Raw genomic sequence first — 54,909 nt, forward strand, 5'->3', positions numbered from 1 at the left:
AATTCCCGATTCTAAATATTTTTTCGCTCAAAAAGATATTTGACTTGGATTAAGATTATTTTCAAGTGAAATTTTAACAATTGGTTCACCAGCTAAAAATCTTTTAACTATGTTTAATCTTTGATCTATAGTTCACTTTTTATTTCGTGGTTTTTTCTTAAGACCTTCAACACCTAATTTGTCATAAATTTTTTCTCAAAAATTTACTTGATTTAAAAAATTTTTTTGACTTGTATTAGCAAAATCAGGCTTTTTAATTTCAATTCCTTTTTTGTATTTTTTTACACATTCTAATTTAAATTCTAATGAATATTTCATAAAAAATCCCCTTTTCTATTTTTCTAGGAAAAGGGGATCTGCTCACATAAATGGCTCTTTTTGTTTGTTTTTTAATATTTTATTTTTTTGCTCTTCTTTTTCTTAGTAAAAGCACAACAATTACAACTGGGAATAAAATTAAAACAAAATAAACAACAAAACAAATAAAATGCCTTTTAGATCTTATACGGTCAATGTCAATTTCTCTTCTGTAGACTTGACCAAACACAGCATCTATATTTGCTAGTCTTTTTCTAATTACTAAGTAATTTATTAATCCTAGAACAAACACAGTACCAACAGCAACATACATTAAAATTCCAACCAATTGAGGATTTTTAAAATGTTTTGTTAAAAATTCTGAAACTATTTTTTGTATTCCTTGAAGAATTTGTTCTGTATTAGAAGTTGGTTCTTTTATTTGAACAGTGCTTAAGAAAAACAACACAGATGCAAAAATTAAACCAGCAGTGACAAAATATGCAGCAATTCAACTTCTAGTTACTTGTTTTAAAGTAAGTTTTTTAACAATATTTGGCAATGTTCCAGGCATTGTGAAAACACTTGAATTTGCCATTAATTGATCTTTAAATATTTTTATAGCTTTCTTAGTAGAACCACGATCAATTGCGCTTTTTACAAAACTAAATAAAAATAAAATAGCTAAAACAATTGGAAAGATTAAAAATCACTGACTGTATTGATTATTAGAAAAAAATTTGTTCACTGCTTCACTTGGATATTTTGTTTCTAAAAATCTTGTAACAATAACAAAACCAAGAAAAGCCAAGCAAATTAAAGAAATAATCATTTGTCAAAGAAGAATTCTAGTTTCTGAACCGAAAATTTTTTTTACTTCTTTTTCTATGTTTTTTATTCTGTTTTCATTGTCTAATCCATTTGGAAATTGTCCATAATTAGTTGGATATGGACTCTGTGGAGCGTATTGCGGAGGATAGGATTGTTGTGGATATTGACCTTGAGGATATTGCTGAGATGGATATGGTTGATTATTAGTTGGTTGTGGAAAATTGGGTTGATAATTTTGACTTTTGTTATTCTTTTTAAACACTTTTAATTCCTTTTTTTATAAAAAATATTGCTTATACACAAAATTATGCTTTATCTTTTGAACCGAATTCTAAAATTTTCTTTTCAATGGTTTCTTCCATTAATTTAATTCCTGGTGCATACATTTTTCTTGGATCGTAATTTTTACCTTTTTTTACTTCACCAGAGACAATAAATTCTGTAATTCCTTTTGCGTTTGCAAGCTGCAATTCTGTATTTATGTTAATTTTTGAAATTCCTAACTTAATTGCTTCTTGAATTTGATCAGTTGGAATTCCAGAGCCACCATGAAGAACTAGTGGTAATTGTGTAACAAAAGAAAGATTTTTTAATGTATCAAAGTCTAAAGATTTTCAATTAGGAGGATAAAGTCCATGTATATTTCCTATACCAGCAGCTAACATTGTAACACCAGCTTCCTTCATTTTTAAAGCTTCTTCTTCTGAAGCAATTTCACCTAAACCAATAACACCATCTTCTTCTCCACCAATAGAACCAACTTCTGCTTCAACAGAAACATCTTTTTTAGAAGCTGCAGCAATAACTTTTTTTGTATTTTTAAGATTAACTTCAAAACTTTCATGAGATCCATCATACATAACAGATGTAAATCCTGTTTTAATAGCAGCTAAACAAGTTTCAACTGTTCCATGATCAACGTGTAAAACAACTGGAATTGTGATTTTTAAAAAATCCATTAGGTTAGTTACTAAATTGAAAACTGTTTTAACTCCTCCCATGTATTTAAGTGCACCTTCTGAAATTCCTAAAATAACAGGTGAGTTCATTTTTTGACAAGTTGTAAGAATTACTTTTACTCATTCTAAATTATTAATATTAATGTGTGGAACAGCGTATCCGTTTTTATGTGCCTTTTGTAAAATTTCTTTAGCATTTACTAATTTTTTCATAGCATCTCCTTCATTTTTGTTTGCGAAAATTAATGATTAACAAAGTTATGTCTTAATTTTCAAACATTATCTCCTACCATGGTAAAGTTGCCATCCACAGTTAGAAGTTTATATAATTCGCCTTTTTTTCTAATTAAAATTTCATCAAAACTTAAATTAGGTAATTCTTCCTTCCATTTTGGTAAGAAATCTTTAAGTATTGAATTAAATAAATCATTAAAACTTAATTGTGAATTTAATTTTAAAGCTTCTATTGCAGCTGTAATTAAAGTTTTCATATTACATCCTTTCCTTTATACTCACACCTATTAATTTAAGTCCAATTTTAAGAACAATTCCTGTAGCTTTTACTAATGCTAACAAGTTTTTTTCATTTGGATTTCCAATTATTTTTGAATTTGAATAAAAAGAATTGAAAGTTTTTGCTAAATTAAGTAAGTATTGATTTAATAAGTTAATTTTATAATTTTTTGTAATTGTTGCAATAATTTCGTTAAATTCCTTCAAAATATTTATTAATTTTATTTCATTTTCTTCAAAAAAAGAAGTAGCTTGATATTCTTTGATCTCTGATTTTAAAAGTAATTGAGCAATTCTGGCATAAGAATATTGAATAATATAAACTGGATTTTGATCAGAAATTTGGTTTGCTTGGTCTAAATCAAAATCTAAATTAGTATTTTCGCTTCTATTAATCATAAAATAACGAATTGCATCTTTGGAACAAAGTTCTAATAAATCTTTTAAAGTAAAAGAAGTCCCGCGTCTTTTTGACATTTTAAGTTCTTGGTTGTTTTTTATTAATTTTACTAGTTGATAAATAAGAAAATCTACTTTGTTTGGATAACCTAAAATGGATAAAGCTGACTTCATTCTCTGAACATAACCAATGTGATCTGCACCTCAAACATTTATTAGTTTATCTGGATTATTGCTTTGAAGTTTTTGCAAATGATAAGTAATATCAGGAGTAAAGTATGTATAAGTACCATCTTGTTTAATTAAGACTCTGTCTTTATCATCACCGAATTTTGTTGTTTCTAATCAAAGTGCATCGTCTTTTTTGTAAGTATGTTTTAATGAACTTAATAAATTATCAATCTTTTTGTCTTGATAAAGCTTTTTTTCTGAAGAAAAAACGTCAAAATGAATGCCTATTTGTGCTAAATCTTTTTTAATTTCTTCAAGAAAAATTTTAGTTCCTGTTTCTTTAAAAAAACTCAAAACTCCTTCATTTTCAAGGCTTTTTTGTTGATATTTATCTTTTACTAAATCAAAAACTTGTTGCGCAGCTCAAATTATATCTTGGCCAAAATATCCATCTTCAGGCATTGCAAAATTAGGATTAAAAATTTGTTGATAACGTGCAAATAAAGATTTGGCTAAATTATCAATTTGCACTCCATTGTCATTGATGTAATATTCACGAATTACTTTGTTTCCAGCATGTTCTAAAACATTTGCTAAAGTCGCACCAATAGCAGCACTTCTAACGTGCCCTAAGTGTAAATAACCTGTTGGATTTGCTGAGACAAATTCTACGTTATAGACTTTATTTTGCTTTAAATTGGCAAAATTTTCACCTTCTAAAATGATGTTATTTACTATATTCGCATAAGATGTATTAGAAACAAAAAAGTTTATAAAACCTGGTTTTACAACTTCTATTTTAGTAAGAAATAATTTGTCTTTGTCTATTTGTTCTACTACTTTAGTTGCAAAATCTATAACATCTAATTTATACTTACTTGCAACTACCATTGCTAAATTTGTTGAATAATCAGCGTGTGATTTTGAAGGTGTAAGAACAACATTGGCTTCGTAACCGAAATTATTGATTATTTTTTGAAGCACTTGCTTGATCTGCTCATCTATTTGCATTATTTTTTACCCACCACTACAAGCGCAGGTTTAATTACTCTATCATGTAGTTTATAACCTATAGATTTTACTTCAATAATAGTTTCATTATTTGAAATATCTTCTACATGATAAACACTGTGAAAATGTGAATCAAATTCAGCACCTTTTTTTGGTTCAATTTTTTCTAAACCAAAAGATTCTAAAACCTTTTCTAATTGTCTATACAACATTGCAAAGCCTTTGACATAATTAGAAACGGCAGCATTATCTGCATCACTTCCAAAATCAATGGCTGACTTTAAATTAGAAAAAGGAGAAATAAAGCTTTCTAAAAATTTTTGTAAAGAAAATTTCTTGATATTTTCTTTTTCTTCTTCCATTTTTTTATGTACTTCTTCTTTTATTTCTTTTACTTTTAAAGAACTTTTGGATTCTAGTTGTTGGATCTTGTTTTTAAATTCGAATTCTGCAAATTTTGCTTGTGTTTCTAATCTAATAACTTTAGATTCTAAAGCCTGTAATTGACTAATAAGTTCTTCATTTTTCTTTTTGACATCTTCTAAAGTTTCTTCTTTGACTTCTTCAACAGATTGCGAATTTTCTTTTTTTTCTGAAGCTTTTGCTTCTTTTATAGTTTTTTGTATCTCTTTTTCAATTTCTTTTAATTTAGCTGCTTCTTTTTCTAAATCCTCTACAACTGTTTCTGCTTCTTCTAATTCTTTTTGCTCTTCTTCTAAAGATATAGAATTTCTTTCTTGAATTAATTCTTCTTCACTAAATTTACTTTTTTTCTTAAACATAATACTCCTTTATACTTTTTGGATTTTTGGTTCTTTTTGTTTGTCTTTGCTTTCTTTACTATTTAATAATTTGGTATCTTTATTATTTAAAAAATCTTCTAATAATTTTATTCCGGTAAGTATCGCAGAATAATTCATTTTCTTTGTTGAACCAACAATACTTAGTTCCTTTAAGTTAGAAGATTGTGGAAATTTTTTTGAAATAAAAGATGTTTCTTGTGATTCTATGTTAATCTTTAAAGTTTCTTGCTTGTCTTCTGGATGAAGCTTTTCTAAAAACTCTCAAATTGAATTTTTTTCTATTATTTCTAAGATATCAATTAATTTTTGTCTTGAAATATCTTTGTTTAAAATTAAAGAATTTTTATTATATATTTGTGAAGTATGTTGCATTTGAAAATTAAAAATATTTTCAACAAAATGCTTTAGTAATCCATCTGTATTTTTGATTTCTTGAGATAAAATTGGACTTAAAATTTGCAATGTTGTTGCAATTTGACTAATAGAGATACCTAAAAGTCGTTCTTTAAAAATTCTGATCGCAATTTGCACATCATTTTTTGAAATGGTTTCATTAAAGTGAATAACTTTATTTTCAACTTTCCCACTTGATGTTACTAAAACAACAACACCTGATGAATCACTAATAATAGTTAAATGGATTGACATTAATTTTTCATTAGTATTATTTGTTGTTGTTACTAAAGTAATATTTGCAATATCAGAAATAATTTTAACTGCTTCAGAAACAGTTTCGTCTATTGAAGTCCTACGTTTTGCAAAAATATCTTCTAATTTTTGCTGTAAATCATTATTAGTATCATTTGCTAAAAATTTAGCATAATATTCATAACCTTTAAGAGTAGGAATTCTTCCACTGGAGGCATGAGATTTTTCTAAAAAACCTTCTTTTTCAAGGAAAAGCATCGCATTTCTAATAGAAGACGGCGCATGATCTAAGTTGTAAAATTTCTTAAGATTTTTTGAACCAACTGGCTGACCTGTTTTGATGTAAAGTTCAATAATATATTTTAAATATTGTGCTGTCTTAACTTTTATTGAATGCATACTATTTTGCTAAAGCTTTGTCTACTTCTTGAATTAATTTTTCTTTTGGGCAGTATTCAAAATTTTTGAATAAAATTTCTCCATCTTTTAAAACTAATTGTGTTGGAACTTTTAGTACTTCAAATCTTGTTCCTTGTTTTCTAAATAAACCAGATTCTTCTGCGTCTACTTTAATTATTTGTACGTTTGGATTGTCTTTATAATAATTTGATAAATTTTCCATAACTGGAGCCATCATTTTGCAATCTCCACATCATGTTACATAAAATTCTAATAAAACAACACCTTTTTCAATTTTATTTTGAGCATCTTTTCAAAGTAATTTTTCTAATTGCATTTTTATAACTTTCATCTTTAGGAAAAACAAAGTTTTGCTTCTTTTTTCTTTCTAAATTGAAGTTTTTCTCCTTTGTATATTGTTATTTTTTGTTAATTTTGTTGACTTTTTTAAATTGGAAATTAGTTTATAGCCAAAGTAGATTAGTCATAAAACTAGTAATAAAAAAGATATTGAAATTATACCATATTGTGTAAATATAGCACCAAATATAGCAAAGCTTAAAAAAGATAAAAAACCTGCATTTCAAACAAAAGGATGATAATCATTATTGGATGAAGTAAATAAATTCCATCAAGTTATAATTGAATTTTTGGCTAAAAATTTAGGGTCAAAATCCTTCATTGTTAAAAAATATTGAAAATAAATGCTTATTCAATTAATTATTAAAAAAAGAAAAATCAAAAAGAAAATATCTTTAGATTTTCATTGAACAGCTGTAAAAATCAAGGTAGTTTTGTATTTAAAAGTTATAAAAATTACAATCAAATAAATCATCGGAGTATATCAACCAAAGACAACTCCAAATAAATAATCACTTAAAGTACTTACTCCATTAACATCAATAAATTCACTAACAAATAAAAATAAAAAAACTAAGATTATTACTATTTTTGTAGCAATCAAAGCAAAATTAGAATTAATAATTTTCATAAAAAGCAACAATAATTACAGGTTCTTTATCAATAGCTTTAAAAATTTTTCTTTTAATACTTTTTTGAATTTTTTCTTGTACTTCTTTTACTTGATTATCACTTAGTCTTGTTTTTGAAACAGCTGAGAAGTGAGTATAAACAACTTCGTGAATAATTTTGCTTACTTTTTCTTTATTTTCTTTAGTTAAAATTCCGTATGAATTAATAATTAACTCAGAAATTAAACGTTTGGATTTAGTATCTAATAAAGCACAAACTACAATAGTTCCATCTCTTGAAAGTGCTTCTCTTTCTTTGATAACCTCTGTTGAAATATCTCCAACTCCAAAACCATCTACTATAACTTCACCAGCGTTCTTAATAGAATGTTTTTGTGAAATTAGTTGTCCATCAAGAAAAAAAGCAACTTTTCTATTTTGTAAAATTATGATATTTTCTCGATTAATGCCAGCACGTTCTGCTGTTTTTCCAGCGACTACTAAATATCTATATAAACCTTGGATTGGAATAAAAAACTTTGGTTTTAAAGCTTTTAAAACTTCAAAAATATCTTCTTCTGATGGTCTTGTTCTATAAAATTGGGTTTCAGTAATATCAACTAATTGTTTTGCTACTTTTGCAATTTCATCTAAAACTCGAGAATGTAATACTTCCATTCCGTTAATAGGTGGAGCTAACATAATAACAGAATCTGTTTTTTTAAGCTTAAAAAAGACATCATCTTTTTCTAAAATTCTAAAAAATCTTTGGTAAATTCGCTCAGGTGTTGATGTAATTAAGATTACAGAATTATCGATTTTATTAGCTTGCCTGAAATCAAAAAATTCTGGATAATGTATTTCAAGATTTTGTTTTTGTGCTAATCGTTGATTCATTTCTAAAAGATTGTCATAATTTCTACCATATACAGCAACTTTACGTTTGTATTTGTAAGCTAAATCAAGGATTTCTTGAATTGAAAGCATCTCTTCATCGTATGCTCCGACAATTATTCTTGAAGTGGATTTTGTTGTTAAAAATGTTTTTTCTAAAAACTTTTTAGCAAAAATTTTATCTATTGTTTTACCTGGATAATTAGCTCTTGTTGAGTCAATCATAGCCATCAAAATTGGTTTACTTGATTCTAATGATCTTTTTAAATAATTTAAATTAGTATTTCCGTAAATTCCTAAATTTCCAACAATAAAATTAGATAAAAATAAAATTAGTCCATCTTCTGTTTCGAAGTTATAACCATAAATTCCAGGAATTGATCCAGCTAATTGAATGGGTTTGACAAAAACATCATCATCTATTTTGATTTTTTTTGTAAGTGAAACAATTTCATATTGATTATTACTTATTTTATATTTTGTTAGTCTTTCTAAAATTAAAGCTTTTGTAAATGAAGAACAATAAATTTTAATTTTAGGAACTTTCATAATTAATCAAGGAAGTGCCGAAAAAGATTCATTTTTCACATCTGTTAGAAAAATTCCTTTAACCCTTGAATAATTTTCTTCAATATAAGTAAAATCAGGAATAACAGTGTCTATTCCTAATGAATTACTAAGTGGAATTTTAGCTCCTGTGTTAATTAAAAAAATCGAATTATCAATTTCCAAAACATATGAATTTTTTCCATTTTCATCTTGTCCACCAAGTGCGAAAAAACTAATTTTTGCCATTTATCTCCTTTAATTTTGATGTTTTTTATAAATTTCTTCTAATTTTATTTTTGTCTTTTTTAATGTATCAAAAACAGCAGATCTAGTAACTGCTAATTCAATAGCTACTTCATTTAATGAAAGATCTTCTACAAAATATAAATGAAAAACTTGCTTTTGATTTTGAGTTAATAAAAAAGAATATTTTTTAAATAAATTTAGTCAATATTCCTTTTTTTCAAGTAAAGCAAGTTCTTTATTGTTGTTCATATTCTTTAATTAAATCTTTGGTTAGTGCATAAATAAAGTTATCTAAATTAAATTCTTGTAGATCATCCATTTTTTCGCCCAAACCTATTAATTTAACATCCATATCTAATTCGTCTTTAATTGAGAAAATGATTCCTCCTTTTGAGGTACCATCCATTTTTGTTAAAACTATTCCAGAAACAGGTGTTGCTTCTTTGAAATGTTTTGCTTGTGATATTCCATTTTGACCTGTTGTTGCATCTAAAACTAATAGAGACTCATGAGGTGCATCTGGATATTTATTTTGAATTACTTTATTAACTTTTTTGAGTTCATTCATTAAATTCACTTTATTTTGAAGTCTTCCAGCTGTATCGATGATTAAAACATCGTAGTTTTCGCTTTCAGCTTTTTCTATTGCTCGATAAACAACAGAACCTGGATCAAATTCATTTGGATTTGGTTTTAGTATATCTGCCCCAACACGATTTGCCCAGATTTCTAATTGTTCAACAGCTGCTGCTCTAAAGGTATCTCCAGCTGCAATGAGAATTTTTTTACCTTCTTTTTTCAATTGATTTGCTATTTTGGAAATTGATGTTGTTTTTCCTGAACCATTAACACCAATCATTAAAATAATGTTTAACCTTCCATCTTTAATATTTAAATGAGTATTAATTATAGACCTATTTGCATAAATGGTGTACATTTTATCTGCAATTAACTCGTTAATGAGTTTAGAATCAGAAATATTTTGTTTTTTTACTTCCTTTTTAAGCTCATCGATAATTACATCAACAAAAAAAGGAGAAATATCTGACATTATTAAAATTTCTTCTAATTGTTCAAAATATTCTTCATCTACTTTAAGTTTTGATCTTTGTAATTCAATTAATTGTTCAGAAAGTGAAATATTCGCTTTTGTTAATCCAGCAACATATTTATCTATTTTTTCTTCTTTAAGTTCTTGTTTTTGCTTTTCAACTTCCTTCTTTTGCTTTGTAATTTCGTCTAATTGTTTTTCTTCATCTGTCTTAGAACGACCAAAAATTTTTTCTTTTAATCTTTTAAAAAATGACATATTCTTTAAATTATAAATTAATTTTTGTTTTTGCTTCTTTTGTTGGAGAATTTTTCTTGATTTTTTCACAAAATTTTCTTTTTTTCCTTGGAAAATATAGAATTTTTATTAAAATATTTAAACATTATTTAAACAGCGAAATGGTATTTATTTTAAAATTTTAAATTTGCTTTAAATTTGTGAGTAAGAATGCTGTTATCCGAAAACATTAAATTTAAAATTCAAATAAAGAATCATTTTCCTTTTTATTAATGAAAAAATTATTATAAAAGGAGAAAAATTATGTCACGTTATACAGGTCCTGTATTTAAAAAATCAAGAAGATATGGGTTTTCAATTTTAGAAACTGGAAAAGAGTTTGTTAAAGGAAAACAAAGAAAATATGCTCCAGGTCAACATGGACAAAGAAAAACTAAATTATCTGACTATGGATTACACTTATACGAAAAACAAAAAGTTCGTTTTATGTATGGAATTAATGAAAGACAATTTAGAAATACTTTCAAAAAAGCTACTAAAAAACACGGAGTTGCAGGTACAGTTTTCTTACAAACATTAGAATCTAGATTAGATAACATAGTTTATAGAGCAGGATTTGCTGAAACAAGAAGACAAGCAAGACAATTAGTAAATCACGGTCATTTTTTATTAAATGGTAAAAAAGCTAATATTCCTTCAATGATTCTTTCTGTTGGAGATAAAATTGAGTTAACAACTAAAAAAGAAGGAAAAATTAGAAAAAATGTTCAAATTCTTGAAGCTCTTGAAAAAAACAGAACAGCTGAATGAATTAAATTAGAAAAAGATAAATTTAAAGCAACATTTGAAAGATTACCAGAAAGAAAAGAATTAAATCCAGAAATTAAAGAATCTCTAATTGTTGAGTTCTACAGCAAATAATATAATTATTGTAAAACCAGAAGAATACTTTCTTCTGGTTTTATTTTGCTTCTTTTTTATAGGATTTACTAAGTAAAAATGCTTTCTGTAAAATCTTTTGTACTTCATTTATAAATATTAATCATAGCTTTTATAAAAGCAAAAATTTCTGTATTATCATCATAACCTTGTTTTAAAGAATGTGAATTATGAAAATCTCTTTTAGTATTTCTTCTACAATTTTATCTACATTTTTAAAGTAAAATGAAGGTGTTTCTATTTTTGAACTTCCCTGGAATTTTGTATATTCATAATTAAAATCATTAATTTTTTTAAGTTTATCTTGCTTAGCTAAAACTTCTTTATACATAGCTTTTTTAAAATCTTTAAAAGTTTTGTATTTATAATCTACATTATTGAGCTTGAAAATTTTTTGAAACACTTCATCGTATGTGAGTCTGTTTTTACCAGGCTCTAACATCATATTTGAAACATAGGGTGGCATTCCTTTTTGATAACCAAAAGCTGCAAGTAGTTCAAAAGCAATTCTTCTAAAAGAGTAATCACCTGGCGAACCTGTTTTATTCTCTGCTGTAGCTCAAAAGGCTTTAAACATTGGAATTTGGTAGTATCAATCTTTCCTTTGAATACCATATTTTAAAGTGTTTGTGGGCGTAAAAATTATTAAATCATTATCTACAAAATCATTTATAGAATTTAAATTCAACCTTTTTATTTCTTCTTTATTTAGTTTTTGTATGTTATTTTGACCACTTGAATCTGTTGTAATTTTGGCTAAAAAATCAACAGCTCTTTCTGGCTTATTTTGTGTTAATTGAATCAGTGCTTTTGCTTGTGTAGCTTCAAGTAAATAAACTAAATCAAAAATATTTTTAAAGTAATTTTGTAAATCTTGTTCTGATTTAAATTGGTATGGGGTTGTGTTTCTTAACTTGATATTTCATTTTGTTTGTCTATTATATTTAGTTCCTATTATTTCTTTATCTTTAATATTGGAATAATCTTTGATTGTATTAATACCAAAAAATCTTGATTTGCTTCATAAGTTGATTCAAATAAACCTCTTGCAAATAGTTCAGGTTCAAGGTCTAATCGTCTTTGATGATTTTCAAATAAAATTGTTCTATCATAAGCGTGAGTAAGTTCGTGTGAATATGTTGCTCAACCAAAATCTGTTAGTATTCTAGCGTTTTGAAAATGGACAATATCTTGTGTTTCTCCATAATAAGCTTGAACTTCTCCTCTATGTCCTTGTGAATTTGAGTAATAGTCTATTAAAGGACCAAAAAAATTATAGTATGAAGCAATATCATAATCTTCTCTTGGATTTAATCATCTATTTTTCTGTTTTTGATCAACCAAATTAAATCCATCTACTATTAATGTAGTTCTAAATAATTTCATTTTTGATTCATTAGAAATTATCCTAGATCAAAAATCAGACCAACTTCTTTGAGCTGTAGCTATTTGCTGGATTTTTTCTTCTAATTCCTTTATTTTTGAATGATTTTTTAAATTTATATAGCTTTCATACATACCCACAGATAAAGAATTTATAGTTGAAATTATGTAAACAGTTTGCTCTGGTAAGGTAAGTAAAACGGGAATTCAGGCTTTGTAATTTGGGTGATTTTTTAACTTAAATCAAATTTTGTTTACTTTGCTTTCATCATTAGATTCTTGTAATTTTTTTAAATCATCATATTTTGAATTTTCTTCAACTATGTAGGCTTTGGTTGTATTTTTAAATCAAGTATTTGCGGCTAATGAAGAAATATTTAACTGATTTTCTATGACTTCAAAATATGTTTTATTTACTAATGATTTAAAATTCTCATCAAAAAAGTAATTATATTCTTTGACTTATAAGTATCTTTATCAACTACACCTTGTATTTTGTTTTTATAATATCTAGAAGGATATCAATGTGGAAGATATTGTTTAAAATCATTAGGTAAATCTATTAAATAATCTAGTATTAAAACTTTTTTATTTTTATTAAATCAATTTGAAAATAAAAGTCAATTTTTAAAATTTCACCTATTTATATTAAAGTTAAATCATCTATTTAAATATGAAAGAATAAATACTAATTTTTCTTTATTTTCTTTTATTTTTGTAGCTAATCTTCGTTTTTGATCATCAGTAATATTTACTGAATTAACATAAAAATTAAAAATATTAGAAATAATTTCTTTTGCTTTAATTTTTGTTTCGTTAAAAGATTTTTCTAAAAATAATTTTTTAAGATCAGTATTATTAGCTGATAGCAAACCATTATAACTATCTGAATATAAATTAAGCGTGGATAAATCACCTAAATCTAATTGAACTGAATTTTCATTTTGACAACGAAAGCAATATATAAAAGTTCATTATTATTGTTTTTTATTTTATATTCTACAAGATTGTTTTCTGTTTTAAAAAATTCAACATCATATATTTTTGTAAAATTATTTTCAAATCTTATTTCTAATTTTTTAATTAAATTATCTTGATTATGATTTTGAACTACTTCATTTTGATCATTTAGATTTGTTATCGAAACGATATTTTTGCCTTCGAAAAAATTCTTCATGTTTTCTTCTATTGGATTATTTTTATCGATAGAAGCAAAAGGCATTGATGTATGTGAAATAGAATTAGAAATTGGTTTTTCAATTTCGTTCTGCATTTTTTCAGTACTATTTTGTGAAATTTCTACATCTTATTTATTTAAATTAATTGTATCTTTTGAAATTGTTTCTGTATTCGTACTTATTTTTATAACTTCGTCTTTGTTTTTATCTTCTTTTGTTTTAGTTTCAACTAAAGAAATATGATTTTTATTTGGTTCTGTAAAAATTACTTTTTTGCTTGTTTTTTCTTCATTTTGGTTAGGATTTTCTTGGATAACATCTTGGGATTTAGTGCTATTTTCTTTTTTTGAAAAGATGAATTTGTTTGATTATGTGAAGAATTGAAATCTGTGTTTTTTAAATGAATATCTGTTTTTGGATGATCAGACGTTTTATTAGATTTGTGGGTTTGGCTTGTTTCTGTATTTTCATTCTGATTTTTATCTTTTAAATTATTTTGTGGTTTATCTTGTGAATTTAATTGTCCAGAAATATTATTAAGTCGAGAGTTCTGTGAAGGCTCTTCTGAGGATTTTTCTTTATTTTCTTTATTAATTTTTAAGTTTTGAGAAACTGTTATGTTTTTGTTTAGATTTTTATCTAAATCGCCGAGTGTACTATAATTTTTGTTTTAATTTTTGTTTCTGTTTTTTCAGTAGTTAGGTGAAGAGATTTGTCATCAATGGATATCTTGTTTTCTGGTTGCTGAATCTTTATGATTTTAGGAATAATATTTAATGATTTGTTTTGTAAGTTTTGATTATCGTTTTCATTGTCAGAAATATTGATTTTTTTATCATCTGAAGAATCTTTTGCTTTATTATCTTTGCTTTTTTTATTATCTTGTGGAAGCAAACAATTATCATTATAAATATTTAAATTTTGCTTTTGGTCTTGTATTTTGGGCTTAGAATAAATTATTCCTAAAGTTGTAGAAATAGTAATGATAGATGAAGCTAATAATGCTGAAGAAATGATGGTAATTTTCTTCTTAGAACTTTTCATATTTTTATATTATAAATGAAGAAATTTAAATTAAACTTCAATTTCATCAGGATTTGTAATCTGCAATAAAATGTACAACATTATTCTTTTAATTCTACTACTTGTATATCGTTTAGAATTAACTCTGTTAATAAACGAATCAAAATCAGGAGCGTTAATATGTTTTTTAAAAAGATTTTGGATTCCTTCAGAAACTAAATGGAATTGAGCTAATTCTTCAGAAGATTTTTCTCTAACTATTTTTTGAAACTGTGGATAGTGATTTTCGATTCTGTCAGGAGTAGAAATAAATTTCATAGGGCTATATTGTGAAATGTCTTCATTTTTATAGATTAATTTACGTAAATAAGATGCAGAAGCAAAATGATCTTCTGGTGTTTCTGAGTGAAAATTAATAGTTCTTTTTAGACAGTGAGCCTTAATACTATAATTATTAAAAACAATGGCTTTAACATATTCAAAACCTAAAATATCATTAGGTAAAGTAATAAGTGAACCTGTTAATTCCTTAAGAGCTAGTGCTGAAGCATTTGGAAAAGAATTTCCTTGTTTTAAAAACATTTTTATGAGTTGATTATACTTTTCAAAATTATCTTTAATTGTAGTAGCTAAAAAATACATTTGATCAATATTATTTGATTCAGAGCCGAAAATTAATTTATCTATTTTATTTTCTGCAACAATTTCTATAGCCCCTTGAGCAAAAATATGAGCGGCTTGAGTTGCATATTTAAAAGGTAATTTTATAACTTCATCTGCTCCAAATTTTAAAGCAAATTGTTTTCTAGTTTCAAAATCAGCTACTGCCAACTCACCTCTTTGAGTATATTTTCCGCTTAAGATTACAACAATTTTTTCATTTGGAAAATGTTTTTTAACATAATTTAGTTGATAAATATGACCATTATGAAAAGGATTATATTCTGCTATTATTGCTATTGACATATTAAATAATTATATTATTTTTGTAATATTTCGAATTAAAAACAACACCTTGATTTGGGTGTTGTTTTTAAATTATTGTTGAATTTCTATCTATGAATAGATATTATGCTGTTGTAGTAGTTGTTCCGTTAATTTTTTTAATTAATTCGTTTAAAGCTTTTTCATTATCTTTTGCATCATTATCATTAATTAACATTGTAGGAATACCTAAAACACTTTTGTAATTTGTTGGATTGGCTTGAATTTGTTTTTTAAAATCTGCTGTAGCTTCATTTAAAAATTCTTGTGCTTTTACTTTATCTGCATCTGCAACTGTAGAATTAGAAACACCAACGAAATCATCTGAAATTCCTTTATAAACTGTAGCGTTTGCTGGATTTGTTAACTTGAATGATCTAAATGAACCTAAAAATTTAGAATCTTCTTTTTTTAGTCAAATATCAGTTAAGACTTCGTAAATGGTTCTTCCTAAATGTTTTTCTATTGATGTGAAAAAGACTGTAGCAGGGGAAAAAATTTTTGATTGATCTGTGTCTACACCTATTAAGTATTTTGTGTCTTTATTTGATTTTTTTATTGCATCAACCACTGAGCTAGTTAATGAACCTGCCACTGGTAAAACAAGTGAAGATTTATTTACTATTCCATTAATAAATGTAGCTGTTTTATCATTAGAAATAAAACCTGTATCAATGTTAATATTATTATCTGAAATTGTTACTTTAGCGGTTGGATTGTCATTGTTATACTTTGCTATTCCTGCTAAAAATCCCGCTATAAAGTCAGTAACTCCAGCTCCGTGTCCACCACCAAATGGAGCAATAGTTCTTTTTGCTTCATCATTTGGGAATTTATATGCTAAAAATTTAGACGACGCATACCCTGCAATAAAACCTGCTTCTTCTGTTTTATATAGTAATGAAATAAAGTGTCCTGCTTTAATTAAATCTTTATCTTCTTTTGATAAATCTCAATCTACTGCAACTATTATGACTTTTTTTTCTGCTAATAAATCGCTGTATTTTTTACCATTAGAATCGGTTTGTTTTAAAAACTTTGGAAATTCTTGTCCTTGTTGAAAACCGGTTAAAATTCAAACATTTTTATTTCCATTTAAAAAATTTTTGTACTTACCAATAAGTTCAGATTGATTATTAGTCTCTTGTGAAACTCTATCAAGATTAGTTGTTTTTTCTATTTGATCATAATGCTCTAAAACAGCTTCTCAAATTGATTGATTAAATGATTTGTCTTGTACAGTTCCGCCTGCTGTTAATAAAACTGTGTTAAAGTCAAAGTTTTTTGCTTTTTCTATTTCTGCTTGTCTATCTTTAACAAAAGAATTATCAAAAATTCTTATTATTTTTCCTTCTTTGTCAGTTTCTCCACAAGAAACAAAGGTTGCTACTGATGCTACTGTTGATATTGTTCCTGTTAAAAATAATAATGATTTTTTAAAATTCATAAATTCACCTCACTTAATAATTAAATGTACAATTTAAAAACATAATATACCATAAAAACAAAAAAAATATAAAGTTTTTGATCTTCTACCTCAATGATTTGTCATAAGGAAGACCGACTGCTTTTGGAGCAATTGTATTTTTTGATGTAAATATTAATATTATTAATGTTACTAAATATGGTAATAAATAGAAAATATTTTGATAAGTTTTAATACTTTCGAAAATTCCACTTCCATTACCTATAACTGTAGTAACTGAATAAATTAAAGAAAATATAATAGAAGCTATTGCTATATAAACAACTTTTCATCTTCCCATAATTAAAATCGTTAAAGCAATAAACCCTAAACCACTAACATTTCCACTAAAAGCTACACCTAAATATTGTGATCAGATACTACCTGCAATTCCTGCTAAAAATCCTGAGATTAAAACACCTTGTCATTTGTAGAAATTAACATTAATACCTGCAGCATCTGCAGCTTGTGGATTTTCACCAATTGATTTTAGTCTAAGACCTCATTTTGTGTACTTAAATGCTATAAAAATGAAGACAAAAATCAAAATTGTAATAACTACTTTTAAAGAAATAATATTTAAAAAATTAGAATTATCTGTAGAAGCCGCTAGTTCTTGTAAATCATACTGAAACTTTTGTGCATTTGCTCCGGTAAATCTTAAAAGTAAAACAGAAATTGATCCAGCTAATAAATTAATAGCTACTCCCGAAATTATATGATTACCCTTCAATTTTATAGTGATAAGTCCATGAAGAGCTGAAAATAACATCGTAATTAATGAAGCTAGCAATAACACAACTAGCGACATTATTGGACTAGTAGTTTTAAAAGATTGTGCTAATAAACCAAAAAACGTAGCTCCTATTATCATCATCCCGTCAATTGCTATATTAACAATTCCAACTCTTTCACTAAAAAATCCAGAATATGTAGCAATTAAAATAATGGAAACAAATAAAAAGAAGAAAATTATAATTTGATTTAGTTCAACCATATTACTCAACCTCCTTTTTAGATTTTTTACATATTTTAGCTTTAATTTTGTTTATTGTAATTATTACTTTTTCTTCTTCTATAGCTAAAAACTCTTTTAAATTCTTCTTAAATGAAGTGTTTAAAACAAAAATATTAGCTTTATGTTTTTGCTTTTGATGTTTTAACTTGTTATAACCTAAACTATCTAATTTTTCATCTAATTGTTTTCTTTTTTGATGTATCTTACTAAATTCAGCAAGTGTTTCATCATCTGATATTTTATCTTTAGTTGAATTTAGTGCTTTGATATTTTTATAATTATTTAAAAACTCATTTTCTAATTCTGTTTTCAATTTTTTTCATTCTGATTTGTGTTGTGCAATAGATTGTTTAATAATTTTTTTACTTAAACAATTATGTTTAAAATGAAGAATTAATAAACGAAGATAAGTAGGAAATAAAGCAAGATTTCGTTGGTTATATTCGTTGTTTAAATAATTTATTTTTTCTTCAATTATTTGAACTTTTGCTTCTAAAAGTTTTGAATTCTTCCCTTTTTCTGAACTAGTTTTTAACTTACTATCTTTTTCTTTTTTGAAAGCAATTCATTGTTCTTTTTGTTTAGATTTTCAAAATACCTGTGCTTTTATAAATAAATAAGCTTTATAAATGAAGGTAAGTGGTTTAAATTTTGTAAATACAATTGAAATTGCTGATAAGTAAACTACAATACCAAAAATGATAGAAATTGAATTTGAATCAAGATTATAATCAATACTTTGTAAATTGGAACTTCCACTAAAAATTATTGAATAAAATAGAGAAACTAAAATAGAACCAATTGGTGAATTATAAGCTAGAAGTGCTATTAAAATAGTGTCAAAACCTTCTTTTAGCGGTGCTCTGGCACTGAATAACATATTTTTTTGTAAAATCACGTATCATAAAAATCCAGCAACACCAGCAATTAAAGCAGAGAAGGAAAGAGAAGAAATAACAAGGAATTTTTCATTTGTTCCGGCATATTTTGAAGCATTTAAATTTAATCCTGACATTTTGATTTTGTATCCAATAGTAGTTTTTTGGAATACAAATCACATTAATGTGGCAAAAATTACCACCACAAACAACATCATAATTATAAAATTGTTGCTAGTTGTAAAGGTAGGTAAAGTGATTGATTGAGAAACATCATCACCTAAATAAAAATTTCATAGTTTAGCTGAAAATATTTGATAAAACAAATAAAAAATTATTCAATTAAGTAAAATCGTTGAAATAACTTCGTTAATTTTGAAAAATGCTTTAAGAACACCAGCAATAAAACCAATAAATGCACTAAATAAAATTCCAACTAAAAATGCTAAGAAAATGAAGCCATGTGAAACTGGTTCACCTATTTTGGCTGAATTAATTAAAATAAGTAGCGACACTCCACCAGCCGTCATCATTTGACTAGGTATTCCTATATTGAAAATTCCAGCTTTAAATCCTGTTCCTACAGCTATTCCACCAAAAGTAAATATAACAACTAACAATAAAGTGTCATAAGTTTTTAATTCTGAAAACGCAGTATTAAAAATCTCTTGGATTACTTCGGATGGTTTTGCAGTTGATGAAATAAAAATAAAAGCAATTAATAGACCAAAAAAGATAGACCATAATGAATTAAAAACTTTTCTTCTTGCTGAAATACTTTCATTATTGAAAATAAAATTCATTATTTTTGATAAATTAAATTCTTTCATTTTAGTAAAAACATTAGTCATTATGCACACCTCCCATCAATATTCCTATTTGTTCTCTTGTCATACTTTTTGCACTTCTTTTTTCAGATAGTTTACCTTTATTTATAACCATAATTGAATCTGCTAGTGCAAAAACTTCATCAAGTTCGTATGAGATTAATAAAATACATTTTTTCTTCTTTTTTTCTTCTAAAAGATAGTCATAAATCTGGTTAATAGCACCAACATCTAATCCTCTAGTTGGTTGAACAACAACTAATAATTTATGCTCTGAAAGGATTTCACGACCTACTACTGCTTTTTGTTGATTTCCACCAGATAAAGATCTTGCAAGTGCATTTCCGTTTCCGTCTCCACGTACGTCAAATTTTTCTTGAATTTCTTTATAAAAACTTTTTAAAACTTTGTTTTTTATAAAACTAAGTTTTTGAAATTTTGGATTATAAAGTTCTCTAATAATTGCATTTTCTCTAATAGTAAAATCGAGCACAATTGCATATTTATGTCTATCACCTGGAATGTGTGAAATACCTGCTTTGTTTTTGTTTTTTACTGAAAAATTTGTGATATCAACAAGCTGTCCTGAGTTGTCTAGAATCTCAATTTTTCCTTCTTTTGGCTTTAAAATTCCTGAAATTACAAGCTCAATTTCTTCTTGACCATTTCCTTCAACACCTGCAATACCTAGAATTTCTCCTTCTTTAATTTCTATGTTAATGTTGGAAATTTCTTTGTTTTGTTTAGCGAAAATATCAGTCATCCGAAAGCCTGTTTTTTCTGATAAAATTCCACTTTGATTTTTTGGTATTACAACTTTTTTACCAACCATTGCTTCTGATAATTCATCAATTTGAACATTATCTAAAGTAGGAAAATGTTTTACAACTTTTCCTAATCTAATAACTGTTGCTTCATTAGCAACCGATTTTACTTCATGTAATTTATGAGATATGAAGATAATTGTTTTTCCACTATTTTTGAAAAAACGTAGAATGTCTAAAAATCCTTCAATTTCTTGTGGATTTAACACAGCAGTTGGTTCGTCGAATACTAAAATATCAGAATCCTTGAAAAGCATTTTCATAATTTCGACTTTTTGTTGGGTCGAAACTGTTGCATCCCCAGTCTTCTGATCTAAATCAAAATGTAAATTATATTTATTTTGTAGTAGTGAAACTTTTATTCTTGCCAACTCATAGTCTACAAAAATTTTATTTTTTAAAAATTCACTACCTAAAATAATGTTTTCTAAATTTGTATAAGCATCAATTAATTTAAAATGTTGATGCACCATTCCTATTCCTAAATCTTTTGCTTCATTAGGACTCTGAATAAAGCTACTTTTTCCATTTATTTTAATACTACCTTCGGTTGGAGTATAAATTCCAAATAAAATCGACATTAATGTTGATTTACCAGCACCATTTTCACCAATTAAGGCGTGAATAGTACCTTTCTTGATATTAATGTTGATGTTGTCATTTGCGACAAATTCTCCAAACTTCTTAGTAATTTGAATAAATTCAATTGCATTTTGATTGTGGTTTAACATAGTTTGAATTATATAGTTTTTTTTTATTATTTTAAAATTAAAAAATTATTTATTGTTTTTTTTAATAATATTTATTAAAAATTCTTTAGTTAATTGGTAACTTATAGAGTTTTGGTCTAATTTTGGAAAATTTTTTGATATTAATAATCTTCCTGAATTTTTATTAAAAATTGAACTTCAATTTCTATGATCTTGTTTATGCCCTTGTTGAAAATCTACTTCCTCTAGAAAGAAAGAATAGATGTTATTAATAATAATTTTTCTCTGCTGATCTTTTAAAGATTTACCAAATTTATAATTTATTTTTAAAATTAAGTAAGCTTTAATTTGTTCAGGATTTTCTTGTACATAGTCATTATGCAATAAATTCAAAGCTGCTATAGCATTGTTATGTGAATTAAGTTTTTCTACTTTAATATTTAACATAACAAAAATATTTCTAAATATAGCATATGAGTCATAACTAGATTGAGTTGTACTTATCTGTTTTTTATGAATAATAACTTCATTTTCTTTGTGATTTTTTGTATAAATAGATAGTTTGCTTGTTAAAAATTCTTCAATTATAAATCCTATAGCTGTTGAAGATTCAATGCAATTATTTTCATCTTCTAATAAGTTGTAATCTTCCAATTTTAAAACTAACTCGTTGCCATAAACCTTAAAAATCTGTTTTGCATAATTTTCAACTTTGCTTTGTAATACTTTTAAATTTCTATAGTACATTATTTTTCGTCCAAACTTTTTTTAATCGCAAATCCAATTGCTTTTGCTAGTAACGGAGGAACAGCATTTCCTATTTGCACAAGTTGTCATTTTTTAGAACCTTTAAAAATAAAGTCATCTGGGAAAGATTGCAAAGCTGCTAATTCTCTTGGTGTTAAAACTCGTGGTAATTTTGGATGGATATTTACACCACCATGATTTTCTTTAATTGTACAGCTAGGTTCATTTCAAGGAGATTTCTTCCACCCATCTGAATAGTTTTTATAAACACTTTGTCCTTCAGGAGTATTTTTGATTCTTTCTTGCATTTCTTTTGAATGTTTTGTAAAAATATGATTTATTTCTTTATTTTCTTCTAAATACATATATTTTTCAATACATTCACCAAGAGTTTTATATTCTTTTTGTTGTAATATAGGTTTTGGGAAATAATTAATTTTGTTAATTTTATTTGCTATAAAAATTACTCTTTTTCTTGTTTGAGCAACTTCATAATCTGCACTATTTAAAGTGGTGACATTTATCTGATATCCTATATTTTTATAGTCATTTATTATTTTTTGTTCTACTTGTCCATTTAACATTGTTCTTAAACCTTGAACATTTTCCATAAGAACAAATTTTGGTTGTAAATTTTTAACTATTTCTAACATTTCTAGATATAGACTATTTCTTGGATCATCAACTACTCTATTTCCTGCCATAGAAAAACCTTGACAAGGAAATCCTCCTACTATTAAATCGATATCTGTATCTTTAAATTTATTATAAAGTTCTTCTTTTACTTTAACATCTCTAATATCTCTAGTTTCGATAAGTTCTTCTTTTTTCTTTCTGTTTTGGAAATTATATACATAAGTTTCTACTGCGTCAGGCATAATTTCAACACTAGCTATTGGTTCAAAACCTGCCATAACTAAACCGCAAGATAATCCACCTGCGCCTGAAAATAGGTCTATAAATTTATAACCATTTTTATAATTAGAATTTCAACCATCTAATTTATTCATTTCTTTTAGCACATCAATGAACTGAACTTTTTCTTCAATTTTTCCTATTTTTTTATTACTACTAGCTTCTTTTTTATAGGATAATTTTCAATCTTGATAATGTGAGTCTAAAATTAAACATTTATTGTTTTGTTTTGTAGAAATCAAACTTTTTTTAGCTATTTCTTTTCTAATGAATTTTTGACTCACAGATTCTAATTTAGCAATTTCTGAAATTTTATAATATTTCATTTTAGACTCCTTTACATTGTTTATTGTACAAAAAATTTTTCTTTAACTTTAAACAAAAAATAAAATCATATATTAATATGATTTTATTTTTTGTTATCTGTATCTGTTTTTAAAACAGCTAAAAATGCTTCTTGAGGAACATCTACTGTACCGAAGGATTTCATCCGTTTTTTACCTGCTTTTTGTTTCTCTAAGAGTTTTTTACGACGAGTAACATCTCCGCCGTATAATTTCGCTGTAACATCTTTACGATATGCTTTGATGGTTTCTCTTGCAATTACTTTTGAACCAATAACTGCTTGAACTGGCACTTCAAAGGAATGTCTAGGAATTGTTTCTTTTAATTTTTCAGTTAATTCTCTTCCTTTTTTATAAGCAAAATCTTTATGAACAATAATTGAAAGTGCATCTACTTTTTGACCATTTAATAAAATATCAAGTTTAATTAGATTTGATTCTTGATAACCAATTACTTCGTATTCAAAAGAACCATAACCTTTTGACATTGATTTTAATTTGTCAAAAAAATCAAAAATGATTTCAGATAAAGGCAGAATATAAACTAATTTTCTTCTTGATTTGTCTATATATTCTAAGGATTCATAAACCCCTCTTTTATCTTGACACAAACCCATTATCGAACCTAAATATTCTTCAGGAACAAAAATTGTTGCTCTTATATAAGGTTCTTCTATTTTTTCAATTTGTGTTGGTTCAGGGAAAAAACTTGGATTTGAAATAGAAACAACTTCTTTATTAGTTTTTGTAATTCTAAATTCTACTGAAGGAGCAGTTGCAACTATTGATAAATTAAATTCTCGTTCGAGTCTTTCTTGTAAAATCTCCATATGTAAAAGACCCAAAAATCCAATTCTAAAACCAAATCCTAAAGCTTTTGAAGACTCAGGTTCGTAACTAATTGAAGAATCTGAAAGCGAAATTTTTTCTAATGAATCTTTTAGTAAATTATAATCTTGTGAATCAACAGGATAAAACCCTGTATAAACTACGGGCTTTAATTTTTTATAACCAGGAAGTGCTGCTTTTGCTGGATTTGCAACTAAAGTAATAGTATCACCAACAGAAACATCCTTTGCGTTTCTAATTGAAGCTGCAATTCAACCCACTTCACCTGCAACAAGCTCTTCTTTTTTAAGCTCTTTTGGAGTTCTTACCCCTAATTCAATCACACCAAACTTCTTACCATTTGCCATGAACTTAAATTCGTCACCCACTTTAATAGAACCTGAAACAATTCTTACTAAAATAATTACTCCTCTGTAAATATCAAAATAAGAATCAAAAACTAGAGCTTTTAATTCTTTTTCATTTTCAACCACTTTTGGAGCTGGAATTTTATTAATAATTGCTTCTAAAACAGCTTCAATATTTGTACCATTTTTAGCAGAAATTAAAATCGCATCATCTGTTGGAATACCAATAGCATTTTCTATTTCTTCTTTAACTCTGTCAACATCAGCTGCTGGCAAATCTATTTTGTTTATTATTGTAATTATTTCTAAATTATTTTCTATCGCTAGATAAACATTAGCAAGTGTTTGAGCTTCAATTCCTTGAGTTGCATCCACTAGTAATAAAGCACCTTCAGTAGCAGCTAATGAACGTGAAACTTCATAAGTAAAATCCACATGACCTGGAGTATCAATTAAATGAAAAATATAGTCTTTATAATGAAGTTGAACTGCGTTGAGTTTTATAGTTATTCCACGTTCTTTTTCAAGATCCATAGAATCTAAGTGTTGGGCTTGAAGTTCTCTTTTTTCAACTGCATTAGTCAATTCTAAAATACGATCTGCTAAAGTTGACTTACCATGATCGATATGAGCTATGATAGAAAAATTTCGAATCTTTTTGACATCCATAATTATTTGTTAATTGGTGTAAAAAATGTGGATGATTGAACAGTGGAGATTAAGGATTGTTGATTAGCGTTGGCTTTATAATGAATTTCAGCTACTGGACGGATTGAATCATTGTGAATATCTTGTTGTGATCAAATGATAGCTCAAACAATAACCACGATTGCAATCACGATTATAGAAACTAACAAAAAGAACAGTGCAACTCTTTCTGCTTTGTGTCTTTCTTTAAATCTTAAAAATCTCTTATAAAAGATAATGTTTTCTTTTGGTTCTTGACCTTCAACATCTAATTTAATTGGATGTGTTTGAATATTAGTATCTTCGATGAAGTACTCTTTTGCTTCTTTTTTAAATTTTGCCATTTTAACAACTTTTATTTCAACATATCTTTTAGATTTTTAGAAGGTTTAAATTTTGCAACCATTTTGGCAGGAATATTAACTTCAGATTTTGTTATAGGATTAATTGCTGTACTTTGTTCTTTAAAAACACCTTGGAATGTTCCAAATCCTGCAATTACAACCTTATCCCCTCTTTTAATTTGGCTTGTTACAATATCAAAAAATGAGTTCAAAACTGCTTCAGTGTCTTTATGTGTAAGTTGAGTTTCATCTACTATTAAGTCTAATAATTCTTTTTTGTTCATAATGATTTCCTTTGCTTTGTTTGGGTTAATAAATTATTTATATTTTACTTTATTTTCTTTATTTTTCTTTTTTATTTTTATAAATTATTTTAATTGGACAACCTGAAAAACCAAAATAGTTTCTAAATTGATTTTCAATATATCTTTGATAAGAAAAATGAATTAAATTTTTATCATTAACAAAAAATAAAAAAATAGGAATATTTGCTTGAATTTGTTGAGCAAATTTAATATTTAATTTTTTTCCACGAACACTTGGTGGAGGTTGTAACATTTGAATATCTAAAATGAATTGATTAAGGGCATTAGTAGAAACTTTTTTATCTAAATTATTCTTGACTTCTAAAATTGTTTCTCTTAATTTAGAAATTCTACTTCCTGTTTGTGCTGAAATAAAACAAATTGGAGCTCAGTCTAAAAACTTGTAATTTTGCTTCATTTTCTTCATAAAAATGTGCTGAGTGTTTGTTTCTTTTTCAATTAAATCTCATTTATTTACTACTAAAATTATTGGTTTTTGTTTTTCAAAAGCATAACCTGCTAAACGAGCATCAAAATGTGATAATTCTTGTGTAGCATCTATTAAAATCAAAGATAATTGAGCATCATCTAGTGAATTAAAAGCTCTTAAAAGTGCATAAAAATCTACAGATTGGGCAATTTTGGATTTTCTAATAATTCCAGCAGTATCTATAATTTCAAAATCTATTTTGTCAATTTTAATAAAACTAGAAACTGAATCACGTGTTGTTCCTGCTATTGGAGAAACAATGGAGCGATTTTCATTTGCTAATTTATTTAATAAAGTAGATTTTCCAGCGTTTGGTTTTCCTATAATTGCCAACCTAAATGCTTCATTTTCTTTCTCTTTTGTAAAATCTAAACTTCTAATTGTTTCATCTAATAAATCACCAACTCCTTCTCCATGAATAGCTGAAATTGGAAAAATATGTTCAAAACCTAGTGAATAAATTGAAGTATCAAAAAATTTGTTTCCTTCTAGTTTATTAGCTGCGATTAAAACTTTTTTGCTTGATTTTCGAAGCAAATCTATAACAAAATGATCATCTGAATCTATTTCAACTCTACCATCTACTAAAAAAATAATTAAATTTGCTTCTTCTATTGCTATTTGAGTTTGAATTCTAATTTGTTCTTGAAATGATTTGTTTTCTATTTCAATTCCGCCTGTGTCTATGAGATAAAATTCCTTTCCTGCTCATTCAACTTTTGAATAAATTCTATCTCGAGTAACGCCAGGGCTATCGTGAATTATTGAAACCTTTTTTCCTACTAATTTGTTAAATAATGTAGATTTTCCTACATTTGGTTTACCAATTAGAGCAACAATGTTCTTCATTTTATAGTAATTTCTGTTCTACAAGTTTACAAATTTGACTTACTACTTGATCAAAAGTTAAATTTGTTGAATCAATAAAAATTGAATCTTCTGTTTTATGAAGAGGATTAACTTTTCGATTCATATCATTTTGATCTCGTTTTTCAATTTCTTCTAAAATACTTTGAAAATTGGTTTCTAAATTAAGTTCTTTGTTTTGTTCAACTCTTCTTTTAGCTCTCACATTTGAATCAGCTCATAGAAAAATTTTTAATTCTGCTTGAGGCATAACAACAAAAGTAGTGTCCCTACCTTCCATTATTATTCCTTTGTAATTTTGTTGAAAATCTTTTAAAATATCAACAATTAACTCTCTTATTTTTGGAAACTTCGCTATTAATGAAGCATTTTTAGAAATAATATCTAATCTTAATTCATCATCTACTTTTTGCTTTTCTAGTAAAATAGAACCATCTTCTAAAAGTTGTAATAAAGAATTATTCCAGTGTTTCAAAATTGATTTCTCATTATCAATTTTTACTTCATTTTTATAACAAAAATAAGCAATGACTCTATACAATGAACCAGTATTTACAAATAAATAATTATATTTTTTTGCGATTGTTTGAGCTATAGATGACTTTCCAGCACCTGAAGGTCCATCAATAGCAATATTAATTTTTTTGTCCATATAACTCCAATTATTGTTAATATTTAATAATAACAAATTTTAAGTTTTTACAAACACAAAAATTAATTATTCTTAGATTGTACCTGTTTGACCTATAGAAATAAAGACAGAAATTAGTCCATAAATAGCTGATATGACAAGAGCTAGACCAACACAAATCACTAATCCGACTGCAAAATATTTTCACAAAGTTTTTAAATTAATTTTGGCTATAGAAGTTTGATTTTGTTTACGTAGTTTGAGTTTTAAATTGTTTAAATAATATTCAAAATTCATAATTATCCTTTAATTGTTGAACCTTGTTTTGAAATAGCATTTAAAATTCTTTTTCTAAATCCAAAATAGATTATAAACATCGGCAGAATTGCTAAAATAGCTCCGGCCATTCTAATATTTTTTAAAAATGGAATTTGACCCTCATCTTCTGCTGGATTTCTACCCACATCTAGTAATCAAATATTAATAACTTTAATATTAGAATTTCCTTCTAAAATCAATAGTGGTCATAATAATCCATTTCAAGCTGCAAAAGCTGTAAGAATACCCACTGTTCAAATTGTTGGACTAACAAGTGGTATAGCTACCTTGAAAAAGAAGGAAATATTTGAACATCCATCTACCATAGCTGCTTCTTTAATTCGATCTGAGATTTCTTCAAATGCATTTCTAAACATAAATCCAGAAAAAACTGATGCTGCAAAAGGTGCAACTAAAGCTAAAATGGTACCTGGTTGCTCATTTCAAAATAAAATAATAACAACACGATATTGACCAATTAATAAAGCTGTTTCTGGTAATAATAAAATGGATAAAAAGATTAATCAAGAAGTTTTTTTGTATTTTCACTTTTTAAGTGAAAAAGCATAACCAAATGTCATTGAAAAGAAAATTTTTCCAATTACTGAAATTAAAGTGATTAAAATTGTTCAACCTAAAGCTTGACCATAACCTTCTTGAAAAGCTGCAGAAAAATTACTTCATTCTAAAGAGCGTGGATAATAAATTTGAACTCTTGAATCAATAACTTGCTCTTTGGGAGCTAGTGCATAAGTTATCATAAAATAAAAAGGAAAAATGATGAAGATACCAAAAATAAATAAAACTACAAATTTAAATATAAAAGAAGCAACATTTTTTCATATTGAGGTTTCTTTTACTTGTGAAGAAATTAACTCTGCTGCTCTTCTAGTTTTTAAAATTGCTAACTTATTTCTTAAGAAAATGAGAAGCTTTAATTTTGTTCCGTACATTTCTTTCTCCTAATTTTCATATGATCAATAAAATTGTGTTTATTCCTTTTTTGAGCACAATTGAAAGAGCTAAACCATAAATAAACAAGTAAATTGTGGAAACTCCAGCGAATGTGAAGTTTGAGCTTCTAACTTGCTTGTAAATATAAAGTAAAATTGTTGAACCACCATTACTTTGGGCAATATCTGCATCAGAAAAAATACCAATTGGAAAGACTTTGATACCTCCGATTATTCCCATTGTTATTAAAAAATTAATTGTTCTAGATACTGAAGGAAGTGTTATTTTAAAAAATTGCTTAAATGAACTAGCCCCATCAATTGAAGCTGCTTTATACAATGTTGGATTTACAGATAACATTGCAGTTGTTAAAATTAAAACTTGAAAAGCAAGTGAACGTCAAATTCCTGAAAACAATATAACTACTAATGCATAAAACGAATTTGCATCTCCACTATTTAGTCATCTTGTTTTACTATTGAATAAATTATTTACAAATCCACCTTCTGTTGCAAAAACATAAGAAAAAGCTAAAGAAACAGCAATTCCTGATGTGACATATGGTAAGAAGAAAATTGTTTGTCAAAAACCTCTTACCCATTTACGATAAATACTTGCAATTGTTGAAGAAATTAAAAGCGAAATCATTAAAGTAATTGGAAGAGAAACAATAGCAAAAATTGTTGAATTCCTTATTCCTAATTGAAAAAATGGATCTTCTAAAACATCACTAAAAGCTGAAAATCCAAAGTGAACTAAAGACTTGTTATTTTCATCTTCATTTAATATCACTGATTCTTTAACAGCATAGATAAAAGGAAGTAAAGTAAAAAGTAAAATTATTAAAATTGAAGGAAGCAATAACAAAAATGGTTTTCAAAATTTTTGTTGCTTATAAAGGATTCCAAGCTCAAAATGTGTTTGTTTTTTTAACAATTTTAAACGCAACTTGTATCACAAATTCATTATAACCTCTCTCTTGTTTCAATATCAAAAAGATGAAGTTTAGAACTGGAAAAATTGAAGAAAATTTCCTCATTTTTTTTATAGTTTTCTTTATTTTTCAAGAAAATATTAAATGTTTCTACATTATCAACAACAACTTTGGCTAGAATTTCTTTTCCTAAATATTCAACAGAATCTATTGTTGCTTTAAACATATACTTATCTTGTTGAGTTTCAATCAAATCTTCCGCTCGGATTCCAACTCTGATTTTGTTTTGTTTGTAAACTATGCTTCTTTTTGCAAGAATATCCACTAAAAATGAAAATTTTATATCAGTTAAATCTGCTGTAAAAATTGACATTTCAGGAACACCTAAAAATTTTGCAACGAACTCATTTTTTGGATAATTATAAAGTTCTAAAGGAGAACCTATTTGTTGAATTTTTCCTGTAGACATACAGACAATAACATCTGATATTGACATTGCTTCTTCTTGATCATGAGTTACAAAAACTGTTGTTATTCCTATTTCAGATTGAATTTTTTTAATTCATTGTCTTGTTTGAACTCTTAGTTTAGCATCTAAATTAGAAAGTGGTTCATCCATTAACAAAATTTGTGGTTGTCTAACAATTCCTCGTGCAATTGCAACTCTTTGTTGTTGACCACCAGAAAGTTTTGTTGGTTTTTTATGTAAATTTTTTGTAATTTCTACTTTTTCTGCTGTTTTTAATATTTCATTATTAATTGCTGTTTTTAAAGAAATATCTTCTGCTTTGAACTTTTCATATTCCTCTTTTTGAGCTGGTGATAATTTATCCAAATTTAACGAAAATTTTTGAATTAGGTTTTTTTCGTATTCTAAATAAAGATTTAAAGTTATTTCTTTACTTTTTTGAATATTTTTTTTAGTTTGTTTTAATTCAATTAATTCAGAAGATTTTTTAATTCTTTGTTTTTCAGCTTTAATTTGAAGCAATAATGTCTTTTTTTGTTGTTTAAAATCAGTTTTTATTTTTTTAAGATTGAAAGAAAAATAATTTTGAAGATCTTGAGTATTTGTGATTGATTCAAAATTTATTATTTCTTTTTTTGCTTCTTTTCTCTTTATATTTATTAATTTTAAACCAGTTAAAAATTCGCGAAATGAAAATTCAAGTCTATTCAAAAATGAAGAAAAAGGAAACTTATTTTGAATTTTAGTTTTTAAGAAATTAGTGTATTTTTGTTGTTTAATTTCTGCTAATTTTTTAATGGTTTTTTCATTTAATTTTTTAATTTCTGCTTCTTTATAAAGTTCGATTAATTGTCTTTTATTATTAAGCTCAAATAAAAGTTTATAAAGATTAGATTTTGAGTTGTTATAATGTTTTTCAACTTTTTTGTAAACATCAAAATGATTCAAAATTAGCTTATTGTATTCTTGAATTTCTTCACTAGTGCAACCATTAGCTTTTAAAACAACAATATTGGCTTGATGTCTTGCATATAAAGATTTTTCTCTTGTTTTTTGTTTTCAAGCACTATCATTTGTTAGTGGAAAAGCAATATTGTCATAAACATTTAAATGAGGATAAAGTGCATAATTTTGAAAAACTAGACCTAATTTTCTATCTTGTGGAGTACTTTTAGTAACATCTAGACCTTCAAAAAATATTTCTCCTGAGGTTGGTGTAATAAGTCCTGCTATTGCATTTAAAATTGTGGTTTTCCCCGATCCAGATGGTCCTAATAATGTTAATAAAATCCCTTTTTTGATTTTTAAGTTAATTTTGTCAACTGCTAAAGTTTCACCAAAATCTATTGTTAATTCCTTTATTTCTATAGCTCAATTATCTTCTTGAGTCTTAAATCACTTGTCTGTTTTTTCTTTTGTTTCTTTAATAAAATTAATTTTTTCTTGGTTAACTTGCATAATAAACTTCTCTCTAAAACTAAGAAATTAAGGTTGAGTCTTTGCTCAGTTATAATAATCTATTATATTTTCATTTTCAGTTTCTGGTGTTTTTAAAAAATTTAAAAGATTACCTGTTCCTCTTGTCACAAATACAGTTGACATCATATTTAAAATAGATTTTGTAGATACATCTGAATTTAATAATTTATAAAATCCAAACTTTTTGTTAATTGCGTTTTCTATGACAGCAGATTGTGCTAAACCTCAATAATATTTTGTGGCTTGTTCTGAAATTACACTTTTGTAATCTCCTGTTGTAACTGAAAAACCTGCTTGATTTGCTTCAACTGAATAATTTCTGTATATGCCATCATGTCCTATTAAAATTGTTCCAACATATCTTTCATATGATTTTTTAACTTCACCAGAAAATAGGAAAGTAACTTTTGAGCCAACAGGAATTAATTTTTGCGCAAAGTTTGTAGCATCTGTAGCAAATTTATGCTCTAAACCTTGAGTTTCAACATATTGATTTCCTTCTTTTTTACCTTTTTCAGGAGTATCAACGTCTTTAATTCTAACATTAATTTGTTTATCTCAGCCTGTTTGGTTTAAAGCTATTGTTGGTGTATCACCATCGTTTCATTTTACTATTGTTGCAGCCAAAGCTGTAAAACCTTTTTCTTTTGAAGGAAGTGAATATGCTAATCCATCGTATCTTTTTTTATCTTCTTGTGTTCATACATATGAGTGATTTAAAAATTTGGATATTTCTTTAAAATATTGACTTTGTGGATTTTCAATATCTTCTAGAGGAGATTTTTCAAAAGTATCTAATCTAAAACCAATTTTAGGTGTTGAAGCATTTGATTGAGAATCAATGTGTTTAATGGTTTGTTGAGCAAAATTTAAATTATCACCACAAGAGACTAAAACAATAGTGGGTAAAAAAGAGATTATAGGAAGAAAAAAGAAGGATTTTTTATATTTAAAATTTGTTTTCATTATTAACTATTTTTTAAATAATGGACCCAAATTTTGTTTTAGTAGCTCTAAAAATTGATCAAAAGTAACTGTTTTATTTGATGAACTTGAATTTTTATTAACCACTGCATTAAAGGTAGTTACTAATGATTCTCTAAATGGACTTGATTTTGCATCAACAGCATCTTCTTGAATTATAAAATTGTTTGGATCATCTTTTGCTTTTTTAAGAACATCAAATGCAGTTTTAGCACCTCTAGTTAATTTTGGATTTGTTTCTGAAAGTGATGAATTTGTTAAATTAATGTAATTAGTTGAAACTTTGAAAAATTCATATGGAGTTAATTGTTTATGATTAGCATCTCAATCTTCTTTAGATCTTAATAATCAATTTACAAACTCAACAGTTGCTTTATCTTCTTTATCTGAAGCATGAATACCAATTAAATTAGGACCTTGTAAAGGAACAACAAATTTTTTATTTTTAGAAGAAAATTTTTTTGGAGATTCTAAAGAAATTAATTCATCCTCATTTAATTGGCTTGAAGAAGTTTTTTCAATTAATTTATTGGAAGCTTTATTTATAAAGAAAAGACTAAAAGAGTTTCTTCCAGCTATTTGATTTCCTGCTTTTAAAATCACATCATTACCAATATTATTTGAAGTTACAAAATCAGCAAAAGATTTATCTGAACTAATTCAATAAGATTTGTCTGTTTCTAAAAGTTCTTTAATTTTGGTCCCTGCTTCGTCATCTACTTTTAAAGAATTTTTTACAGGTTTAGTTGGTAAATCAGAATTTAAGTAAATTGGTAAAACATTTCTTTTTGTTAAATCTTTTACATAAGCTATTGCTTTTTCTTGAGGTCGAGTAGATGTTTTTAATAATTCATAAGTATATCTTGTATCTACATTTTTAACTATTTTTTTATCTTTGTTATCTGTTGTTTTTAAAGTTGTTTCTAGTTGGAAAACTTTGTTGTTTTTTGCTGAACTATCTTCAACAAAGCTATGTGAATAACCTGCAGTTGAACCAGTGAAAAAAAGTAGTTGGTGATTTTTTAAAAAGTCTGAAGAATATTGACCTTTTTCTGTAATTAAAATTGTTTCATCTTCTATTCCTGGATATAGTAAATCTCAAATTTGTTTGAAATTTTTGTAACTATTGGAATTTTTATCTCTATATTTTGTAAAGTTTGCTTTTTTATCAGTTACTGATACAACTTCATTTTCTTTGTTACCTTCACTTATTGAAGAAGATAAAACAAATACTGTGTTTGCAATCGAATCAATTCCCATAACATTTGCAGCACTATTTAAAGGATTATTTTCTTCTTTTGCTTGAGGGAATGATTTTTTAACTCTTCTTGCTAAATCAATTAAATCTGTGTAATTTGAAAAAGCTGCTTTAGAAAATTCGTAACCTCCCAATCCACCTTCTTCTTTACTAAAATGTTTATATTCTTTTCAATTTTTCTTAATTTGAGTAATATCGTCTGCTTTTTTCTCATCTTTTGCCATATCTTGATATTTTTTAAAGAATTCAGCATCTTCTGATTTGATAGTTGCAGGAGTTGGACTTGCTTTAGTAGCTTCATTAATAATAAAACCTAAAAGAATTCCATCAATACTTAGTAATTCAGAAGATTTACCCATTGGAATAGAGTAAATTCCGTTTGTTGTTATTCCTGGAATATAAGTATTGTTTTTTAAAAAAATATCTGATATATTTTGTTTTAAAAAATTGTTAATTTTATTTTGATCTTCTGTGTTTTTGGAACTATTATCTCTATCTAAAACGAATGGTAGTGTCATATTGTAAGAATTAATAGTTGCTAAAACAGAGTCATAATTAAAAATTAAATTTACTAAAGATGTTTGATCTTTGGCTTTTAGTTTTTGTGAGATAGTTTGAGCTGCTCCGCCGTAACCATTTTGAAATTCTGCTTGAGTAGCTTTGAGATAATTTGGAAAACTTGCTTTTCTAGTTGCATCAGTGTCAAATGAATTTCATTTGGAAATAATTTGATTAATTGCTTTTGCTTCTCTTCCTGCAGAAGAAAAAGAATAACCCAATTTAATTAAATTATCATCTTTTTGATCAAATCTGGTATCACCACAAGATATTAAAGCTAAAACTGGTGAAAGAGCTAATGTTGCTAATATAATTTTTTTAGTTTTGTTAATAAAAGATTTCTTCATACTTTCCTCATTTTTTAAATAAAAAAACTCAGTAAAAGCTTTTTTGAAAACAAAATAAAGGCTTTTATTGAGTTTTGTACTTATCATACGTTTATTATATATTATTTTTCAAAAATGAAACTTTTTTTGATTAAGAAATTGATACTGCTAAAAAATTATTTAATTTTTTTAGGAGAAAATAAGTCTTTAAGATTTTTTACAAAAGTCTCGTAATTATGTGGTGTATTTGGTGAAGATTTTATTTGGTTTGAATAACTAATAAATGCTTTTGTAATATTTGTTCTTAATTCTCCTGATAAACTACCAGCTGGTTCAGAAAATACAACATTTTCTTCTGGATGGAGTTTAACATTTTGGAAAGTATTAAAGAGTAATTTAAATAATCTATTTTGTGGGAATTTTGATGAATCATCTGGATTACTACTTAAATTATCATTAGTTGGTGCTAAATAATTTCCTCTAAATCCAAGATATTCATTTGCTGTTCCTTGGAAAGTTTTTTCTGGTTCACCTTCTTTTTCTTTATATTTAAAGCTTTGTTTTTCACTAATAAATCATTTTAAGAAATTAGCAGTTGCTAAATCTTCTTCTTTATTTGCATGAATTCCAATCAAACCAGGACCTTGGAAAGTAACTAATTTTTTTGTACTATTTATATCTTTTTTATTTGGTTCAATTAGGAAATGAATTTCATCTTCGTTTAAAGATTTATCAGCATCTAATTTTTTATAAACCACTGTTTTATCTATATTAATTCATTCCAAAGTTGTAGCACTTGAATCAAGTAAATTTAAGTTATTAAATGCTTTAAATTCGGTTGGAATTTCTTTTTTAAAACTCTCAGGTTTGTTGAAGAAATAAGCTTTTCATTGAGTATTTTTTGCTTCATTTTTTGAAGCATTTGGTTTATTTAAAGAATTAATTAAATTTAAAAATTCTGTATTTGAATCCAGTTCTCTAACTTGAGCTGAAGTAGGATTTGCATCTCAAGTTTCAACTGATAATTTGTTATTTGATTGTTTAACAGCATAGCTTTTGAATTTAAGCATATAATTTGTTTGAGTATTGTTGCTGTTGTATGTTCATCAACTTCCTGTTGGAACACTGGATTTGTTATTTATTGAAGTAAATTTAAACAATATTCCATGCTCAGCTTCTTCTTTAGTAGGTGAAAATGCAGCATAAACAGGTGTTGAACTTACATCTAATGAATTTTTAATTCTTGTTTTTAATAATTCTTTTTGGGTGACAGGATCTTTTAGAAATTCTAAAATGTCAATTCTGTCTAGTGGAGTTGCAAATCTGTTTTTGTAATTTGAAGTTGTTGTTATTGCAAATAGCATATGATGATCATTTAAATAAGTATTAGAAGGAGGATTTCCTTGGACTAATCCATAAAAATAGATAGCATCTTCTTTTAATAATTTATCTATTTGATTAAAAGTTTTAAGAGCAGTTTGGTATCTTGGTGATATTTTATCGTCTAAAAATGTTGCATATTTTATAACTGTATCTGAATCATTTTTTGCATTTGGTTTTTTTTCTAAACTAAATAAAAATTTACTAAAATCAGCATTTGCATTTGCAAAAGCTATAGAATAAAGTGAATTTCCTATATCATCAACTCCAATAATGAATTTTTTGTCTTTATTTTTGTTTTTAGATTCTTCAAAATTGTTAGGAAATGATTTTCTAATTCTAGAAATTAAATCAAAAAAATCTTGATAATTTTCTAAACTACTTTTAGAAAATTCATAACCTTCTAAACCACCTTGTTCAAGTGGAATTGGAACATAATCACCTCATACTTTTTTAATATATTCGGTGTCAGTTTTTTCTTTATCTAAATTTTCAAATCAAATTTTATCTTCTTGTTTTATTGTTGCTTTTTTAGTACCTTGTGTTGTAGCTTGTTGAACTACATAATTCAAAACAGGTCCATTAACTAGTAATGTTCTTGAAGATTTTAAACTAGGAATTATTCAATATTCCTTTGGATTTAATCCTGCAATTTCTTTGCTTTCTTGAAGAAATTCAGGTGGAAAAGTTGTTTTTATTGCATTTTGCAAACTTGGAAAATCTGAATATTTTAAACTCATATCATATTGGGATGCAACAGCAGCTAAAGTAGGATAACCAAAAATTAAATTAACTAATTGGTTAGCGTTTTTTGCTTTTAATTTTAACTCTAAAGCATTACCTTGTTCTGCATAAGTTTGCGCAAATTGTCGATTTAGTGTTATTGGATAAAATCCTTCTTCTTTGTTTTTAACTTTTTCACTTTCATTTCAAAGCTTAACAATTTGATCTAATGCTAAAAACCTTCCTTCTCTACTATTAAAAGTGTGAGCAATCACTAATTTATGGTCATTTACTTGATCAAATCTTGTTTGGCAAGAAGCAAAAAATGCTACTGGCAACACAAGTGCAGTAGCACCTAAAAAGCTTCTTAATTTGCTTTTTAAGTTCATAATTCCTCCATTTTTTTAAATATTTTTTTAAACCAAAAAAAATTTTATCAAATTACTTTGTCTTTTTATATTTTTTTACTATAAATTTTCCTTTATCTTTTGAAGAAATTTCTTCAAATTTTTCTCATTTTAGTTCATTTAAAAAAATATCACCAGAGTGTTCTCCCTTGATAAAGGAAATTATTAATTGATCACACTCATTTATAATGCTTTTGTACAAAGTATATCCTCCTGAAACAAACAAATGTTTACTAGGATGATTTTGATATTCTTTAATTAGATTAGAAAAATTATTTATTGTTTTCACATTTTCATTTTCGTAATTAAAATTTTTATCATCACTAACAATATAAATTTTGCTTCATTTTTGAAGTGATTTTGGTAAAGTAAAGAAAGTATTTTTTCCTACTAAAATATCATGATGTTTTGTTTGTTCTCTATAAAAATCAAAGTCTTCTTTTACATACCAAGGTAAATCATCGCCTTTTCCTATTAAATTATTTTTGCCCATGGCTAAAATTGAAATTATCATGTTTTTTCCTTTAAAGTCAAAATTATATTTTATAAAGTAAATCTTCTAAAAAATTATTAAAAATATGAAGAAATTTAAATTAATCTTAAGGCTTTTTGTTTATTTTTAGTAAAATAATATGACTATGAAAAAACAAGTAAAATACTTATTAAGTACATTAGTAATTACAACTCCAATAATAACTCTCATTTCCTGTGGTTCAACAGCAAGTTTTTCTTCTCAATTTTTAAGTGGAGATCAAGCTAATATAGACAAATATGTAAAAATTAATCCAACTATTGAAATAAATGGACCTAACAACACAAAAACTAATTATTTTTCTTTTACTTTAGATTTATCCTCTACTAATTTAACAGAAATTCCTGAAAATGCTTTTTATAGTGCTGAATCAAGAACATACACTAAAGCAGGAACAGGAGATCAAAAAAATATTTCTGTTGTTTATTATTTATCCAAAATTATTTTCCCTGCAAGCTTAAAAACTATAGAAAAAAGAGCTTTTTTCTTAGATCCAGCGATTTATAATGAACAACAAAGAAAACTTGAACTTGATTTTTCAAAAGCTACTGCACTGACCACAATTAAAAAACAAGCATTTAAAAATAATCAAATTTCTTCTTTAGTCTTACCAAATAGCCTACAATCTATAGAAGATGAAGCTTTTGCAAGTTCAAATATTCAAAAAATCTCTTTTGCAATTCCACAATCCAATGTGGAATTATCAAAAATAGGAGTTGGTGCATTTTTTAATAATCAATTAACTAATTTAGATTTAGAAAAAGCAAAAAATTTAACTTCTATTGCAAAAGCAGCTTTTAAAAAGAACAAAATTTCTTCAATTAAACTACCTACAGAATTCATAAACCAATTAACTATAAATGAAGAAGCTTTTTCAGAAAATCCAATCAAAAAAGAAGATGTTGTGATAACAGACAAAGACAAAGTAATTTTTGACGCAAGTGCTTTTAAATAATTTTTAAAAATTTGTATATAACACTGATCTTATCAGTGTTATTTTTTTATTTTTTTTAAAACACCTAAAAAAGAAAATGAACAAAAACAAAGCAAAAACAAGCAAATAATGAAGTTATACAAAGTAAATAATTAATAATCAAAGGTAAGCTTGCTAGATTTTAGTTTTGTACTCCACTAGGATCTTTTGCATAAAAAGGATGAATTGATAATATATTAGTTTCTTGTTTGAAAATGTTTGTAATTAGTTCAAAATTATTACAAATTCATTCATAATCTATTTGATTGACTTCTTTGTTATCTTTTAAAACTTGTGAGACTTGAGATAGTAATTGTCCTTGTTTAGCTTTTGCACTAAAAAAGTGTAAACCTGAAGAATTAATGTAATAATTTGCTTCTTTTTTCTTTGTAAATGACAAAAGAGCAAATATGTTTGTGGTTCAAATATTTGCTTTTGTTAGTTGAGAAATAGTTCTTACATAAACTAAAGAAATTCTACAACCTGTGAAATATCCAGGGCCTAAATTTAAGTAAAAATCTTTAATATCTTTAATATTTAGCTTGTGTTTTTGTAGTATTTGCTCTACTTCATCAGCTAATAATTCTACTTTTTTTGAAACTTTTATAATTTGTTTATCAACAAAACCAAAATCTGAGTTAAATAAAATAAGAGCAAAAAAATCAGATGTAGTGTCAAGAAATATTTTCATATTTATCAATAAAGATTGAACTCTCTTTCTTCATTTTCAAGGATTTTTATGTAAATTACTAATGAATTTGAATATAGAAATTTTAGTTTATTAGCTCATTCGATAACGACGTATTTATCTTCAAAATAATCTTCAAATTCAGATAAATCAGAATTGTAATTATCAAGATCAATATGAACTAGTTTATCATATGAAAACATAAAATTAAATGAAGGAGAAGTAACTTCTTGTTCAATATTCAAAGTTTTAGCTAATTCTTTTACAAAAGCAGTTTTACCAGCTCCAAATTCACCAATTAAGTAAATAAATTTTGCCTCAAGTGCAAACACTTTATTCACTACTAGTCTTAAATCTGGTATTTTTTTAACTAAAATTTTATCCTGATTTTTTAAATTTTTTATCAAATGATTAAATTGCATATTAAACCTTATCTTTGCTTCTTTTTTCAAGCTTTTTATTATTTTACTATGTTATTATTTGAAATAAAAATAAAATTAAAACTAGGAAAATTTCCTAGTTTTAATTATTATCTTATATTTGATTAACGATTTTTATTAATTTGTGGTTTAAAGAATGAATATGGATCTCTAATGTCATATTTGGATTTATGTTCAAAATTAGAGTTTGTTCCGGCTGGAATTTTGTGACCAACAATAATGTTTTCTTTAAGACCTTCTAATCTATCAACTTGAGAAGAAATTACTGAATGAACTAAAATTTTTGAAGTTTCTTGATATGATGCAGCAGCTAAGAATGAGTTAGAAAGTAAAGGAATTTGTTTTGCTCCTTTAATGATAATGTTTCCAAAAGGAGGTCTTTTTCCTTCTGCTATTAGTTTTCCACTTACTTCTTGGTAATCAAAAATATCTACAATTGAACCGATGAAGAAATCTGAATCTCCATTGTCAATAATTTGAATTTTTGAAAGCATTTGTCTAATAATAATTTCAATATATTTATCTGAAATTGTAATACCTTGCATACGATAAATTCTTTGAATTTCTTTTAAAAGATAGTTTTGTAATGTTCTAGCATCAGCGTAATTTAATAATTCTTTTAGAATAATTGGACCTTCAACAAGTTTTTGACCTGGAACAACTTTATCACCGATTTGTACTCTTAATTTTTGATTTGAAGCAACTCTAATTATTTTGTATGCATCTAAATTTTCTTCATTTTTGTACTCAATTGTAATTAAAGTAGAACCTGTAAGTTGTCCATCTTCTTTGTTTTTAACTGATTCAATTTTAGCAACAACTCCGTGCACTGGAGAAATTTGTGCAGGACGACCTCATGGATGTTCGTGTGCATCGATTAGTTCAATTAAACGAGTAAATCCACCTGTAATATCTTCAACACCAGCAACCCCTCCGGTATGGAAAGTACGCATTGTTAACTGTGTACCAGGCTCACCGATTGATTGTGCAGCAATAATTCCAACTGCTTCACCAATAGCTACTAATCTGTTTGTTGCTAAATCTTTACCATAACATTTTTTACATACACCATTTTTAGTATGACAAGATAAAATGGAACGGATTTCGACTGCTGTTACTCCAGAATCAACTATTTTTTTAGCTAAATGGGCATTAATAAAATCACCTGTTTGTGCTAGTACTTCACCATCTGGACTTACTACATCTTTGTTTAAAAATCTACCTTCAATTCTTTCTGCTAAAGGAACAATTGTTGTGTTTGTTTTAGTATCAATAATTTGTTTTACTACAAATCCAAAGTCAGAAAAACAATCATTTTGAGTAACAACAATGTTTTGTGCTACATCAACTAAACGACGAGTTAAATAACCTGATTTAGCTGTGTTAAGCGCTGTATCGGTAAGTCCTTTTCGAGCACCGTGTGTTGAAGAATAGAACTCAAATGATGTAAGACCTTCTAAGAATGAAGATTTAACTGGCACTTCAACAATTGAACGAACAACTCTTTCATTTTCAGCATCTACCTTTAGAGCTTTAACGTTATTTGCCATCAATCCACGCATTCCAGCTAATTGAACGAAGTTAGACATATTTGATCTAGCTCCTGATTTCATCATAATAACTAGTGAATTTTTTGGATCAAGTTCAACTGTTTCGTTTAGATTTTTTTGGATTTCATTTTTTACAGCCGTTCATTTGTTAATTGAAAGAATATATCTTTCATCATCAGTGATTCAACCTTGTGCGTAGAAGTGGTTTAATTGATTGATATAGTCTTCACCTTCTTTTAGATATTCTTGTTTTTTTGGTGCTATTTTAATATCAGAAATAGACATAGAAACACCAGAATTTGTAGAGTACACAAATCCAAGATCTTTAATATCATCTAAAATAGCTGCAACTACATTTACATAATTAAATCACACTTTTTCAAGAATTTCTACTTTGTCTTTTACTTCAAAAACTCTAATTTTATTAACTGAATGGATGTTGTTAATTCTTGTTAGAAGTTCAAATTCAGCTGTTGTAAATTCAGCTAGTTTCATTGCATGAGTAATAGAAAGTGGTTCACCTTTGAAATCCAGTAGTTTTTTGTACAAAAGTAAAGAATCGTGATAATTTTCAAAATCTAATTTATTAATTACACTAGCTACATCTTCTTTTGAAACTACGTAATCATAAGTATCAAAAATTTGACGTACTATTTTAGCAATATCTTTTTTAGTTAGTGCAGCATTTAAAGGAAGTTGTTGGATGTATTGTGGAATATTTGTTCCCATTGGCACTAAATATTTTGCTAACTGGTTATCATAATTTAGTTCTAAATCATCAACTTTATTATCAAAGATAAAAGGGAAATTATCAGGAAAAATTCTATTTAAAATAAACTTTCCAACTGTTGAAATGATGTATTTATTTTCTTGTAAAGCATTTGATTTTTTGATTTTAATCTCTGAAAAAGGAAGTGCTATTCTAGCGTGCAAATCAAGCACTTTTACTTCATATGCCTTCATCATTTCGTTATAAGAACCAAAATAACGACCTTGACCTTTAGCATCATCTTTTTCTTGTGAAAGATAGTAAAGACCCAAAATCATATCTTGTGAAGGGTTAACAATTGGTTCACCATCTTTTGGTCCTAAAATGTTTTTATTTGCAAACATTAACTCTTTAGTTTCTCTAATAGCTTCAGGCGAAATAGGAACGTGCACAGCCATTTGGTCACCATCGAAGTCAGCGTTGAATCCTGTTGTTACAAGTGGATGTAATTGAATAGCTTTACCACGAACTAAAACAGGTTCAAAAGCTCTAATTGAAAGACGGTGTAAAGTTGGTGCCCTGTTTAGTAAAATTGGTTTATTTTTAATTACCTCTGCAACATGTGGTCAAATTTGTGGATTTTCTTCTTCAATCATTTTTCTTGCTGTTTTAATAGAAGGAGCACTATTTTGTTCAATTAGTCTTCTAATAATTCAAGGTTCGAATAATTTAGCCACCATTTTCCGCGGTAAACCTGCTTGGTGCATTTTAAGTTTTGGACCTACAACAATAACAGATCTACCTGAATAATCAACACGTTTTCCAAGTAAATTTTGTCTAAAACGACCTTTTTTACCTGTTAATGCATCAGAAATGGATTTAAGTGGACGATTATCTTTTGTAGTAACTGGATTTGGTGATTTTCTTTGATTATCAATTAAAGCATCGATAGCTTCTTGAATCATTCTTAGTTCATTTTGAATAATTAAAATGGGAGCATCTGTTTCATATCATCTTTTTAAACGGTTGTTTCTAATGATAATACGACGATAAAGTTCGTTAACATCTGAAGTAGAATGACGAGCACCATCTAATTGCACTAATGGACGTAAATCAGCTGGAATAACAGGAAGATTTTTAATAATCATTGATTTGGGATCTTGACCTGAATTTAAAAAAGCATTAATAACTTGTAATCTTTTATAAAGTTTGTCTCTTTTTTGGTTTTTAGTTGAATCTTTTTTAGAAAGACTAGTACTGTTTTGCACTTCTTGAATTTCTTGTTCAACTTTTTCTTTTTCAGCTTTTAAATCTAAATGTTCTAAAAGATACTCAATTGCTTTAGTTCCTGTAGAAATTCGAGCATCTGAGTACTCTTCGATAATTTCGTTTAGTTCATAAAAATCTATTCCGTAATCTCTACCGATTTTAGAAGTAGCTACTTCAGTAAGATCTGTTAAAGCTGCGGAAATGTCTTGATATTCTTCTGAATCTTCTTCAAATTTTTCTAAGATTTCTTGTAGTGCATTTTTGTAAATTACACCAGCTTCTGAAATGTCAATAATTTTATTTTTAGCTAAAGATTTTAAACCACCTGTTTCTAAAACTATGTGGGATTTGTAGTAAATTAAAGACTCTAATGAAGCTTTGGAAACGGATTTTCCAGTTTCTTCATTTCTTAAACCTAGTAATTTCGAAATAATTGAGTGATCAATTTTGAAAAATCAAAAGTGTAAAACAGGAGAATTTAAAGCAATGTGACCCATTGAATAACGACGAGCAATTTTGGGTAAAATTTTTGATTTTAACTCTTCACATTCTTTAGTTGCTAAACAAATTGTGTTTTCATTAGATTTTTTGTACTTTTTTCCACAAACAGGACATTTGTAATCGATTAGTGGACCAAAAATTAATTCATCAAAAAGCCCACCACGTTCTGGTTTGAAGGTTTTGTAATTAATTGTTTCTGGTTTAGTTACTTCTCCTCTTGATCATTCTAAAATGTTTTCAGGAGTAGCTAGAGCTAAAGAAATTTTTTCAATTGTATTCTCGTAAATTTTGGCATATTGACGAGAAACTTTTGTATCAGTTTTATTATTTGTACTCATTTAGTGTTCTTCCTTTTGTTTATTTAAAATGATCAAATTCATCTTCAAAATCATCATCAGCGTAATCTTCCTGATAATCTTCTACTTTAGACATTTGGCTTTCAAAATATTCTTGATCAAAAGCATCTTCAAGCAACATTTCTTCAGGATTTGAAGCATTTTCAGCGTTTGCTTCTGGATCTTCTTCTTGATTTTCTTTTTTGTGAACTTCTAGTTTAATACCTAATCCCCTTAGTTCATATGCTAAAACGTTAAAGGATTCTGGAGTTCCTGGTTTTGGTATTTTTCCTCCTGAAACTAGATTGTTGTATAAAGCATTTCTACCTTGAATATTATCTGATTTGTAAGTTAAAAGTTCAAGTAAAACAGATGAAGCACCAAAGGATTCAAGAGCTCAGGTTTCCATTTCTCCAAATCTTTGTCCACCGTTTTGACTTTTTCCTCCAAGTGGTTGTTGAGTTGTTAGTGAATATGGACCAACAGAACGTGCATGCATTTTATCATCTACCATGTGTTGTAGTTTTAACATATACATATAGCCGATTGAAACATCATTGTCAAAAGGTTGACCTGTGATTCCATCGTATAAAGTAAATTTACCTGATTCTGGAATACCTGCTTGATTAAACAATTCTTTCATTTTATCTAATTTAACTCCGTCAAACACTGGGCAAACAAATTTAATATCTAATTTTTTAGCAACCATACCAAGGTGCATTTCTAGAATTTGTCCGATGTTCATACGTGAAGGAATACCTTGTGGATTTAAAAGAATATCAATTGGTGTTCCATCTTCTAAAAATGGCATATCTTCAACTGGTAAAACTAAGGAAATAACTCCTTTGTTTCCGTGTCTTCCGGCCATTTTATCCCCAACTTTAATTTTTCTTTTTTGAGCGATAAAGACTTTGATGATTTTTTCAACACCGTCTTCTAAATTATCTTCACGAGTTCTTGAAAGAATTTGCACATCAATAACTGTACCACCATCACCGTGTTTAACTTTTAATGAAGTATCCTTCTGAGATGAGGCTTTTTTACCTCAAATTGCGTTCATTAATTTTTCTTCAGGTGTTGGATTATCTTCTCCTTTTGGTGAAGTTCTACCTACTAAAATATCACCTGCACTAACTTCTGATCCAATACGGACAATTCCGTTTTCATCTAAGTGTCTTTTACTTCTCTGTGAAGCATTTGGAATTTCTCTAGTAAGATCATCATTACCTGCTTTTGAAGATCTAAATTGAATAGTTTGTTCTTGAATATGAATTGAAGTAAAAACATCATCTTTAACTAGTTTTTCACTAATAATAATCGCATCTTCGTAATTGTATCCATATCAAGTGGAAAAAGCTACTAAAACGTTTTTACCCAAAGCCAATTCACCTTGATCTGTAGAAGGACCATCACAAATTAAATCACCTTGCTTAACAAATTGACCAACTTCAACTATTGGACGTTGTAAAATCAAAGTTTCTTGGTTTGATCTTTCAAAATAACGTAGGTGATAAGTTTTAATATTTCCTTGTTCGTTTTTGATTTGAATTGATTTAGAATCAACAAAAACTACTTCTCCATCTTCGCTAGCTCTGATGTTAGTTGATGAGAATTTAGCTACATCTGCTTCAATTCCTGTAGCAACATAAGGAGCTTCTGTAGTAATTAATGGAACAGCTTGACGTTGCATATTTGAACCCATTAGCGCACGGTTAGCATCGTTGTTTTCTAAAAATGGAACAGCACTAGCTGAAAGTGAAGTCATTTGTTTGGAACTAACTGCTATAAAATCAACTTGTTCTGGTTTAACTGTTAAATAAGTATAGTTTTTACGAACAATAATTTCTGGTTCAATAATTTTGTTATTTTCATCCACTAATAAAGAAGATTGAGCAAAAGTATATCCAAATTCTTCTGCTGCTGTTAATCAAACAATATTTTGTGGATCGTAATTTACAACACCATTTTCTACTGGGAAATAAGGAGTTTGAATAAATCCATATGGATTAGTTTTTGCATAAACTGCAAAGTTTAAAATAAGTCCAATATTTTGTCCCTCAGGTGTTTCAACTGGACAAATTCTTCCATAGTGAGTAACATGGACGTCACGAACTTCGAATTGTGCAGTTTCTCTATTAAGACCTCCAGGTCCTAAAGAGGTTACTCTTCTTTTGTTTGCCATTTCACCTAAAGGATTTATTTGATCCATAAATTGTGAAAGTTTTGAAGAATTAAAGAAGTTTTTGAATTGATTATAAATAGGTTTATTATTTGTGATGTTTTTAATGTTAATTTTTTCGCTATCTCCTCTAGAAGAAATTCTTTCTTTTGTGTTTTTTTCTAGCTTGGATAAAGCAATTAAAAATTGATTTTGTAATAACTCACCTACATTAACAACACGTTTGTTTACTAATGAATCTGGATCGTCATTTTTACCTAAATTAGCAAGTAAATTGAAGTAATATGAAACAATAGCTACTATGTCTGAAATTAATAAATGCATTTCAGTTGATGTCGGATCATTTCCAATAACTAGAACTGATTTTTCTTGTTGTTCCTTGTTAGCATCTTGTTCCATAGCACGTTTGTTTGGTCAAACTCTTAAGGTAATAATTTTTGTTCTGGTGTTTAAATTTTCATTTTTAGTAATTTCTAATTGACGACCATAAACATTTTCATCTATACCTTCGATTTCTGATAAAGGCAGAATTGAATTTTCAAATTTAGATTGAATATCATTTGCAATTTTAGGAGTAATAAAAGTTCCTAAAGGATACAATAATTTTCCTTTAGAATCAAAAATATCTTCAGCTAAATAGGTTTGAATTATTCTATCTAATAAATTCAATTTTCTATTTAACATATATCTACCAGTTTTAGATAAGTTATAACGACGTTCATTGAATAATAAAGCAGGAATAAAGTTTTTCAATCCTTCTGTTGTTATTCTGTCATCTTTTCTAATTGTTCTGTAAATAGATTCTAAGCTATCTAATTGTTCTTGTACTTTATCTTTTCTTAAAAATTTGTCTTTTTTCAATGATTCTCTAAGTTCTGGAGAATCACCAAAATATTTTTTAATTATATCTTTATCAACAAAACCAATTGCTTTTAAAAAAGTAATTAAAGGTATGTTTTTATGTTTATCTATTCTTAATTTAACTGTATCTGTTGCATTTCTTGTAACTCTATGGAAAATTTCAAGTCATGAACCCAGTTGAGGAATAATTTCAACTTTATTAAATAAGTCATCAGCTTGTCTGTTTCTAACATTTTCTCTAAAGCATACTCCAGGTGATCTAATTAATTGTGAAACTATAACTTTTTCAAATCCATTAATGATAAAAGTTCCACCTTCAGTCATATAAGGTATTTCACCAAATAAAATTTCTTGTTTTTCTAGTTCACCGGATTCAACTTGAAGTTTTTCTAGTGTTGCAAAAACCTTGCAAACAAAAGACTTTCCTTTTCTTTTTAGTTCTTTAATATTAGTGTAGTCTTGATTTGGATCTTCAACTCTTACAGAACCTTTTTTAAATCTAATTTCTATTTTTCCATTAGTAGAAATAATAGGATATATTTTATTAAAGGTTTCTTCAATTCCTTCTTTTAAAAATCATTTAAAAGATTGTTTTTGTGAATCTAAAAAATCTGGAGTAGGTAGACTAAATTTGGTTTTAGAATAATCTCTACGTAGTGTTGTAGGTCCATATTTTGATAATTTAAATTCCATTTAATTACTCCTTGTCTACTTTTTTGCTTTCTAATTGAATAGTAAAAATGGCACACAAAACAATGCCATTTTAAAATTTGATTTTTTTGTTAAAAATTATTCAACAACAACTTCTGCTCCAACTGCAGAAAGTTTTTCTTTAATATCTTTAGCTTCGTCTTCTTTTGCATTTTCTTTAAGAACTGCTGGTAAGTTGTCAACTAATTTTTTAGCTTCCATTAATCCTAATCCTAATAATTCTTTAACAACTTTAATAACGTTAACTTTTTGACCACCATCAGTTTTTAATGTAACTTTGAATTCAGATTTTGCTGAAGCTTCTCCACCTGCTGCTGGAGCTGCCGCAACTGCAACTGCTGAAGGATCAATACCAAATTCTTCTTTCATTGCTTCAACAAGTTCCATAACTTCTTTGATGTTCATTTCTTTTAATGATTCTATAAATTGTTCTTTAGTAAGTTTTGCCATTTTAAATTCCTTTATTTTTTGTTTTAAATATTTTTTATGAATTTTTAAGATTCTAAATTGATCAATTATGCATTAATTTTATTTTCATCTACTAGCATTTTTAATCCAACTGAAAGTTGTCTTAAACCACCAAGTAGAGATGATGCCAGCATTGTAAGTGCTTCTTCGTAGTTTGGTAAAGTTGCAACTGTTTGCATTTCTTGTGCATCTGCAACTTTTCCTTCAAAAATACCGCCTTTTAATACAACTACTGGATTTGTTTTAGCGAATTTTGAAATAATTTTAGCTGGAGCTATTGCATCTGTAGAACCAAAAGCAAAAAAATTTGGACCAACTAGTGATTGTTCTAAATCTCCGAAACCTGCTTCTTTAGATGCTATTTTAAATAGTCTATTTTTATAAACTTTTACAAAAACACCTGCTTCTTTAAGCTCATTTCTAAGAGTTTCAATTTCAGCAACTGTTAATCCACGATATTCAGCTATAACTAATGAAGAAGAAGAATTAATCAAATCTTTAATTTCTTGCACTAATTCTTCTTTTTTCTTTCTAAAAGCGTTCAAATTACACCTCCTTATTAGTATAGAAAAGATGCAATACTCAAAAATATACATTCAATAACAAATATTAAGTTTTTTAAAAAACTGTTATTATCTCTACGTATTGCGAAGAGAATTATACTAAAAAATCAAAAAATATCAACTATTTTATAGACATAAGTAAGAAGTATTCAAAAGCATCTTTTTCATTCACTTGATTTGACTTAATTTTTCTATCTATTTTGGCTAATAATTTAATTAATTCTTGAAGTTTTGTTATTCCTATTTTTTTATAAAACTGCACTGCTTTTTTAACTTGAAAAATATGAATTTGAAGTTCTTTTTGTATATCAAATTCATTATATTTTTCTTCTTTATAAAGAAAACAAATAAAAGCTAACATTAGTTTTGAACTAAGTTGTGAAATTAAAAATTGAATTTTTTTACCTTGATTTATTTTTTCTTTATAAAAATTCCATGTGCTGGCAACATCGTGATCTGTAAAAGCATTTATGAAATTTCAATCACTATCAGAATCATATTTTGTTAATAAATTTTCTATACTTTCTTCAGTGATATTTTTATCATATAACAAAAGTTTATTTAGTTCTTTTTCAATAATACTTCCATTTAAAGGAAGTTTTAAAGATAATGTAAGAAGTTGGGATTCATCAATTGTTCCTTGATTTTCTTCTATAAATTTACTTATAAATTTTATGATTGTTTTATCACTTAATGTTTCTGTTTTAAAAACACTAGAACTTTTAAAAAAATGTGAATAAAAAAAGCTTGAAAAAATCTTTTTTTCTTGATTTTCTTCTTCTAATTCGTATAAAAAAATCACTGGACTAGAACTATCTATTAATTTTTTTGCAATCTTTTTTTCTTCTGAGTTAGTTAGTTTTGTATCTAAAAAGTTATGGAAAATGAACAATTTATTAGAACCAAAAAGATCCCTAGTTGTTATTGTATTCATAATATCAAAAAAAGAATCTGTCGAAAGAACATCAACAACTTCAAAATCTATGAATTTAGCAAGAATTTGTTCAACTTTTTTCTTCGTGAAATATGAGTCAGTTCCATAGACAAAAAACATATTGAAAAAATTATATAGCAAATAAAGATAGTTGTAAAATTTAATTTTATTAGCTGAATATAAATTTGAAAATTAGCTATTTTTTCTATAATTCAAAGTAAATGTTGAGCAATAAAATCCAACAAATTTTTTTCTCAAATAAATAATCAACCGATAACATAGATAAAAATAGCAAAGGGAAGAAAAATTAACGAATTTAGATAACTAAAAATATTATATTTTTCATTAAAAAATAACAATAATATTGAAGCAAAAATATGCACAATAACAGTTGAAATAAAGTTTTTTATTAATTTGTTCTCTATTTTCAAATATAAACAATAAAGCAGAACAAGTGTAATTAAAAAAGTAAAAATATAACTAAATGAGTAAATTACTAAAGGATTTCACAAAATAAAAATTATCGCAACAAAAGATAAAATTTCAAAATTCTTAAATTTATTTTTTAAAAACACTTTGTTAACTAAAGACAACACAAAAAACAATGTAGCTCTTAAAAAAGAAATTGGAAAATTTAAAATGTAATTTATTAAAGATAATAAAATAACAAAAATTATGTTTGAGAATAAATTATTAATTTTTAAAAATTTAAGAATTTTAAAAATAAATAATCTTAAAAATCCTAAATGAAAGCCAGAAATAACAAAAATATGGTAAATATTTAATTGTTTTAAATTTGCTATAAAATCATTATCTAAAATAAAATTTTCGCCTAATAAAGCAACAGGGAAAATTTTTGAATAATTAAAATTTCCTGAAGATAAAAATTTAAAAATGTTGTTCTGCCAACCTTCATCTCTAGTAATTATTTTAAAAGAATTTAGAGTTTTTATTTCAAAAAAAGTGTGAAAACTTTTTAAATAATTTTCTATATTAAAATTTGTTGATTTATTAGTAATTTTTGTTACTGTTCCACTTATAAAAATTTTGTCATAAATATTTAAATTTTTATCTTTTAAAAAGATATTATAACCATTGAATTTAAAAATAACTCCCAATGCATTCTTATTAGAAATAGAAACTTCTGAGTGAATAGAAAAAGATTTAATTGAAGTTTTATTTATTCAAAATCAAGAAAAAAGAAGAAAAGAGAAGCACAAAGTAAATAAAATTTCATTATAACCTTTTAACAAAAACAACATCACTAGGGTTAAAAAACTAAAGAAAAAATACTCTATTGAATGCTGATCAAATGCTAAAGTAAGAAAAATTAAATTTAATACTACGATTATTCAAGAGAAAAATTGTTTTGTAGTTTTTCTAAGCTCTTTGATCCCAATCCAGGGATTTGTTCAATATCTTCTCAAGTTATTTTCCTATGTTTATTTTTCAAGAAAAAATCTTGTATTTTTGCTAATAAACTTTTATTAATTTTAATTTTTTTGAAGACTTCTTCTTTTAAATTATTAGATAGCAAAGGTTTTTGTTTTTTAATTTCTAAATTTAAATCTTCAAATTGTTTTTCTTGTAATTTGAAAACTGATAAATCTGAATTAGGAAGTGGTTTGAATTTTTCTATAATTTCCTTTAAAAGTGTTCCTTTTTTAAAAGTTTTTTCTCCAGGAAACACAACTTGACCTGAAATTTTTACCTTAATATCTTCTTTATAATTGGATATTGGTGAAATATTATAAAAATTTTCTCTACTAATGTACAAACCAGATAAAGTAAAAAATAAAATTGAAAAAAGTACAATTAAAATTATTTTTATTTTTTTAGTCATTTTAAGTCTCCTTTCATTTTTTAATTTATAATTTTATATACATCGGTCAATTGCTGCTTTTTAAAAGTAGAGGAAAGTCCGCGCTAGCACTATCTGAGATGATAGTAGTGTTCATGTTGGATCTAATAAATCCAAGCCTAGACGACAAGTGCCACAGAGACGAATTTATTAAATTAAAGTGAAACGCGGTAAACTCCATGAGCTAGAAACCCAAATGAAGGTAGGGGAATTTGTTTTTTAGAATTCAATAAAAAACAAAAAGTTTTTTAAACTTAGATAAATAATTGACGCTAGAAATAGTACAGAACGCGGCTTATAGATGTAAAGGCACCTTCGGGTGTTTTTTTTTTTTTTTTTTACACTTTATTTATCTTCAAAAATTAAAGATTTTTAAAAAAAGGAAAAATTTAATAAATGTTCTTTTATTTTTCCTAAATTCTTTTTATAATTCATAATTAATAGTAATAAATCAAAAAGGGGACAAAATTGAAGAAAAAATTTTTATTAACTTTTTCTACTTTTACTACAATTGCAGCAGCAATTCCTTTAATTGTTAGTTGTACTCAAATTCACACTCAAACATCTGCAGAAATTAGAGATAAATATTTTGCTACAGTTCAAACATATTCTGATAAACTCAAAGAATTTCAAACAAAAATTAAAAATATTAGATATGAAAAACCAAAAAGTGATACAGATCAAATAACTAATATTATTTATCAAGCACAATCTGTACTTGATCCTTTAATTAGTGAAGCTAACTTTTTATTTTCTAGACTACATGAATTAGAAAAAAAGGAAAATTCAAGACTAAGAACAGTCAAAATTTTCCATACAAATGATGAGCACGGAAGATTGTTATTTGACGATGGAAAATACAATAATTACTCTGGAATGGTTAAAACTGGTTTATATCTTAAAAAATTTAATAGAGATTTACTTTTATCAGCTGGGGATTTAATCCAAGGTCTACCTCTTTCTGATACTGATCAAGGAGAAACAATTTCTAAAATTGCAAAATATTCTGGTTATGATTCTATAGCTGTAGGAAATCATGAATTTGACTATGGAATCCAACATATTCTGGATTTAGACAAAAATACTACAAAAGCTGAATTTAATAGAACTATGCCATTTATTTCAGCTAATATTTATTGAAGACAACCTTCAGAAGCTGAACTAGATAAATTATCAGATGAAGAAAAGGCAAAACGCCCTCCGAAATTTGAACTCAACAAAAGAGTTTTTAAACCTTATATTATCAAAACATTATCTAATGGATTAAAAGTTGCAATTTTTGGAATCACAACACCGGACACAAAAATTACTTCACATCCAAAAAATTCTTTCTGGGTTGAATTTAGAGATCCAGTTGAAGAGGCTAAAAAAGTAATAGCCGAAATCAAGAAAGAAGATCCTTCAATTTCTTTCATAATTGCAACAACTCACTTAGGAACTGGAAGAAGTAAACAAGAATGAACTTCTGAATGAGTAGCTCAAAATACTAACGGAGGTTTAGATTTAATTTTAGATGGACACTCACACACTTATGTAGAAATTCACAAACCAGATGAAAACAAAAATGTTTGAGTAACTCAAACTGAAGCTTATACAAAATGACTAGGAGATATTGATTTAGTTTTTGATTCTCTAACTGGCGAAATTGTCAAAATTGTTCAATCTTTAAGAGATATTAATCAAATTAACATTGTTACTAAAGATTTACCAAGTTATTGAATTTCTGAATTAGAAAAAAAATATAATGATGAAAACAAAGTAGTTGTCTTTAATTCTCCAGGTGTATTCAAACACGTTGAAACAATTGATATAGACAAACAACCATACTGAATAGGTAGAGTAAAAGCAACTTCACTCGGAGTTATGACAGCTAATTCAATGGCTTGAGATTTTGCTAAAACAAAAATTTGAGAATCAAAATCAGGATGAGAACCAGCCACTCTTGATAATTCATTAGCGCTTGTAAATAGTGGTGGTTTAAGAACGGATTTAAACCCAGGAGAAATCACAAAAGGTGATGTTTTAGGAGTTAGTCCGTTTGGAAACAGAATTGTGAGCATTAGATTAAAAGGTGATGTTCTTAAACAAGCATTAGCTTATGGATTATCCAGAGGAAGAAGTGGTGGTTTTGCTCAACTTTCTTCTAATGTTGCTTATGATGTAAAAGTTGAAAAAGGATTAGATAACAAAACTAAAACACAACAATGATTATGAAAACCTAATCCCAATTCTTTCAAAATCAACAACAAAGCTATAGATGATAACAAATTCTATTACCTAACTACAAATGACTTTGTTTCAGTAGGTGGTGATGGCTATACAATGTTAAATTTAAATGAAAATAATCAAATTGAAAGAGCTTATGAGGGAGGAAAATATATTGAGTCTCTAATAAAATATGCTCAATATGTAAACTCTATTGGTCATGATTCCTCACCTACAGACTTATTCGCACATAAACTAGCTGAATATCTTAAACCTAATTTCTTAGATAATCAAAAAGTTGAAATACCTCAAGAAGCTTTGGTAAAAAGAGGTCCAACAGTTTAATTTCCTTCAAAATCAAGTAAAAAAACACACTTTTATGAGATGGTGCCCTTTTCTTAATAAAATTTTTAAACAGTTTAATTAATTATAATTTGGAATGAATGTTTCCCTAAATTTAATGGGAGACATTCATTTTATTTTATCTTTAATTCGTTTGTGATTGTAATAATAAATATAATTTGCAATTGCTTTGTGAAATTATTTAAAAGTTAAAAATTCTTTTTCGCGACCATAAAAACATTCTCTTTTTAATGTCCCAAAAAA

Annotated in this window: 49 protein-coding genes, 1 other RNA gene and 2 pseudogenes; 5 read left to right on the forward strand and 47 right to left on the reverse strand. The window is 26.6% G+C overall.

The window, feature by feature from the left end:
* The 12 genes and pseudogenes from F801_RS0101555 to ftsY all read right to left on the reverse strand — a co-directional run.
* Positions 1 to 318 (reverse strand): annotated as a pseudogene (locus F801_RS0101555) (IS3 family transposase); the annotation flags it as partial.
* A gap of 79 nt (positions 319 to 397) precedes the next feature.
* Positions 398 to 1,390: an MSC_0882 family membrane protein gene (locus tag F801_RS0101560; protein WP_020104537.1), complete on the reverse strand. Its 993-nt coding sequence runs from the start codon at positions 1,388 to 1,390 to the stop codon at positions 398 to 400.
* Between the two features lie 43 nt (positions 1,391 to 1,433).
* Positions 1,434 to 2,300, reverse strand: coding sequence for a class II fructose-1,6-bisphosphate aldolase (gene fba / locus F801_RS0101565; RefSeq protein ID WP_014335375.1), 867 nt, complete (start codon positions 2,298 to 2,300; stop codon positions 1,434 to 1,436).
* A gap of 29 nt (positions 2,301 to 2,329) precedes the next feature.
* Positions 2,330 to 2,578 (reverse strand): DNA-directed RNA polymerase subunit delta, encoded by a 249-nt coding sequence (locus F801_RS0101570; protein ID WP_013301926.1) that lies wholly within the window; start codon positions 2,576 to 2,578, stop codon positions 2,330 to 2,332.
* 1 nt (position 2,579) lies between these two features.
* Positions 2,580 to 4,181, reverse strand: a complete 1,602-nt coding sequence (argS, locus tag F801_RS0101575; protein WP_020104538.1) for an arginine--tRNA ligase — start codon at positions 4,179 to 4,181, stop codon at positions 2,580 to 2,582.
* Complete coding sequence (locus F801_RS0101580) at positions 4,181 to 4,963, reverse strand: nucleotide exchange factor GrpE (RefSeq protein ID WP_013301924.1); 783 nt, start codon at positions 4,961 to 4,963, stop codon at positions 4,181 to 4,183. The genes argS and F801_RS0101580 overlap by 1 nt, the downstream gene beginning before the upstream one ends.
* A 9-nt stretch (positions 4,964 to 4,972) precedes the next feature.
* Positions 4,973 to 6,031 (reverse strand): heat-inducible transcriptional repressor HrcA, encoded by a 1,059-nt coding sequence (gene hrcA, locus F801_RS0101585; RefSeq protein WP_013301923.1) that lies wholly within the window; start codon positions 6,029 to 6,031, stop codon positions 4,973 to 4,975.
* 1 nt (position 6,032) lies between these two features.
* Positions 6,033 to 6,368 carry a thioredoxin family protein gene (locus F801_RS0101590; protein ID WP_015084010.1) on the reverse strand — a complete coding sequence of 112 codons (336 nt, stop codon included), beginning with the start codon at positions 6,366 to 6,368 and terminating at the stop codon, positions 6,033 to 6,035.
* A 51-nt stretch (positions 6,369 to 6,419) separates the two neighbouring features.
* Positions 6,420 to 7,022 (reverse strand): hypothetical protein, encoded by a 603-nt coding sequence (locus F801_RS0101595; RefSeq protein ID WP_015084009.1) that lies wholly within the window; start codon positions 7,020 to 7,022, stop codon positions 6,420 to 6,422.
* Entirely contained in the window at positions 7,009 to 8,691 is a 1,683-nt protein-coding gene (locus F801_RS0101600; RefSeq protein WP_014335371.1) for a ribonuclease J, read from the reverse strand. Before F801_RS0101600 ends, F801_RS0101595 begins: the two co-directional genes overlap by 14 nt.
* A 9-nt stretch (positions 8,692 to 8,700) precedes the next feature.
* Positions 8,701 to 8,940: a sigma factor-like helix-turn-helix DNA-binding protein gene (locus F801_RS0101605; RefSeq protein WP_014335370.1), complete on the reverse strand. Its 240-nt coding sequence runs from the start codon at positions 8,938 to 8,940 to the stop codon at positions 8,701 to 8,703.
* Positions 8,927 to 10,069, reverse strand: coding sequence for a signal recognition particle-docking protein FtsY (gene ftsY, locus F801_RS0101610; protein WP_013301921.1), 1,143 nt, complete (start codon positions 10,067 to 10,069; stop codon positions 8,927 to 8,929). Before ftsY ends, F801_RS0101605 begins: the two co-directional genes overlap by 14 nt.
* Before the next feature lie 213 nt (positions 10,070 to 10,282).
* Here ftsY and rpsD point away from each other — a divergent pair, with 213 nt between their 5' ends.
* Positions 10,283 to 10,900 carry a 30S ribosomal protein S4 gene (rpsD, locus tag F801_RS0101615; RefSeq protein WP_020104540.1) on the forward strand — a complete coding sequence of 206 codons (618 nt, stop codon included), beginning with the start codon at positions 10,283 to 10,285 and terminating at the stop codon, positions 10,898 to 10,900.
* A 172-nt stretch (positions 10,901 to 11,072) separates the two neighbouring features.
* Here rpsD and F801_RS04480 read toward each other — a convergent pair whose 3' ends face one another.
* From F801_RS04480 to F801_RS0101750, 25 genes are all read right to left on the reverse strand, one after another.
* On the reverse strand, positions 11,073 to 11,972 hold the full coding sequence (locus F801_RS04480) for a ZmpA/ZmpB/ZmpC family metallo-endopeptidase (RefSeq protein WP_308701783.1): 900 nt from the start codon (positions 11,970 to 11,972) through the stop codon (positions 11,073 to 11,075).
* The gene (locus F801_RS04485) at positions 11,873 to 12,721 is read right to left on the reverse strand and encodes a ZmpA/ZmpB/ZmpC family metallo-endopeptidase (protein WP_318023986.1); all 849 of its coding nucleotides are present in this window, start codon (positions 12,719 to 12,721) and stop codon (positions 11,873 to 11,875) included. The genes F801_RS04480 and F801_RS04485 overlap by 100 nt, the downstream gene beginning before the upstream one ends.
* A complete protein-coding gene (locus F801_RS0101635; RefSeq protein ID WP_020104544.1) occupies positions 12,718 to 13,173 on the reverse strand; it encodes a ZmpA/ZmpB/ZmpC family metallo-endopeptidase in 456 nt (151 codons plus the stop codon). The genes F801_RS04485 and F801_RS0101635 overlap by 4 nt, the downstream gene beginning before the upstream one ends.
* Before the next feature lie 50 nt (positions 13,174 to 13,223).
* Positions 13,224 to 13,574 (reverse strand): hypothetical protein, encoded by a 351-nt coding sequence (locus tag F801_RS0101640; RefSeq protein WP_020104545.1) that lies wholly within the window; start codon positions 13,572 to 13,574, stop codon positions 13,224 to 13,226.
* A 544-nt stretch (positions 13,575 to 14,118) separates the two neighbouring features.
* A complete protein-coding gene (locus F801_RS0101650) occupies positions 14,119 to 14,523 on the reverse strand; it encodes a hypothetical protein (RefSeq protein ID WP_014335367.1) in 405 nt (134 codons plus the stop codon).
* A 30-nt stretch (positions 14,524 to 14,553) separates the two neighbouring features.
* On the reverse strand, positions 14,554 to 15,468 hold the full coding sequence (locus F801_RS0101655) for a nucleotidyltransferase (RefSeq protein WP_014335366.1): 915 nt from the start codon (positions 15,466 to 15,468) through the stop codon (positions 14,554 to 14,556).
* Positions 15,469 to 15,571: 103 nt separating this feature from the next.
* The gene (locus F801_RS0101660) at positions 15,572 to 16,933 is read right to left on the reverse strand and encodes a BMP family ABC transporter substrate-binding protein (RefSeq protein WP_020104546.1); all 1,362 of its coding nucleotides are present in this window, start codon (positions 16,931 to 16,933) and stop codon (positions 15,572 to 15,574) included.
* Between the two features lie 85 nt (positions 16,934 to 17,018).
* On the reverse strand, positions 17,019 to 17,948 hold the full coding sequence (locus F801_RS0101665; protein WP_014335364.1) for an ABC transporter permease: 930 nt from the start codon (positions 17,946 to 17,948) through the stop codon (positions 17,019 to 17,021).
* Position 17,949: 1 nt separating this feature from the next.
* Positions 17,950 to 19,698, reverse strand: a complete 1,749-nt coding sequence (locus F801_RS0101670; protein ID WP_020104547.1) for an ABC transporter permease — start codon at positions 19,696 to 19,698, stop codon at positions 17,950 to 17,952.
* Positions 19,691 to 21,229 carry an ABC transporter ATP-binding protein gene (locus F801_RS0101675; RefSeq protein WP_020104548.1) on the reverse strand — a complete coding sequence of 513 codons (1,539 nt, stop codon included), beginning with the start codon at positions 21,227 to 21,229 and terminating at the stop codon, positions 19,691 to 19,693. Before F801_RS0101675 ends, F801_RS0101670 begins: the two co-directional genes overlap by 8 nt.
* A 45-nt stretch (positions 21,230 to 21,274) precedes the next feature.
* Positions 21,275 to 21,955: a UpaP162 family type II restriction enzyme gene (locus F801_RS0101680; RefSeq protein ID WP_020104549.1), complete on the reverse strand. Its 681-nt coding sequence runs from the start codon at positions 21,953 to 21,955 to the stop codon at positions 21,275 to 21,277.
* Positions 21,955 to 23,196 carry a DNA cytosine methyltransferase gene (locus F801_RS0101685; protein ID WP_020104550.1) on the reverse strand — a complete coding sequence of 414 codons (1,242 nt, stop codon included), beginning with the start codon at positions 23,194 to 23,196 and terminating at the stop codon, positions 21,955 to 21,957. The genes F801_RS0101680 and F801_RS0101685 overlap by 1 nt, the downstream gene beginning before the upstream one ends.
* Positions 23,197 to 23,279: 83 nt before the next feature.
* On the reverse strand, positions 23,280 to 25,079 hold the full coding sequence (gene lepA, locus F801_RS0101690; protein WP_013301907.1) for a translation elongation factor 4: 1,800 nt from the start codon (positions 25,077 to 25,079) through the stop codon (positions 23,280 to 23,282).
* Between the two features lie 2 nt (positions 25,080 to 25,081).
* Entirely contained in the window at positions 25,082 to 25,441 is a 360-nt protein-coding gene (locus tag F801_RS0101695; RefSeq protein ID WP_014335358.1) for a hypothetical protein, read from the reverse strand.
* An 11-nt stretch (positions 25,442 to 25,452) separates the two neighbouring features.
* Positions 25,453 to 25,725 carry an HU family DNA-binding protein gene (locus tag F801_RS0101700; RefSeq protein ID WP_013301906.1) on the reverse strand — a complete coding sequence of 91 codons (273 nt, stop codon included), beginning with the start codon at positions 25,723 to 25,725 and terminating at the stop codon, positions 25,453 to 25,455.
* 58 nt (positions 25,726 to 25,783) lie between these two features.
* Positions 25,784 to 27,085: a ribosome biogenesis GTPase Der gene (gene der / locus F801_RS0101705; RefSeq protein WP_014335357.1), complete on the reverse strand. Its 1,302-nt coding sequence runs from the start codon at positions 27,083 to 27,085 to the stop codon at positions 25,784 to 25,786.
* A 1-nt stretch (position 27,086) separates the two neighbouring features.
* Positions 27,087 to 27,755, reverse strand: coding sequence for a (d)CMP kinase (cmk, locus tag F801_RS0101710; protein ID WP_020104551.1), 669 nt, complete (start codon positions 27,753 to 27,755; stop codon positions 27,087 to 27,089).
* Positions 27,756 to 27,827: 72 nt separating this feature from the next.
* Positions 27,828 to 28,031 carry a hypothetical protein gene (locus tag F801_RS0101715; protein ID WP_014335355.1) on the reverse strand — a complete coding sequence of 68 codons (204 nt, stop codon included), beginning with the start codon at positions 28,029 to 28,031 and terminating at the stop codon, positions 27,828 to 27,830.
* 2 nt (positions 28,032 to 28,033) lie between these two features.
* Positions 28,034 to 29,005, reverse strand: a complete 972-nt coding sequence (locus F801_RS0101720; protein ID WP_020104552.1) for a carbohydrate ABC transporter permease — start codon at positions 29,003 to 29,005, stop codon at positions 28,034 to 28,036.
* Positions 28,962 to 29,972 (reverse strand): carbohydrate ABC transporter permease, encoded by a 1,011-nt coding sequence (locus F801_RS0101725; protein ID WP_027332468.1) that lies wholly within the window; start codon positions 29,970 to 29,972, stop codon positions 28,962 to 28,964. The genes F801_RS0101720 and F801_RS0101725 overlap by 44 nt, the downstream gene beginning before the upstream one ends.
* A complete protein-coding gene (locus F801_RS0101730; RefSeq protein ID WP_014335353.1) occupies positions 29,972 to 31,867 on the reverse strand; it encodes an ATP-binding cassette domain-containing protein in 1,896 nt (631 codons plus the stop codon). Before F801_RS0101730 ends, F801_RS0101725 begins: the two co-directional genes overlap by 1 nt.
* A gap of 27 nt (positions 31,868 to 31,894) precedes the next feature.
* Complete coding sequence (locus F801_RS0101735) at positions 31,895 to 32,854, reverse strand: thermonuclease family protein (protein ID WP_020104554.1); 960 nt, start codon at positions 32,852 to 32,854, stop codon at positions 31,895 to 31,897.
* A 6-nt stretch (positions 32,855 to 32,860) separates the two neighbouring features.
* Positions 32,861 to 35,035 (reverse strand): P68 family surface lipoprotein, encoded by a 2,175-nt coding sequence (locus F801_RS0101740; RefSeq protein WP_027332469.1) that lies wholly within the window; start codon positions 35,033 to 35,035, stop codon positions 32,861 to 32,863.
* Positions 35,036 to 35,190: 155 nt separating this feature from the next.
* Positions 35,191 to 37,506, reverse strand: coding sequence for a P68 family surface lipoprotein (locus F801_RS0101745; protein WP_014335350.1), 2,316 nt, complete (start codon positions 37,504 to 37,506; stop codon positions 35,191 to 35,193).
* Between the two features lie 52 nt (positions 37,507 to 37,558).
* Positions 37,559 to 38,038, reverse strand: coding sequence for a dihydrofolate reductase (locus F801_RS0101750; protein ID WP_013301897.1), 480 nt, complete (start codon positions 38,036 to 38,038; stop codon positions 37,559 to 37,561).
* 118 nt (positions 38,039 to 38,156) lie between these two features.
* Between F801_RS0101750 and F801_RS0101755 the strand changes: the two genes are divergently transcribed.
* Positions 38,157 to 39,011, forward strand: coding sequence for a leucine-rich repeat domain-containing protein (locus F801_RS0101755; protein ID WP_013301896.1), 855 nt, complete (start codon positions 38,157 to 38,159; stop codon positions 39,009 to 39,011).
* 160 nt (positions 39,012 to 39,171) lie between these two features.
* On the opposite strand, the gene F801_RS0101760 is transcribed toward F801_RS0101755, so the two are convergent.
* The 8 genes from F801_RS0101760 to F801_RS04510 all read right to left on the reverse strand — a co-directional run bounded on the left by F801_RS0101760 (position 39,172) and on the right by F801_RS04510 (position 51,355).
* Positions 39,172 to 39,720: a hypothetical protein gene (locus F801_RS0101760; RefSeq protein WP_014335348.1), complete on the reverse strand. Its 549-nt coding sequence runs from the start codon at positions 39,718 to 39,720 to the stop codon at positions 39,172 to 39,174.
* A gap of 2 nt (positions 39,721 to 39,722) precedes the next feature.
* The gene (tsaE, locus tag F801_RS0101765) at positions 39,723 to 40,139 is read right to left on the reverse strand and encodes a tRNA (adenosine(37)-N6)-threonylcarbamoyltransferase complex ATPase subunit type 1 TsaE (protein ID WP_014335347.1); all 417 of its coding nucleotides are present in this window, start codon (positions 40,137 to 40,139) and stop codon (positions 39,723 to 39,725) included.
* 122 nt (positions 40,140 to 40,261) lie between these two features.
* Entirely contained in the window at positions 40,262 to 44,524 is a 4,263-nt protein-coding gene (locus F801_RS0101770) for a DNA-directed RNA polymerase subunit beta' (RefSeq protein WP_020104557.1), read from the reverse strand.
* A gap of 19 nt (positions 44,525 to 44,543) precedes the next feature.
* A complete protein-coding gene (gene rpoB, locus F801_RS0101775) occupies positions 44,544 to 48,254 on the reverse strand; it encodes a DNA-directed RNA polymerase subunit beta (protein WP_020104558.1) in 3,711 nt (1,236 codons plus the stop codon).
* Between the two features lie 96 nt (positions 48,255 to 48,350).
* Positions 48,351 to 48,722 carry a 50S ribosomal protein L7/L12 gene (gene rplL / locus F801_RS0101780; RefSeq protein WP_013301891.1) on the reverse strand — a complete coding sequence of 124 codons (372 nt, stop codon included), beginning with the start codon at positions 48,720 to 48,722 and terminating at the stop codon, positions 48,351 to 48,353.
* Between the two features lie 65 nt (positions 48,723 to 48,787).
* Positions 48,788 to 49,285 carry a 50S ribosomal protein L10 gene (gene rplJ, locus F801_RS0101785; RefSeq protein WP_014335343.1) on the reverse strand — a complete coding sequence of 166 codons (498 nt, stop codon included), beginning with the start codon at positions 49,283 to 49,285 and terminating at the stop codon, positions 48,788 to 48,790.
* Between the two features lie 139 nt (positions 49,286 to 49,424).
* Positions 49,425 to 50,357: a DNA polymerase III subunit delta gene (holA, locus tag F801_RS0101790; protein WP_020104559.1), complete on the reverse strand. Its 933-nt coding sequence runs from the start codon at positions 50,355 to 50,357 to the stop codon at positions 49,425 to 49,427.
* A complete protein-coding gene (locus F801_RS04510) occupies positions 50,285 to 51,355 on the reverse strand; it encodes an MAG0480 family ComEC-like protein (protein ID WP_020104560.1) in 1,071 nt (356 codons plus the stop codon). Before F801_RS04510 ends, holA begins: the two co-directional genes overlap by 73 nt.
* Between F801_RS04510 and F801_RS04360 the strand changes: the two genes are divergently transcribed.
* Complete coding sequence (locus F801_RS04360) at positions 51,333 to 51,479, forward strand: hypothetical protein (RefSeq protein WP_014582643.1); 147 nt, start codon at positions 51,333 to 51,335, stop codon at positions 51,477 to 51,479. The two genes, F801_RS04510 and F801_RS04360, sit on opposite strands and share 23 nt — an antisense overlap.
* A 106-nt stretch (positions 51,480 to 51,585) precedes the next feature.
* On the opposite strand, the gene F801_RS0101805 is transcribed toward F801_RS04360, so the two are convergent.
* The gene (locus F801_RS0101805; RefSeq protein WP_014335341.1) at positions 51,586 to 52,080 is read right to left on the reverse strand and encodes an MAG0490 family ComEA-like DNA-binding protein; all 495 of its coding nucleotides are present in this window, start codon (positions 52,078 to 52,080) and stop codon (positions 51,586 to 51,588) included.
* Between the two features lie 38 nt (positions 52,081 to 52,118).
* Here F801_RS0101805 and rnpB point away from each other — a divergent pair.
* Together rnpB and F801_RS0101810 are read left to right on the forward strand one after the other, a co-directional pair.
* Positions 52,119 to 52,401: RNase P RNA component class B (gene rnpB / locus F801_RS04230), an RNA gene on the forward strand.
* 165 nt (positions 52,402 to 52,566) lie between these two features.
* Positions 52,567 to 54,648 carry a 5'-nucleotidase C-terminal domain-containing protein gene (locus F801_RS0101810; protein WP_020104561.1) on the forward strand — a complete coding sequence of 694 codons (2,082 nt, stop codon included), beginning with the start codon at positions 52,567 to 52,569 and terminating at the stop codon, positions 54,646 to 54,648.
* Positions 54,649 to 54,726: 78 nt separating this feature from the next.
* Here F801_RS0101810 and F801_RS04235 read toward each other — a convergent pair.
* Positions 54,727 to 54,909: pseudogene (locus tag F801_RS04235) on the reverse strand (IS3 family transposase); the annotation flags it as partial.

Origin of the sequence: Mesomycoplasma hyorhinis ATCC 17981 (assembly GCF_000383515.1) — a bacterium.
GTDB classification, from domain to species: Bacteria; Bacillota_I; Bacilli_A; order Mycoplasmatales; family Metamycoplasmataceae; genus Mesomycoplasma; species Mesomycoplasma hyorhinis.